The 57671-nt window shown below is 39.8% G+C and carries 49 protein-coding genes and 1 pseudogene (1 of these 50 running past the window's edge); 46 read left to right on the forward strand and 4 right to left on the reverse strand.

What is annotated here, in order from left to right:
- Nucleotides 1-433: 433 nt before the first annotated feature.
- The 30 genes from HF078_RS15550 to spoVK all read left to right on the forward strand — a co-directional run bounded on the left by HF078_RS15550 (nt 434) and on the right by spoVK (nt 37058).
- On the forward strand, nt 434-2098 hold the full coding sequence (locus tag HF078_RS15550; RefSeq protein WP_169291983.1) for an RNase J family beta-CASP ribonuclease: 1665 nt from the start codon (nt 434-436) through the stop codon (nt 2096-2098).
- 140 nt (nt 2099-2238) lie between these two features.
- Nucleotides 2239-2997 carry a ClpP family protease gene (locus HF078_RS15555; protein WP_169291984.1) on the forward strand — a complete coding sequence of 253 codons (759 nt, stop codon included), beginning with the start codon at nt 2239-2241 and terminating at the stop codon, nt 2995-2997.
- Nucleotides 2994-3206, forward strand: coding sequence for a YlzJ-like family protein (locus HF078_RS15560; protein ID WP_169291985.1), 213 nt, complete (start codon nt 2994-2996; stop codon nt 3204-3206). Before HF078_RS15555 ends, HF078_RS15560 begins: the two co-directional genes overlap by 4 nt.
- A 110-nt stretch (nt 3207-3316) precedes the next feature.
- Nucleotides 3317-5671, forward strand: a complete 2355-nt coding sequence (locus tag HF078_RS15565; RefSeq protein ID WP_169291986.1) for a DNA translocase FtsK — start codon at nt 3317-3319, stop codon at nt 5669-5671.
- 191 nt (nt 5672-5862) lie between these two features.
- A complete protein-coding gene (locus tag HF078_RS15570) occupies nt 5863-6588 on the forward strand; it encodes a GntR family transcriptional regulator (RefSeq protein ID WP_168862705.1) in 726 nt (241 codons plus the stop codon).
- A 208-nt stretch (nt 6589-6796) separates the two neighbouring features.
- Nucleotides 6797-8077, forward strand: a complete 1281-nt coding sequence (gene yfmF / locus HF078_RS15575; protein WP_169291987.1) for an EF-P 5-aminopentanol modification-associated protein YfmF — start codon at nt 6797-6799, stop codon at nt 8075-8077.
- Nucleotides 8078-8080: 3 nt separating this feature from the next.
- Nucleotides 8081-9364 (forward strand): EF-P 5-aminopentanol modification-associated protein YfmH, encoded by a 1284-nt coding sequence (gene yfmH, locus HF078_RS15580; RefSeq protein ID WP_169291988.1) that lies wholly within the window; start codon nt 8081-8083, stop codon nt 9362-9364.
- 65 nt (nt 9365-9429) lie between these two features.
- A complete protein-coding gene (ymfI, locus tag HF078_RS15585; RefSeq protein ID WP_169291989.1) occupies nt 9430-10146 on the forward strand; it encodes an elongation factor P 5-aminopentanone reductase in 717 nt (238 codons plus the stop codon).
- A 70-nt stretch (nt 10147-10216) separates the two neighbouring features.
- Nucleotides 10217-10474: a DUF3243 domain-containing protein gene (locus HF078_RS15590; protein ID WP_148986438.1), complete on the forward strand. Its 258-nt coding sequence runs from the start codon at nt 10217-10219 to the stop codon at nt 10472-10474.
- Nucleotides 10475-10602: 128 nt separating this feature from the next.
- Entirely contained in the window at nt 10603-11394 is a 792-nt protein-coding gene (locus HF078_RS15595) for a DUF3388 domain-containing protein (RefSeq protein WP_010193276.1), read from the forward strand.
- 21 nt (nt 11395-11415) lie between these two features.
- Entirely contained in the window at nt 11416-12309 is an 894-nt protein-coding gene (locus HF078_RS15600; protein ID WP_169291990.1) for a helix-turn-helix domain-containing protein, read from the forward strand.
- 138 nt (nt 12310-12447) lie between these two features.
- The gene (pgsA, locus tag HF078_RS15605) at nt 12448-13032 is read left to right on the forward strand and encodes a CDP-diacylglycerol--glycerol-3-phosphate 3-phosphatidyltransferase (protein WP_169291991.1); all 585 of its coding nucleotides are present in this window, start codon (nt 12448-12450) and stop codon (nt 13030-13032) included.
- Nucleotides 13033-13242: 210 nt separating this feature from the next.
- Nucleotides 13243-14484, forward strand: a complete 1242-nt coding sequence (locus HF078_RS15610; RefSeq protein WP_169292188.1) for a competence/damage-inducible protein A — start codon at nt 13243-13245, stop codon at nt 14482-14484.
- Nucleotides 14485-15102: 618 nt separating this feature from the next.
- Entirely contained in the window at nt 15103-16143 is a 1041-nt protein-coding gene (recA, locus tag HF078_RS15615; RefSeq protein ID WP_060666479.1) for a recombinase RecA, read from the forward strand.
- A 365-nt stretch (nt 16144-16508) separates the two neighbouring features.
- On the forward strand, nt 16509-18074 hold the full coding sequence (gene rny, locus HF078_RS15620) for a ribonuclease Y (protein ID WP_205831650.1): 1566 nt from the start codon (nt 16509-16511) through the stop codon (nt 18072-18074).
- Nucleotides 18075-18379: 305 nt separating this feature from the next.
- A complete protein-coding gene (locus tag HF078_RS15625) occupies nt 18380-19174 on the forward strand; it encodes a TIGR00282 family metallophosphoesterase (RefSeq protein ID WP_169292190.1) in 795 nt (264 codons plus the stop codon).
- Between the two features lie 146 nt (nt 19175-19320).
- Nucleotides 19321-19581 (forward strand): stage V sporulation protein SpoVS, encoded by a 261-nt coding sequence (spoVS, locus tag HF078_RS15630; protein WP_010193268.1) that lies wholly within the window; start codon nt 19321-19323, stop codon nt 19579-19581.
- A 106-nt stretch (nt 19582-19687) separates the two neighbouring features.
- The gene (locus HF078_RS15635; RefSeq protein ID WP_169291992.1) at nt 19688-20611 is read left to right on the forward strand and encodes a dipeptidase; all 924 of its coding nucleotides are present in this window, start codon (nt 19688-19690) and stop codon (nt 20609-20611) included.
- Nucleotides 20612-20864: 253 nt separating this feature from the next.
- The gene (locus tag HF078_RS15640) at nt 20865-22601 is read left to right on the forward strand and encodes a 2-oxoacid:acceptor oxidoreductase subunit alpha (RefSeq protein WP_169291993.1); all 1737 of its coding nucleotides are present in this window, start codon (nt 20865-20867) and stop codon (nt 22599-22601) included.
- Nucleotides 22602-23468: a 2-oxoacid:ferredoxin oxidoreductase subunit beta gene (locus HF078_RS15645; protein WP_169291994.1), complete on the forward strand. Its 867-nt coding sequence runs from the start codon at nt 22602-22604 to the stop codon at nt 23466-23468.
- Nucleotides 23469-23682: 214 nt separating this feature from the next.
- Entirely contained in the window at nt 23683-24723 is a 1041-nt protein-coding gene (tdh, locus tag HF078_RS15650; RefSeq protein WP_346775354.1) for an L-threonine 3-dehydrogenase, read from the forward strand.
- Nucleotides 24724-24744: 21 nt separating this feature from the next.
- The gene (locus tag HF078_RS15655) at nt 24745-25923 is read left to right on the forward strand and encodes a glycine C-acetyltransferase (RefSeq protein WP_169291995.1); all 1179 of its coding nucleotides are present in this window, start codon (nt 24745-24747) and stop codon (nt 25921-25923) included.
- A gap of 418 nt (nt 25924-26341) precedes the next feature.
- Nucleotides 26342-27886, forward strand: a complete 1545-nt coding sequence (gene miaB / locus HF078_RS15660; RefSeq protein ID WP_169291996.1) for a tRNA (N6-isopentenyl adenosine(37)-C2)-methylthiotransferase MiaB — start codon at nt 26342-26344, stop codon at nt 27884-27886.
- A gap of 3 nt (nt 27887-27889) precedes the next feature.
- On the forward strand, nt 27890-28327 hold the full coding sequence (locus HF078_RS15665; RefSeq protein WP_168862718.1) for a YlbF/YmcA family competence regulator: 438 nt from the start codon (nt 27890-27892) through the stop codon (nt 28325-28327).
- A gap of 618 nt (nt 28328-28945) precedes the next feature.
- Nucleotides 28946-29485 (forward strand): outer spore coat protein CotE, encoded by a 540-nt coding sequence (locus HF078_RS15670; RefSeq protein WP_169291997.1) that lies wholly within the window; start codon nt 28946-28948, stop codon nt 29483-29485.
- 506 nt (nt 29486-29991) lie between these two features.
- Nucleotides 29992-32604: a DNA mismatch repair protein MutS gene (gene mutS, locus HF078_RS15675; RefSeq protein WP_169291998.1), complete on the forward strand. Its 2613-nt coding sequence runs from the start codon at nt 29992-29994 to the stop codon at nt 32602-32604.
- 19 nt (nt 32605-32623) lie between these two features.
- The gene (gene mutL / locus HF078_RS15680; RefSeq protein ID WP_169291999.1) at nt 32624-34516 is read left to right on the forward strand and encodes a DNA mismatch repair endonuclease MutL; all 1893 of its coding nucleotides are present in this window, start codon (nt 32624-32626) and stop codon (nt 34514-34516) included.
- Between the two features lie 93 nt (nt 34517-34609).
- The gene (gene miaA, locus HF078_RS15685; RefSeq protein WP_169292000.1) at nt 34610-35560 is read left to right on the forward strand and encodes a tRNA (adenosine(37)-N6)-dimethylallyltransferase MiaA; all 951 of its coding nucleotides are present in this window, start codon (nt 34610-34612) and stop codon (nt 35558-35560) included.
- 30 nt (nt 35561-35590) lie between these two features.
- Nucleotides 35591-35818, forward strand: coding sequence for an RNA chaperone Hfq (hfq, locus tag HF078_RS15690; RefSeq protein WP_010193436.1), 228 nt, complete (start codon nt 35591-35593; stop codon nt 35816-35818).
- A 307-nt stretch (nt 35819-36125) separates the two neighbouring features.
- Nucleotides 36126-37058, forward strand: coding sequence for a stage V sporulation protein K (gene spoVK / locus HF078_RS15695; RefSeq protein WP_169292001.1), 933 nt, complete (start codon nt 36126-36128; stop codon nt 37056-37058).
- 35 nt (nt 37059-37093) lie between these two features.
- On the opposite strand, the gene HF078_RS15700 is transcribed toward spoVK, so the two are convergent.
- Nucleotides 37094-38599, reverse strand: coding sequence for a phytoene desaturase family protein (locus HF078_RS15700; RefSeq protein WP_169292002.1), 1506 nt, complete (start codon nt 38597-38599; stop codon nt 37094-37096).
- Nucleotides 38600-38739: 140 nt separating this feature from the next.
- Here HF078_RS15700 and HF078_RS15705 point away from each other — a divergent pair, with 140 nt between their 5' ends.
- Nucleotides 38740-39813 carry a glycosyltransferase family 2 protein gene (locus HF078_RS15705; protein ID WP_169292003.1) on the forward strand — a complete coding sequence of 358 codons (1074 nt, stop codon included), beginning with the start codon at nt 38740-38742 and terminating at the stop codon, nt 39811-39813.
- 64 nt (nt 39814-39877) lie between these two features.
- Here HF078_RS15705 and HF078_RS15710 read toward each other — a convergent pair whose 3' ends face one another.
- Nucleotides 39878-40486 carry a trimeric intracellular cation channel family protein gene (locus HF078_RS15710; protein WP_169292004.1) on the reverse strand — a complete coding sequence of 203 codons (609 nt, stop codon included), beginning with the start codon at nt 40484-40486 and terminating at the stop codon, nt 39878-39880.
- 175 nt (nt 40487-40661) lie between these two features.
- Between HF078_RS15710 and hflX the strand changes: the two genes are divergently transcribed.
- From hflX to glnA, 4 genes are all read left to right on the forward strand, one after another.
- A complete protein-coding gene (hflX, locus tag HF078_RS15715) occupies nt 40662-41930 on the forward strand; it encodes a GTPase HflX (protein ID WP_169292005.1) in 1269 nt (422 codons plus the stop codon).
- Nucleotides 41931-41942: 12 nt separating this feature from the next.
- On the forward strand, nt 41943-43208 hold the full coding sequence (locus tag HF078_RS15720; protein ID WP_148986417.1) for a methionine gamma-lyase family protein: 1266 nt from the start codon (nt 41943-41945) through the stop codon (nt 43206-43208).
- A 1156-nt stretch (nt 43209-44364) separates the two neighbouring features.
- Nucleotides 44365-44769, forward strand: a complete 405-nt coding sequence (locus HF078_RS15725) for a MerR family transcriptional regulator (RefSeq protein WP_169292006.1) — start codon at nt 44365-44367, stop codon at nt 44767-44769.
- A gap of 69 nt (nt 44770-44838) precedes the next feature.
- A complete protein-coding gene (glnA, locus tag HF078_RS15730; protein WP_169292007.1) occupies nt 44839-46173 on the forward strand; it encodes a type I glutamate--ammonia ligase in 1335 nt (444 codons plus the stop codon).
- An 816-nt stretch (nt 46174-46989) separates the two neighbouring features.
- Here glnA and HF078_RS15735 read toward each other — a convergent pair.
- Nucleotides 46990-47097 (reverse strand): annotated as a pseudogene (locus tag HF078_RS15735) (YjcZ family sporulation protein); the annotation flags it as partial.
- A gap of 840 nt (nt 47098-47937) precedes the next feature.
- On the opposite strand from HF078_RS15735, the gene HF078_RS15740 reads away from it, so the two are divergent.
- The 4 genes from HF078_RS15740 (at nt 47938) to HF078_RS15755 (ending at nt 50316) form a co-directional block, all read left to right on the forward strand.
- On the forward strand, nt 47938-48339 hold the full coding sequence (locus tag HF078_RS15740; RefSeq protein ID WP_169292009.1) for a hypothetical protein: 402 nt from the start codon (nt 47938-47940) through the stop codon (nt 48337-48339).
- A gap of 19 nt (nt 48340-48358) precedes the next feature.
- A complete protein-coding gene (locus HF078_RS15745) occupies nt 48359-48592 on the forward strand; it encodes a phage holin (protein WP_169292010.1) in 234 nt (77 codons plus the stop codon).
- Between the two features lie 69 nt (nt 48593-48661).
- On the forward strand, nt 48662-49606 hold the full coding sequence (locus HF078_RS15750; RefSeq protein ID WP_169292011.1) for a nucleoside hydrolase: 945 nt from the start codon (nt 48662-48664) through the stop codon (nt 49604-49606).
- Nucleotides 49607-49692: 86 nt separating this feature from the next.
- Nucleotides 49693-50316 (forward strand): DUF421 domain-containing protein, encoded by a 624-nt coding sequence (locus HF078_RS15755; RefSeq protein WP_169292012.1) that lies wholly within the window; start codon nt 49693-49695, stop codon nt 50314-50316.
- Between the two features lie 32 nt (nt 50317-50348).
- On the opposite strand, the gene lexA is transcribed toward HF078_RS15755, so the two are convergent.
- Nucleotides 50349-50960, reverse strand: a complete 612-nt coding sequence (lexA, locus tag HF078_RS15760; protein ID WP_060666501.1) for a transcriptional repressor LexA — start codon at nt 50958-50960, stop codon at nt 50349-50351.
- A gap of 138 nt (nt 50961-51098) precedes the next feature.
- Here lexA and HF078_RS15765 point away from each other — a divergent pair, with 138 nt between their 5' ends.
- From HF078_RS15765 to HF078_RS15795, 7 genes are all read left to right on the forward strand, one after another.
- Entirely contained in the window at nt 51099-51773 is a 675-nt protein-coding gene (locus tag HF078_RS15765; protein WP_169292013.1) for a YneB family resolvase-like protein, read from the forward strand.
- A gap of 45 nt (nt 51774-51818) precedes the next feature.
- Nucleotides 51819-52049, forward strand: a complete 231-nt coding sequence (locus tag HF078_RS15770; protein ID WP_169292014.1) for a DUF896 domain-containing protein — start codon at nt 51819-51821, stop codon at nt 52047-52049.
- Nucleotides 52050-52139: 90 nt separating this feature from the next.
- Entirely contained in the window at nt 52140-54146 is a 2007-nt protein-coding gene (gene tkt / locus HF078_RS15775; RefSeq protein ID WP_169292015.1) for a transketolase, read from the forward strand.
- Nucleotides 54147-54311: 165 nt separating this feature from the next.
- Nucleotides 54312-54743 carry a sporulation inhibitor of replication protein SirA gene (gene sirA / locus HF078_RS15780; RefSeq protein ID WP_168863106.1) on the forward strand — a complete coding sequence of 144 codons (432 nt, stop codon included), beginning with the start codon at nt 54312-54314 and terminating at the stop codon, nt 54741-54743.
- A gap of 92 nt (nt 54744-54835) precedes the next feature.
- On the forward strand, nt 54836-55054 hold the full coding sequence (locus HF078_RS15785; RefSeq protein WP_010193468.1) for a YneF family protein: 219 nt from the start codon (nt 54836-54838) through the stop codon (nt 55052-55054).
- Between the two features lie 363 nt (nt 55055-55417).
- On the forward strand, nt 55418-57166 hold the full coding sequence (locus tag HF078_RS15790) for an ABC transporter transmembrane domain-containing protein (protein ID WP_169292016.1): 1749 nt from the start codon (nt 55418-55420) through the stop codon (nt 57164-57166).
- A 3-nt stretch (nt 57167-57169) separates the two neighbouring features.
- Nucleotides 57170-57671 carry the 5' end (the start) of an ABC transporter ATP-binding protein gene (locus HF078_RS15795; RefSeq protein ID WP_169292017.1) on the forward strand. 1298 nt of this gene lie beyond the right edge of the window, so the window shows 502 of its 1800 coding nt (coding positions 1-502); its start codon is at nt 57170-57172; the stop codon falls past the right edge of the window.

Raw genomic sequence — 57671 nt, forward strand, 5'->3', positions numbered from 1 at the left:
ACATCCTTTACTACAACCACCTGAGAATAAAATCAAGATTAAAACGTAAAAGTCCAGTAGCTTATCGAGCTAGATTTGAGCAAGCTGCTTAGAAAATATGTGTCCAGTTTTAAGGGGTCAGTACAGCGTAGCCGAGGAGGCTCCAGCAGCGCCCCTAGGAAAGCGAAGCCATTTGCGGAAATCAACAGCGGTGCATAACTAGCAACTAAGATTAAAACCGGGCGGTTCGCCAGGTTTTCCTTAAATAAACCCATTAATTTCCAGTTGTTATAATATTTCTTGTATTCCAATTCTTTCATACGTTATAATTATTTCAAATGACATGGAGCGGATATTGATTTGGCACTAGGTAGCTAAAAATTTAATAGATCTCTTGATGCAAAGCGTGCATTATCGTCATAATTCGGTTTACAGATATATAGGAGGTAAAAAAGTGAATACACCACAGACAGAGAAACTTAAAGTGTTTGCCCTCGGGGGGATCGGGGAAATCGGTAAAAATATGTACGTTTTAGAAATGGAAGATTCCATTTATATCATGGATACAGGTGTCATGATTCCTGAAGATGGGATGCTCGGTATTGATATGGTCATACCAGATACGACATATCTTGAGGATAATAAGGACAAGATTCAGGGGATTTTCCTTACCCATGGGCATGAAGAACATATGGGAGGACTTGCATATATCCTTAGGAAATTAAAGGCTCCTGTGTATGGGACCAAGTTTACACTGGCGCTTGCAAAAGAACTTGTGAACGGGCTTGGATCTAAAGGGCAAGTGGAGTTTAAAGAGGTAGATGACAGCACTGTCCTAGAATTGCCCGAAACGACAGTAACCTTTTTTAGAACGAACCACAGCATTCCGGATTCAGTAGGTATTTGCTTTCACACGCCACAAGGTGCAATCGTTCATACAGGTGACTTCAAGTTTGATCAATCCCAGTTATCTCAGAATGCCGATTTGGGCAAAATTGCAGAAATCGGGAACAAAGGTGTATTATGTGTTCTTTCAGATAGCACGAATGCAGAGAAACCTGGGTATACGATTTCTGAATCTGTTGTCAGACAAGAGATTGCGGATGTAACCTATAATGCAAAGGGCCGTGTGTTTGCCGCGTGCCTGTCTACAAATGTCGGTCGAATTCAACAGATAGTTCAAGCTGCTGTAGATAGCAACAGAAAGCTTGTAGTCGTTTCTCATCCAACAGATCGCAACTTCACAATTGCAACAGAACTAGAATATTTACACATTCCAGATGAACTGCTTGTACCTGTTAATGAACTTGGGAACCTAAAAGATGATAATGTAGTTGTCCTTACAATTGGGACGCACTCTCAACTTATGTCATCCCTATTAAAAATGGCCAAAGGTACTCATAAACATGCTCAAATCAAACAACAAGACATTGTTATGATTGCAGCTTCTCCGTCACCTGGTACAGAATTAACGGTAGCTAAAGTGATAGACAAGCTCTACAGGGCCGGAGCAGTTGTCATTTATGGTCAAAAGAAAATCCATTCTTCTGGTCACGGTTGTCAGGAAGAACTTAAATTAATGTTAAACTTACTAAAGCCAAAATATGTTCTTCCTATCCAAGGAGAATTCAAAATGCAAAGAGCGCTCTCCAAAGTAGCAGAAAGCGTCGGAATTGATAAGGAAAACATTTTCTTATTGAATAAGGGAGAAGTTGTTGAGTTTAACAAAGGTACTGGAAAATATGCCGGAAAAGTATATGCCGGGAATGTATTAATCGATGGTCTCGGAGTTGGGGACATTGGTAATATCGTATTAAGAGATCGCAGGTTATTGTCTCAAGACGGTATTATGGTAGTGGTTGTTTCCATCAGTAAAAGTCAAAAAAGAATTATTGCAGGTCCAGAAATTCTTTCAAGAGGGTTTGTATATGTCCGTGAGTCAGAAGAGCTTTTAGACAGGGCAAATGCCATCGTGACAGAAATTCTTGACAATGCCGTAAAAGAACAGATTCTTGAGTGGTCAAGCTTGAAGCTGAAAATTAGAGAATCCCTTAATCAGCATTTATATGAAAAGACAAGACGTCGACCAATGATCCTTCCTATTATTATGGAAGTGTAATAGCGTTTCTTACCCGCAATGTGGCAGTTATTGTCATGTTGCGGGTTTTGTTTTTCTTTTAGTTGCGAATGAAAAAAAGCATCGCGTCAATACTATACTGGAGAAAACTTATTTTATAAGGGACGGAAGGAGATTATCGCATGTCTGATTTTACATACCAGTCATCGGAACAACCACAAGGAGAGCCTAACAAACCTGATGCAGGAAAGGATTCCTTGGTAAATAAAATTCAACAGCTTGGTCAAACGAATGTTGCCCAAATGCCATCTGATTCCAAAATACATTGCCTAACCATTGTGGGTCAAATTGAGGGACACGTCCAATTACCTCCTCAAAATAAAACAACCAAATACGAACATGTCATTCCTCAAATCGTTGCAATTGAGCAAAATCCAAATATTGAAGGATTGCTAGTTATTTTAAATACGGTGGGTGGGGATGTCGAAGCTGGATTGGCTATTTCTGAAATGCTAGCTTCCTTGTCAAAACCAACAGTCTCACTCGTACTTGGTGGCGGGCATTCCATCGGGGTCCCTATTGCGGTATCTTGTGACTATTCTTTTATTGCGGAAACTGCGACCATGACCATTCATCCTGTGCGATTGACAGGTTTAGTCATCGGTGTTCCCCAAACCTTTGAATACCTTGATAAAATGCAAGATAGAGTCATCAACTTTGTAACAAAAAACTCTGGTATTCCTGAAGAGAAATTCAAGGAATTAATGCTCTCAAAAGGAAATCTCACTCGTGATATTGGGACCAATGTTGTTGGTGCAGATGCTGTTGAGTACGGATTGATTGATCAAGTAGGGGGAGTAGGAGAAGCCATCAGAAAGCTAAACGAGATGGTAGAAGCTAAAAATCCAGGTAAAACAGAAGAAGGGAAGATGCTGCAATGATTCTCTATACGACCATGCCTCAGGAATTGATTTTTCCAGTGGAGAATGGAGAATATGAAAAGCAACGTGTGATATATTTTAACGGCGTTTCCTTGGTTGTTCAACAAACAGATATGAACGCCTATCAAATCGTCCGAAATTTGAGCACAGACCCTGCCCACTATCTTAGTAACGAGTATTCTCCAGGTCAAACGATTAATTTTCTTTAACACCGTTTCAAGCGTTAGGGCTTATGTTATAATACAAGCATCAGAGGAAAAAGCAGCCAGTATTTGTTGGCTGCTTTCGTCTTCTCATTATGGTCAGATAGGTGAGAATAATGTCAAAACGAAAAAAGAGACAAAGAAAAACCAAAAACCGGGATGAATGGAAACGCACAGTCACCTTTGAAGTGATGGGGCTGCTGTTGTTGGCCATTACATGTATAGCGATTGCCAAACTTGGTATGGTAGGACAAACCTTTGTTCTATTATTTCGTTTTTTTAGTGGAGAATGGTATATGCTCATGCTTCTTGGATTATTGATCTTATCCGGATATATCATCTGGAAAAGAGAGTTACCTACCTTCTTCTCAAGGCAATTGGTTGGTGTGTATGTTATTATGATGTCTGTTTTATTACTAAGCCATGTCACCCTGTTCAGGATGCTGTCACGCGGAGGCTCGTTTGCTGATCCATCCGTTATCGGAAATACATGGGAGCTTTTTTGGCTGGAAGTAAACGGAGAAACAAGTACAACAGACCTTGGTGGGGGAATGATGGGTGCAATATTATTTGCTCTGTTCCATCTACTGTTTGATGCACGAGGTGCACAGTGGATAGCAATGATATTCATCGTAATTGGAATTATTTTAGTTACTGGAAAATCCCTCAATGACACTGTAATTAAAGTCGCTGCTGGCTTATTTGGATTTGCAAAAAACCAATGGCTCGCATTCATGGATGATATGAAAGGTTGGAAAGAGGACAGTAACAAACGTAAAAAAGAAAAACAAGCAGAAGAGAAAAAGCAGAAGGAAGAGAAAAAAGAAAAAACAGAAGAGGTCCTTGTTGTCGAGGAAAGTTCAACAGAAGAACTTATCTCTCCTCCTATTATTTCTTCTTTTAACGACCGAGAAACAGAAATAAATCAGGTGAATTCAGAGCCTTTAGCTTCTAGTTCTAGAAGTGATGACAAAGATGCGGGCCAAGAAGAAACCGGAGAACTCATTGCAGGTCCAATGGCCTTTACAGAAGTGGAAAATAAAGAATATGTTCTTCCGTCTCTTGATCTTCTAAACAAACCAATAGCGAATCATCAGACAACAGAGCATGAAAACATCTACCAGAACGCTAGAAAATTAGAGAAGACTTTTGCAAGTTTTGGTGTTAAAGCAAAGGTAACAAAGGTTCATCTCGGTCCAGCCGTGACAAAGTATGAAGTATATCCAGATGTGGGTGTTAAGGTCAGTAAAATTGTAAACTTAAGCGACGATTTGGCGCTTGCCCTGGCTGCCAAAGATATACGAATAGAAGCTCCGATACCTGGTAAATCAGCTATTGGGATAGAAGTGCCTAATAATGAAGTAGCAATGGTGTCCTTAAGAGAAGTATTAGATACCAAACAGGCCGAAAAGCCCGATGCGAAGTTATTGATTGGCTTGGGTCGTGATATTTCTGGAGATTCCGTCGTGGCAGAGCTTAATAAAATGCCCCATCTACTTGTTGCCGGTGCAACAGGAAGCGGGAAAAGTGTTTGTATAAACGGAATTATCACTAGTATTTTGGTGCGTGCAAAACCGCATGAAGTGAAAATGATGATGATTGACCCAAAAATGGTAGAGTTGAACATGTATAATGGGGTGCCTCATCTTTTAGCACCCGTTGTAACAGATCCTAAAAAGGCTTCCCAAGCACTTAAAAAAGTAGTAAATGAAATGGAACGTCGATATGAACTGTTTTCCCATACCGGTACAAGGAATATCGAGGGTTATAATGATTACATAAAGAGACACAACCAAGATGAAGAAGCGAAACAGCCATCCTTGCCATACATCGTGGTAATCGTCGATGAGCTTGCAGACCTAATGATGGTCGCTTCTTCCGATGTGGAAGACTGCATAACAAGGCTTGCTCAGATGGCTCGTGCTGCTGGAATACACCTAATCATTGCCACACAACGACCATCTGTAGATGTTATTACTGGGGTAATCAAAGCGAATATTCCATCCAGGATTGCTTTTAGTGTTTCTTCTCAAACAGACTCTAGAACAATATTGGATATGGGTGGAGCAGAAAAACTTCTTGGTAGAGGGGACATGCTTTTTCTGCCGGTCGGTGCTTCCAAACCTATAAGGGTACAGGGTGCATTCCTTTCCGATGAGGAAGTCGAACGGATTGTAGACTTTGTCATCGATCAGCAGAAAGCACAATATCAAGAAGAAATGATTCCTCAAGATATCAATGAAGAAGTGGAAGATGTAAATGATGACCTTTATGATGATGCAGTTCAGCTTGTCTTAGAAATGCAGACAGCCTCTGTATCTATGCTTCAGCGTCGTTTCCGTATAGGCTATACAAGAGCTGCAAGGCTTATCGACGCCATGGAAGTAAGGGGAGTAGTCGGTCCATATGAAGGCAGCAAACCGCGTACAGTATTAGTATCAGGAAATCAAAGTGAAGATGTAGGTTCATAAGTGTAAAGTTAAAGGCGGCTATGAAAAGCCGTCTTTTATTTTTCATAAAGAACGATAAACTTATAAATCGCTTACTTTTTCGACAAAATCCTGTAATTTCTATTTATTTTACCCCTAAAAAGTGTTATATTATTTTGGATTAATAGGAAAACATGAAAAGTGTTTTGTAAACGGTTAATGGGGGATCAGTTATGACGATTCGGTCAGACAGCAGACATTTGTATTTACTAGTTGTAGACAAATTAAAGCAAGATATCGAGAACAAGGTGTATAAAGAAAAAGAGAAATTACCTTCCGAATTCGAATTGTCTCGACGACTAGGAGTTAGCAGGGCAACTTTGCGAGAAGCATTGCGCGTATTGGAAGAAGAAAATATTGTCGTAAGAAGGCACGGTGTTGGAACCTTTGTAAATTCTAAGCCGCTATTCTCATCCGGGATTGAACAGCTAAATTCTGTAACGGAAATGATTTCACAAGCCGGCATGAAACCAGGGACAGTCTTCTTAACTTCCACAATTGAGACACCAAGCGAGGAAGAATTAATTAAATTTAATGATAAAGAAATTCGTGAAGTCCTTCATTTTGAACGTGTACGAACAGCGAATGATCTTCCGGTTGTTTACTGTATTGATAAGATCCCTACCACGATTGTAGAAGACTATCAATCTTATAAAAACGAATCACTCTTAAAACTTCTTGAAAAAGAAGCAGGAAGATATATATCTTATGCTGTCACTCATATCGAACCAATAGGCTATCATGATAAAATTTCACCAATCCTTGAATGTGAACCTGAAACGGCATTACTTGTACTAAAACAAATGCACTACGATCAAAATGATGAACCAATTCTTTATTCACTCAATTACTTTAGAGCAGACAAGTTTAGTTTCCATGTATTAAGAAAGCGTCCATAGAAGTTTTTAAAACACCACGAATTCGTGGTGTTTTTATTTTGTGCATCTCTAGGTTGTCTGACTTGTAAATCTTTCTAATTTAACGTTATATTGGGTTTAGGACTATTTTTTGAACGTTATAGAAAGAATAGTACTGTCTATATTTTTATACGATTAATTAACAGGATGAAATCTGTTGTGCCCGCATCAAAGTAAAGGAGGAGATTTCTTGAAATTAGTTGATGAAAGAACGTACACCCTTAATGGAATTAACGTTCACACTATCCCGACCAATAAATTCAAGACGAATACTATTGTATTGAAAGTAAAGGCTCCGTTATCAGAAGAAGATGTAACAGTTCGTGCAATAATGCCGTATGTCCTTCAAAACGCGACAGAGTCCCATCCCCAACCTTCCCAATTCAGGGCATATCTTGATGAATTATATGGTGCTAGCCTTGCAGTGGATCTAAGCAAAAAAGGTGAAGATCACATCATTTCTATAAGGTTGGAAATTGCCAATGAAAAGTTTCTAAAAGATTCCACACCGCTCCTTGAAAAAGGGATTGAGCTGTTAAGTGAAGTACTATTAAAGCCCGTAACCGAAGGAAATGGCTTTAAGACAGCGACAGTGGATAAAGAAAAAAGGGCGTTGAAACAAAGAATCCAATCTGTATATGATGATAAAATGCGTTATGCAAGCCAACGCCTCATTGAAGAGATGTGTGCAGAAGAGCCTTACCACCTGAGTGCAAACGGTGAGAAGGATAAGGTAGATGCCATAACATCAGAATCCCTATACAACTATTATCAAAACATGTTAAAAACAAATGATATTCACCTTTACTTGGTTGGCGATATAAAAGAGGAAGAAGTAGATGAATATGTAAAAAAGTACTTTGTATTGCCTGATCAAGATAACAAAGTAACGTCTTCGATTACACAACCTAATAAAGATAATAAAGAGCCGAACGAAGTAATTGAACGCCAGGATATTAAGCAAGGGAAATTAAATATCGGGTACAGAACGAATGTGACTTTCAAAGATGATCTTTATTATGCTTTGCAAGTCTTTAACGGTATCTTTGGCGGATTTTCCCATTCCAAGCTCTTTATCAATGTAAGGGAGAAGGAAAGTTTAGCGTATTATGCTGCGTCAAGGGTGGAAAGTCATAAAGGGTTGTTGCTCGTTATGTCAGGTATTGACTTTTCAAATTACGAAAAGGCGGTAACAATCATTAACAAACAGATTGAAGCGATGAGACAAGGAGAATATACCGACGGGGAAATGTCCCAGACCAAAGCGGTGATAAAAAATCAAATTCTCGAAACCATTGATACTGCAAGAGGATTGATTGAAATCCTCTACAACAATGAGGTTTCAGAAGTTGACAAACCAATAGAAGCATTCCTTGAAGGGGTAGAAAATGTTACAAAAGAGCAGATTCAGGAAGTTGCCAAGTTGGTTGAACTCGATACAACCTACTTTTTAACTGGGAAGGAGGCGTAAGAGATGGAAAAAATCGAATTTAAACAACTCGAAGAGAACCTATACCATGAAACGCTTGATAATGGTTTAGAAGTGTACCTTTTGCCAAAATCTGGGTTTCATAAAACGTATGCAACATTCACGACTAAATATGGATCTATCGATAATAAATTTGTACCACTTGGTCAGGACGAGTTTGTTACGGTACCAGATGGAATCGCTCATTTTCTCGAGCATAAGCTTTTTGAAAAGGAGCATGGGGATGTTTTCCAAGATTTCAGTAAACAAGGTGCCTCTGCCAATGCCTTTACATCTTTTACAAGAACGGCCTACCTCTTCTCTAGTACATCAAATGTTGATCAAAATCTTGAAACCTTGATGGATTTTGTGCAAGCACCGTATTTTACGGAAAAAACAGTGGAGAAAGAGAAAGGAATTATCGGGCAAGAGATCACGATGTATGAGGATAATGCCGATTGGCGTGCCTATTTCGGATTAATTGAAAGCATGTTCCATACTCACCCAGTTAAAATAGACATTGCAGGTACCATTGATTCCATCTCCAACATAACAAAAGATTTATTGTACACATGCTATGAGACCTTTTACCATCCGAGTAACATGCTCCTATTTGTTGTTGGACCTATGGATACAACCGAGATGATGCAATTCATCAAAGATAATCAAGCAAAGAAAACATTTAAAGAGAAAGAAGATATAAAACGTCAATTTGATGAAGAACCTACATCAGTGAACGAAAAGAAGAAAGTATTAAAAATGAATGTCCATACGTCAAAATGTATGGTGGGTATTAAGGAGTCTAATCCAACGAAACAAGGAACAGAGCTTCTCAAGCATGAATTGACAGTGAACATATTACTTGACCTATTATTCGGAAAAAGCTCCGATCACTACCAAAAGCTTTATGATGACGGTCTGATTGATGAGACTTTTGCTTATGATTATACGGGAGAAAACGGATTTGGCTTTGCCATGCTAGGGGGAGATACTTCAGAGCCTGACAAATTAGCAGAAAGAGTGCAAAGTATATTGCTGCAGTTTGATCCAAATTCCATTGAAGAACAGGAACTTGAAAGAATTAAAAAGAAAAAAATCGGATCATTCTTGCGTGCTCTTAACTCACCAGAGTTCATCGCAAACCAATTTACCCGTTATGCTTTTAATAATATGGACCTTTTTGAGGTCACACCTCAACTTGAGAAGATTACGCTTGAAGACCTCCAAGCCGTTGCTAAAGACTTTATCAAGGAAGAAGCATTTACAACGTGCCAAGTTGTGCCAAAATAAAGATACAGTGAAGTCCGGTTCTAGACTAATCGAACCGGCTTCTTTTTTATAAAAGGGAGATAGACATGACTAAAACTGCACTTTTAATCGGAGCGAGTGGAGATATCGGAAGAGAAATAGCAAGAACTATTTTGAATCAAGGCTACACAACCTATCTGCACTACAACCAAGATAAACAATCCATACATAAGATACAGAATGAATTTGGCGAGGAAAGGGTTATCCCCATTCAAGCAGACCTAACCACCAATGATGGAGTGCTTAAATTAAAAAACAGCACCTATACATCTGTTGATGCAATTATCTATAATGCAGGTACTACCTTTTATGGATTGATGACAGACATCGACGAACAAACAAAGCAACAAATGATCCAACTTAACATAACATCATTATATTCAACCATTCAAGCGTTTCTACCGGAAATGGTGAGAAAGAGAAATGGCAATATTGTGGTGGTTTCTTCCATCTGGGGAGAAATAGGGGCTTCATGTGAAGTGCTTTATTCCATGACTAAAGGTGCACAGATCTCTTTTGTAAAAGCGTTGGCCAAAGAAGTAGCCCTGAATGGTATTAGAGTAAACGCGATAGCTCCTGGGGCTGTGTCCACAAAAATGCTAAATAATTTATCGGAAGAAGAAAAACAGGAGATAAGTGATGACATCCCAATGGGGAGATTAGCTCAACCTTATGAAGTTGCCGATTCCGTAGGCTTTTTGCTTTCAGATAAATCCTCTTATATTACTGGACAAGTACTGGGAGTAAACGGCGGATGGAATTAACAGATCATGCATAAATCAGGTAGGAGCATCGCATACTAACTCTTGAACAAATGTGGAAGGAGGAGTTAATATGTCAGTACTTGATAACTGGGAACAATGGAAAGGTTTTTTAGGTGACCGTCTAAATCATGCAGAGCATGAAGGAATGGACAATGGAGCTATTTCTCAACTTGCTTATGAAATCGGTGACTATCTTGCAAAAGAAGTGGAAGCGAAAAACCCTCAAGAAAGAGTGTTAGCTGACCTTTGGAAAGTGGCAAGCCCAGAAGAGCAACATGCAATTGCCAATATGATGGTGAAATTGGTTCAAAACGACGGAACGCATTAAGAGAGGCCTCTACCTCTCTTTTTTTGTTTGCCAAAATTCATAAGTAATTACTTTCTTATTAAAGAAATATTGGATATGATAGAAGTAACATATACAAGAACGATTTTTAGAGAGGGTGAAGGGGTTTGATGGAGAAAAAAGAGTGGTATTTAGAATATGAAATACATATCAATAGGCCAGGACTACTTGGGGACATCGCTTCCCTTTTAGGTATGCTATCCATCAATATTGTGACAATCAACGGGGTGGATGATGCAAGAAGGGGAATGTTATTGCTAAGCGACTCAAATGAGCAAATAGTCCGTCTTGAATCTATCCTTAATACAATGGATAATATAACTGTTACAAAGCTGCGTGAGCCTAAATTGCGCGATCGATTAGCTGTGCGACATGGAAGATACATACAGCGAGATGCAGATGATAAAAAAACGTTCCGCTTTGTAAGGGATGAACTAGGATTACTGGTTGATTTCCTTGCCGAACTATTTAAACAGGACGGTCATAAGTTAATTGGAATCAGAGGGATGCCTCGTGTAGGCAAAACAGAGTCCATTGTTGCTTCAAGTGTCTGTGCAAACAAAAGATGGTTATTTGTATCTAGCACGTTGCTAAAGCAAACCATTCGAAGTCAATTGATTGAAGATGAATATAATGTGGACAACCTATTTATTATAGATGGTATAGTATCAACCAAAAGGGCCAATGAAAAACATTGGCAACTAATTCGTGAAATAATGCGAATATCTGCTGTAAAAGTGGTTGAACATCCTGATATTTTCGTGCAAAATACAGAATATAAACTAGATGATTTCGATTATATTATTGAACTTAGAAATAATGAAGATGAAGAAATCACCTACGATGTGGTGCAACCAAATAATATGTTTGATGAGAATCCTTTTGGGGGTTTTGATTTCTAAAAATGTTGGAAGGTGTAATTGTTGACAGAACTAGGTAATAGACTGAAACAGGCAAGAGAAGAAAAAGGCTTGTCACTAGAAGATTTACAAACCGTTACAAAAATACAAAAAAGATATTTAATCGGAATAGAAGAAGGCAATTATTCCATCATGCCTGGACAATTCTATGCCCGTGCATTTATCAGGCAATACTCTGAGGCTGTGGGACTTGATCCAGAACTAATCTTTGAAGAATACAAAAACGATATCCCTGCAAATGACAAAGATGAAATTCCTCAGTTGTCTAGAGTGAAGACTCGAAAACAGGTGCCATCGTCAAAAAATACAAAGGTTTTTAATTTTATCCCTAAAGTGTTAATGTTTTTAGCATTCGTTGCAGTAGTTGCCATCATCTATGTACTTTTTCAAAACTGGGGGGTTGGGAGTTCATCTGACACTCAGGAGAATAACAAGAATGTAGTCATTGATAATGCAACGTCAGAAAATGAAGACGTTGCTGAAAACGAAGATCAAGAAGATGAAAAAGAACAGCCTGAACAAACGGAAAAAGAAGAACCTGTAGAAGAGGAAAAAACGACAGCAGGTACATTAACCGAAGTAAGTTCAAACAGTCCAAATGCAACATTAGAATTAAAGGACACGGATAAATTTGAAGTGGAAATCTCTGCAGAAGGCGAAAACACTTGGGTGGGAGTCAACAATGCAGCGGGAGAATACTTCCTTAACAAAGAGCTTAAAGACGGAGAATCGGAAACAATCGATTTATCTGCGCAAAAAGAAATCTTATTTAATGTAGGTTGGGTACCGGCAACTAAAATTAAGATTAACGGCGAACCATTTGACTTTCCTTTTCCAGTAAATGACGTAACCACACAGAGAGTCACTATTAAATTTGTATCAAATGGTCAACAATAAAGTCATCAGGATGATGGCTTTTTTTGTACAGACCTTTTGAATGAAGCTTACAACAATTGAGCTATCAACCTTAAGCAAACATTAGACAAACCTGTATATTTTATGTATAGTGGAAAAGCAATATTGAATGCTGGAGGAATGAACGTGAATTTACCTAACAAAATTACTGTTTCAAGAATCTTTATGATCCCTATCTTTATGATTCTAATGCTTGCACCATTAAATTGGGGAGATCTTGCCATTGGAGATGAGTCCATTCCATACACACATCTTCTAGCTGCACTTATATTTATCATTGCATCCATCACCGACTGGGTAGATGGTTATTATGCAAGAAAACTAAATCTTGTAACCAACCTTGGAAAGTTCCTTGATCCACTTGCAGATAAGCTTTTGGTGTCCGCTGCATTAATAGCACTTGTCGAGTTACAATTGGCTCCAGCGTGGATTGTCATTGTCATCATCAGCAGAGAATTCGCTGTCACCGGACTCCGATTAGTACTTGCAGGAGAAGGGGAAGTGGTTGCAGCAAACATGCTTGGCAAAATTAAAACTTGGGCTCAAATAATTGCAGTATCCGCACTTCTATTACATAACTTGCCATTTGAACTAATCGGCATCCCATTTGCTACCATTGCTTTATGGATAGCAATGATCTTTACCATTTACTCTGGATGGGATTACTTCTATAAAAACAGACAAGCATTTGTTAATTCTAAATAATCAAAAGAAAACGATTATCTCATATTATTTATAGCTGATGATTGGAGCAAATGGCGTAGACTCCTGCGGGGGAGTAGCGACATTGTTGAGACCCCGCAACGAAGTGAGGAGGCTCAAGGTCGCCCCGCGGAAAGCGAAGCCATTTGCGGAAATCAACAGCGGCGTTAACCAGAACCAACCATATCACTGTAATAAGGGGAGAGTGCCGTGATTAGAAATGCAGAGATTATTGCCGTAGGCTCTGAGTTACTCTTAGGACAAATTTGTAATACAAATGCCCAATTTCTTTCCAAGCAACTTGCAGAATTGGGAATCAACGTTTTTTATCATACGGTGGTCGGAGATAACCCTTCTAGACTCGAAGAAGTAATAACAACAGCTAAACAACGTTCTAACCTCCTCCTATTCACTGGAGGACTAGGACCTACAAAAGATGACCTGACAAAGGAAACCATTGCAAGAGTGCTAAATAAACAATTGGTAATGGATGAACAAGCGCTAACCAACATTCAGGATTATTTCAAAAAATCACACAGAGTGATGAGTGAAAACAACAAAAAGCAAGCGCTAGTATTAGAAGGCTCCTCTATCTTGGCAAACGACTTTGGGATGGCCCCTGGAATGGCGCTCACAGAAGGCTCTCATACATACATGCTCTTACCTGGCCCTCCTAAAGAACTTCAGCCAATGTTTTCTGTCTATGGCAGAGAATACCTGTTAGATAAGCTTGGAGTCAGAGAGCAAATCGTCTCCAAAGTTCTCCGTTTTTTTGGCATTGGGGAATCACAACTGGAAACAGATATTGAAGATATCATTGACCGGCAAACAAATCCGACCATCGCACCTCTTGCAGGGGACAATGAGGTTACTCTTAGATTAACGGCCAAGCACCAATCCACTGACGAAGCAAATCGGTTGATTGATCAATGCGAAAAAGAAATCTTGGAAAGAGTCGGAGACTTTTTTTTCGGGTATGACGAGGATACCATCTACTCTGTTCTATTTGAAAAAATACAAAAGTCTCATTACACTCTGAGCAGTGCCGAGAGTCTTACCGGCGGTTTGTTCTCTGAGAAAATGACAAGTTTCTCAGGTGCTTCCAAAGTTATGGAAGGTGCTATTGTGAGCTATACTAATAGCGTGAAGGAAAAAGTACTTGGCGTGAAAAAACAAACACTTGAAAACGATGGAGCTGTAAGTGAGCAGACAGCTAAAGAAATGGCAATCGGCGTTAAAAAATTGCTGCAAACAGATATCGGCATCAGTTTTACAGGGGTTGCGGGTCCTGAAACAATGGACAATCAACCAGTAGGTACGGTGTTTATTGGAATAGCTCTCCCGAACGGAGAAGCCGCCGTCCACAAAATTCACTTAGCCGGAACGCGCGATGGCATCAGACATAGATCGGCAAAATACGGCTGTCACTACCTATTGAAAGAGTTGTTCAAGTAGTTGAGGCGAACTTCAACTGCTTTTTCTTTTGGGGTCGGGAGATGAATAGACGATGGTGCCAGGCTTTTTTGGAGTTAGTGGGAAAATAGGAGGAAACGGAAGAGATTTGAGGTAAGAACTTATGAAAAGGGAGCATTTGGAGTGCGCATAAATTGGTTCGGACAAAATATTCAGGTCTTTGGACATTTTAGTACTGAATTGGACAGGGTTTCGGACAATTAGATTGCTTGTTCAGACAAGAATTCAGGGTGTTCGGTCATTTAAAAAATCGGTTCGGTCAACTTTGCAAAATCTTCGGTCAACTTATCTAAATCTTTGGTCAAGAATACAAAAACTTCGGACATTTCAAATCTGGCCCTCTTTGTTAGTCCCCCTTCCGAACTCTAACCCCAGACAAAAATTCAATACAAAAAACTAATTTTGTATTTTCTACTAAAATTCCATCAAGAAAATCCCCGTTTCCCCTTAGAACAAACTCAATATTTTACGCCAAAAACTAACTATAAAAAACCGAATGGATGTTCGTTTTTTAGTTGCCAAACGAATAGAAAAAGGGTATAGTAAGAGTAGTTGATAGATACTATTCATTTAGTTTGATAGATAAGAGGAGGAAATTGTGTGAGTGATCGTAAAGCTGCTTTAGATATGGCGTTAAAACAGATAGAAAAGCAATTTGGAAAAGGTTCCATCATGAAATTAGGGGAACAAACTGAGCGTAAGATCTCTACTATTCCTAGTGGATCGTTAGCATTGGATGTTGCATTAGGTGCCGGCGGATATCCAAGAGGTAGAGTTGTAGAAATATATGGTCCTGAATCTTCCGGTAAAACAACAGTTGCCCTTCATGCTATCGCTGAAGTACAGCAACAAGGCGGACAAGCTGCGTTTATCGATGCGGAGCACGCGTTGGATCCAGTATATGCGCAAAAACTTGGCGTAAACATAGATGAGCTTCTTCTTTCTCAACCAGATACTGGTGAACAAGCATTAGAAATTGCAGAAGCTCTTGTAAGAAGTGGTGCAGTAGACATTATCGTTGTCGACTCTGTAGCTGCCCTAGTACCTAAAGCAGAAATCGAAGGGGAAATGGGAGACTCCCATGTCGGTCTTCAAGCCCGTCTTATGTCTCAAGCACTTCGTAAGCTTTCTGGTGCCATCAATAAATCAAAAACCATTGCCATTTTCATCAATCAAATTCGTGAAAAAGTAGGAGTAATGTTTGGTAATCCTGAAACGACTCCTGGTGGCCGTGCTCTGAAATTCTACTCTTCCGTACGTCTAGAAGTGCGTCGTGCTGAGCAGTTGAAACAAGGTCATGATATTGTCGGGAATAAAACAAAGATCAAAGTTGTAAAGAATAAAATCGCTCCTCCTTTTAAAGTAGCTGAAGTAGATATCATGTACGGTGAAGGTATCTCAAGAGAAGGGGAAGTTATTGATATGGGCTCTGATTTGGATATCGTCCAAAAGAGTGGTTCCTGGTATTCCTACAATGAAGAAAGATTGGGACAAGGACGCGAAAATGCAAAACAATTCCTTAAAGAAAACAAGGATGTCCTAAAAGAAATTCATCAGCAAATTCGTGACCACCACGGGTTGGATAAAGAAGTAACCGCTCCAGCGGAAGAAGAAATGGATCAAGAAGAATTAGATTTTTAATACTCACCAACCAAGAAGGCCCTGTAAATAATTGCAGGGCCTTTCAATTTATAATGCTATAGAGATGTTCCTGAAACGAAAATTAACGGTTAAATGTAACTAAAAAATTATTAAATCCACCCAAATCCCTATAAAATTCATCAAAAACAGGATTAGTTTACCAAAAAGGGCATATCCTTATCGGGACAGGCTTGACAATAATTTTTCACAGATTTACAATTAGTATGTATAATTTACATTTTGTTAGAATTTTAGAGCTATAAAAAAGCAAAAGCCCTTGAGCTGTATGTTGACAAACATTGTTACAATGTACATGCCGACAATGAAATCTAGCAAGAAAAAAGTTCATAGCAAGAGGAGGTGTAATGATGGATTATATGCCAATTATTATCTCCGCTTTGCTTGCCCTAATCGTCGGTGTAGTTGTTGGCTTTTATGTTCGTAAATCCATTGCAGAACAGAAGATTGCTGGCGCAAGAAGTGTCGCGGATCAAATTGTGGAAGATTCCAGACGCGAAGCTGAATCGCTTAAGAAAGAAGCACTTTTGGAAGCGAAGGACGATATTCACAAACTTCGAACTGAAGCTGAACGTGATATTCGAGACCGTAGAAGCGAACTGCAAAAACAAGAAAATCGTTTAATGCAAAAAGAAGAGAATCTGGATCGAAAAGATGAATCGCTTGATAAGCGAGAAGTAGCATTAGAAAGGCGTGAAGATTCTTTAAACGATAGACAACAGCATATTGAAGAATTAGAAAGCAAAGTGGATGATATAGTGCGTAAACAGCAAGAAGAGCTAGAACGCATTTCAGCATTAACACGCGAAGAAGCCAAACATATCATTTTGGATCGTGTTGAGAACGAATTATCCCACGACATTGCTCTTATGGTCAAAGAAAGCGAAAACAGAGCAAAAGAAGATGCGGATAAAAAGGCAAGAGAGATTCTTTCTTTAGCCGTTCAACGTTGTGCCGCCGACCATGTGGCTGAGACAACAGTATCCGTCGTTAACTTACCAAATGATGAAATGAAAGGCCGAATCATTGGTCGTGAAGGACGTAATATTCGTACTCTTGAAACACTTACTGGTATTGATCTTATTATTGATGATACCCCTGAGGCAGTTATTTTATCAGGCTTTGATCCGATCAGACGTGAAACTGCACGCATTGCTTTAGATAAGCTTGTCCAAGACGGACGTATTCACCCTGCGCGTATTGAGGAAATGGTTGAAAAATCAAGACGTGAAGTAGACGAATACATCCGTGAAATGGGAGAACAGACTACATTTGAAGTAGGCGTACATGGATTACATCCTGATTTGATCAAAATTTTGGGTCGCCTGAAGTTCCGTACCAGCTATGGTCAAAATGTTCTGAAGCACTCTATGGAAGTCGCATTCCTATCCGGCCTGATGGCTGCTGAGCTTGGTGAGGATGAAACACTTGCCCGCCGCGCTGGATTGCTACATGATATCGGAAAAGCTGTCGATCATGAAGTAGAAGGAAGCCATGTGGAAATCGGAGTGGAATTGGCAACGAAGTATAAAGAACATCCAGTTGTCATTAACAGTATCGCATCCCACCATGGTGATACAGAACCAACTTCCATCATTGCAGTCTTGGTTGCTGCAGCAGATGCATTATCTGCGGCGAGACCAGGAGCTCGTAGTGAGACGTTGGAAAACTATATCCGCAGACTTGAAAAGTTGGAAGAGATCTCCGAAAGCTATGAAGGTGTCGAAAAGTCCTTTGCGATTCAAGCGGGACGTGAGGTTCGAATCATGGTGAAACCAGATACCATTGACGATCTTGAGGCTCATCGATTGGCTCGGGATATCCGAAAACGCATTGAAGAAGAACTGGATTATCCAGGACATATTAAAGTAACGGTTATTCGTGAAACAAGAGCCGTAGAGTATGCAAAATAAAGTGGTGCTTGCACCGCTTTATTTTTTTTTCTTCTTAACATTTGAATAAAATGACCCGCATGATGACTGCAGATTGGAGTGCGAGGTGTGAGACTCCTTAGGGAGATAGCGATAGGTTGAGAACCCGCAGGGCAGCGAGGAGGTTCAAGCACCGCCCAAAGGATAAGCGAACACCTGGAACGTAAATCTGCAGAAATAAGGTAGTAATTCCGTAAATAAATTGATAAAACGTCGTTCATTTGCATACAGCGCCTACATATGTAAAACTAAAAAGAGAAATTGATTGTTAGAAGGGATTAGTGATTGTGAGAATTTTATTTATTGGAGATGTAGTTGGATCACCAGGTAGAAAAATGATAAACGAATATCTGCCAAAACTAAAAAGTAAATATAGACCGGCTGTAACCATCGTAAATGGAGAAAACGCAGCGGGTGGAAAAGGAATAACCGAAAAAATCTACCAAGGTTTCTTAAAAGCCGGTGCAAATCTTGTCACGCTTGGAAATCATACTTGGGACAACAGAGAGATATTTGAATTTATCGAAGGTGCTAAGCATATGATTAGACCTGCAAATTTTCCAAGTTCTAATCCAGGAAAAGGAATTGCCTATGTTCCTTTTGAAGGAAAGGAACTTGCGGTCATTAATCTACAAGGTCGAACTTTTTTACCACCAATAGATTGCCCTTTTAACAAAGTAGATGAGCTTGTTGAAGAAGCAAAGAAAAGAACACCATTTATCTTTGTAGACTTTCATGCAGAAGCAACTAGTGAGAAGCAAGCAATTGGCTGGTTTCTTGATGGAAGAGTTACAGGTGTGGTAGGAACACATACACATGTGCAAACAAATGATTATCGAATTCTACCAGAGGGCACGGCATATATAACAGATGTAGGTATGACTGGTCCTTATGATGGTATTCTAGGCGTGGAGAAAGAAGCTGTGCTCAAGCGTTTCACAACTGCTCTGCCTGTAAGGTTTGAAGTGACGGAAGGAAGAGCCCAGTTAAACGGGGTTCTAATAGACGTAGATATGAAGACAGGTAAGGCGAAGAAAATTCAACCTCTAATGATTAATGAGGATCATCCTTTCTTTGACTAGGTGAGAAGATAGAATCTTTTGACGATTGCGCAATAGTTGAGGCATATACAGAGCTCTTCTTGAATATAGTAGGAATGAAATTATTAACAATTCATTCATCTATGGGTCTTTCACCATATACTGTAAATGTTAAGGAGGAGCTAGAAATGGAAATATTAAAGGTTTCAGCTAAGTCAAACCCAAATTCTGTAGCAGGGGCTTTAGCAGGGGTTTTAAGAGAGCGTGGGGGTGCCGAAATCCAAGCCATTGGGGCCGGTGCGCTTAATCAGGCAGTAAAGGCGGTTGCCATCGCTCGGGGATTCGTTGCACCAAGTGGAGTGGATTTAATCTGTATACCTGCATTTACAGATATTCTGATTGACGGAGAAGAAAGAACGGCCATCAAGTTGATAGTGGAGCCGAGATAAAAATAATCGTCTACCAAACCTGTTTGCTTGTATTTGCAAACAGGTTTGTTTTATTCTAATTCAATGGTGCAGAATGCATGCTGATTCACTAATGGAGGGGCTGTTCTTGAGGATTTTTGATGCGCACTGTGATGTGCTATGGAGAATGTGGGAAAATAGAGAGATTTCTTTTAAAGATAGTGAAGTGTTGCATGTAACATGGGACGGATTAAAGAAGTCTGCTTCAAAGGTGCAATGTTTTGCCTTGTATGTTCCGGAAAAAGTGAGGCAGGAATCAGCTTTTGATGTAGCCTTGGAAATGATTGATCTCTTTTATGAGGAGATCTTGAACAGATTTCCTAATATGAAACTTGTTACAACCAAAAAGGATATCGCCGAATTGAAAGAAGGACAAATAGGGGCCATTTTGACATTAGAAGGCTGTGATGCAATAGGAACGGATATAGAAAAACTGAGAACATTGTATCGATTGGGAATCTCGTCAGTAGGGTTAACATGGAATCATGCTAATGCAGTTGCAGATGGGATCTTAGAAGAAAGAGGAGCTGGGCTAAGTTCATTTGGCAAACAAGTAGTAAAACTGAATAACGACCATTTTATATGGACAGACGTTTCCCATCTTTCTGTTAAAGGCTTTTGGGATGTAATGGATTTAGGTGATTACGTGATTGCCTCACATTCCAATTGCAAGGATATTTGTCCTAACCCAAGAAATCTATCAGACGAACAAATACAAGCGCTTATTCAAAAGGATGCAGCAATTGGGGTTACCTTTGTTCCTCAATTCTTAACAAGCGATACACAGGCGAGTATTACAGATATACTCCGTCATGTGGAACACTTTTGTACACTAGGGGCAGTAAATCATATAGGATTTGGTTCAGACTTTGACGGAATTGATCAGACTGTAAAGAGCTTAGGGAGAATGGAAGATTATTATCATTTAATAAATAGTTTATTAAAATACTATTCTGAAACAGAAGTAAAAGGTTTTTTGTTTGATAATTTCTTTAAAAGGTTCCCTAAATGAGAGGGGAATTAAGCGGTTTTCAGCCTATGAATTGTACTGTTAAAATATCCAAATTTTTCGAAAGAAATTAATTCAAAGACTTGTATTTTTAAATAATTAGGTCTACAATGAAAGCGTTTAGTACATATTCAGCGGTTTTTTTATGTCTGATTTATATTTAATAGGTAACTTCTAGTTATATAATGGGAATAATGCTACAATAAATATTGTACAAAATTCTGAAAACGAACGTAGTTAAAGGGGTGTAAGGCACATGATCAATCAACTTTCATGGAAAGTTGGAGGGCAACAGGGGGAAGGTATCGAAAGTACTGGTGAGATATTCTCCATTGCATTAAATCGTTTAGGCTATTACTTATATGGTTATCGCCATTTTTCTTCTCGTATTAAAGGTGGACATACGAACAACAAAATTCGTGTGAGTACGACTCAGGTCCGTTCAATTTCTGACGACCTTGATATATTAGTAGCGTTCGACCAAGAAACAATCGACGTAAACTATCATGAGCTCCGCGAAGGTGGAGTGGTAATTGCAGATGCAAAGTTTAAACCAAGCATACCTGAAGATGGGGTAGCTACATTGTATGCTGTACCATTTACCGAGATTGCTACGGAACTTGGAACTTCATTGATGAAGAACATGGTTGCAGTCGGAGCTTCTAGTGCCATCCTTGATTTAGATGCGGAAGCATTCCGTGAAGTGGTACAAGAAATTTTCGGTCGCAAAGGTGAATCCATAGTTGAGAAAAACATGGATGCAATCCGAGCAGGTGTTCAGTTTATTAAAGATCAAGCTGAAAGTGTAGAAACAATGCAGCTTGCAAAAGCAGATGGTAACAAACGACTGTTCATGATTGGAAATGATGCGATTGCATTGGGTGCTGTAGCTGCTGGCTCCCGTTTTATGCCGGCATACCCAATTACTCCAGCATCTGAAATTATGGAATACTTAATTAAAAAGCTTCCAAAATTCGGTGGAACCGTTATTCAAACGGAAGATGAGATTGCTGCTTGTACAATGGCGATTGGCGCAAACTATGCAGGAGTCCGTACATTGACTGCATCAGCAGGCCCTGGACTATCCTTAATGATGGAAGCAATCGGACTTTCCGGTATGACAGAAACACCACTAGTAGTCGTAGACACGCAACGTGGCGGACCAAGTACAGGGTTACCGACTAAAATTGAGCAGTCAGACCTTATGGCGATGATTTATGGTACACATGGTGAAATTCCTAAAGTGGTTATGGCTCCGAGTACAGTACAAGAAGCTTTCTACGATACAATTGAAGCATTTAACATTGCAGAAGAATATCAAGTACCGGTAATTCTTCTGACAGATCTACAATTGTCCCTTGGGAAGCAATCTGTAGAAGCATTAGATTACAAAAACATTGAGATCAGACGAGGAAAGCTGGATATTAACCAGGAGATTCCTGCATCTGACGATAAAGCATATTTCAAACGTTATGAAGTAACAGAAGATGGCGTTTCTCCTCGTGTCCTTCCGGGCATGAAAAACGGTATACATCACGTTACAGGTGTAGAACACGAAGAGACTGGTAAACCTTCTGAGGTTGCTGCGAATCGACAAGCACAAATGGACAAGCGCCTTCGTAAGTTAAATAACCTTAAATTCAACACGCCAGTTCATGTTAATGCAAAACATGAAGAAGCAGATGTACTGCTTGTAGGTTTTAACTCGACTCGCGGGACGATTGAAGAGGCAATGGAAAGATTGGAGAAGGATGGTGTGAAAGCTAACCACGCACAAATCCGCCTTATCCACCCATTCCCGACAGAGGAAATCGCACCACTTGTTAAAGCGGCCAAAAAAGTTATTGTTGTGGAGTACAACGCTACGGGACAACTTGCTAACATCCTGAAAATGAATGTAGGCGAGCATGAAAAAATCCGTAGTCTCTTGAAGTATGATGGGGATCCATTCTTACCGAAAGAAATCCACACAAAATGCAAGGAGTTGTTATAAATGGCAACGTTTAAAGATTTTAGAAATAATGTAAAACCTAACTGGTGCCCTGGTTGTGGAGATTTCTCGGTACAAGCTGCCATTCAACGTGCTGCCGCGAATGTTGGACTAGAACCTGAAAACCTAGCAGTAGTTTCTGGTATCGGTTGTTCCGGACGTATTTCCGGTTATATCAACTCTTACGGATTCCATGGTATCCACGGACGTTCTCTACCTATCGCACAAGGTGTGAAAATGGCGAATAAAGATCTTACAGTTATCGCTTCAGGTGGAGATGGAGATGGATTTGCCATTGGTTTAGGACATACAATTCATGCTATCCGTCGAAATATCGATGTTACATACATCGTAATGGATAATCAGATTTATGGACTAACAAAAGGCCAAACCTCACCGCGTAGTGAAGTAGGATTTAAGACGAAATCCACTCCACAAGGTTCCATTGAATCTTCTCTATCTGTTATGGAAATGGCGCTAACAGCAGGTGCAACATTTGTAGCACAAAGTTTCTCAACAGATTTAAAAGATCTTACTTCCTTGATCGAACAAGGAATCAAGCATAAAGGTTTCTCTTTAATCAACGTGTTCAGCCCATGTGTTACATATAATAAAGTAAACACATATGACTGGTTTAAAGAAAACTTGACGAAATTGGCTGATATTGAAGGTTATGATGCACATAATAAAGTCTCTGCGATGCAGACTTTAATGGAGCATAATGGACTGGTAACAGGATTGATCTATCAGAATAAGGATCAGCAATCCTATCAGGATATGGTTCCAAACTATAGTGCAGAGCCTCTGGCAAAAGCAGACCTTCAGTTAGATGAAGACCAATTCAATGCTTTAGTGAAAGAATTTATGTAACACAAAATCGAAGTCCTGGCTTAGATGCTGGGGCTTTATTTTAGTTAAATATGTAAACGCTTACTTTGCGTTGAAAAAAAGTCTATACTTTTTATCTGACATAATCAGTTGTCCTTCTCCAGTGGACAAATCGGTTTACACAAATCCTTATAGATGATACACTCTTACTAGTATTTATGAATGTTAGTTTTATTTTTATAAGGGAGTGTTCTCTGTGAATGGAAAAATGAAGGCAATTGTGAAGCATCATCGAGGATATGGTGCAGAACTTCAAATGATAGATATACCAAAAATAAAAGATGATGAAGTCTTAATAAAAGTAAAAGCAACATCCATTTGTGGTACGGATGTTCATATTTATACATGGGATGAGTGGTCACAAAGCAGGGTAAACCCTCCTTATGCTTTTGGTCATGAATTTGCCGGAGAAATTGTGGAAGTTGGTAGCAAGGTTAATAATGTACAATTAGGCGACCAAGTTTCCGCTGAGACACACATCGTTTGTTACAAATGTCCACAATGTCTAAAAGGGGACTACCACATTTGTAAAGATACAAAAATTATTGGAGTTGACACACAAGGCTGTTTTGCTGAATATGTCGCTCTTCCTGCGGTAAATGTTTGGAAAAATCCTAACGATATGCCTTATGATGTTGCTTCTGTACAAGAGCCAATGGGAAATGCGGTTCATACAGTACTTGCAGGCGATGTAACTGGAAAATCTGTAGCTGTGATTGGTTGCGGTCCTATCGGGATCATGGCTGTTGGTGTTGCAAAGGCAGCAGGTGCTTCACAAGTTATTGCCATTGACTTGAACGAATATCGTTTAGATCTTGCAACGAAAATGGGTGCTACCACAGTTATTAATGCGAAAGAAACTAACCCGGTAGAAGAAGTGATGAAGTTGACAGAGGGTCATGGTGTGGAAGTAGTTTGTGAAATGTCAGGTCATCCTATCGCTATGAACCAAGGCTTCAAAATGATTACAAATGGTGGAAGAGTATCCATCCTGAGCTTACCTGTCCGTCCGGTAGAGCTCGACATCACAAACGATATTGTTTTCAAAGGGGTTACGGTTCAAGGTATTACAGGAAGAAAAATGTATTCTACATGGCAGCAAGTATCAAGCCTTCTTAAGTCAGGTCAGGTAGATGTGAAACCGATGATTACCCACCACTTCCCGCTTGAGGAGTTCGAAAAAGGCTTTGATTTAATGATTTCCGGTCAATGTGGTAAAGTTGTACTGCATCCTTAATAGAAAACAGGAGGGGTTAACATGAAAGGTTTTGAATACTTACAAGAAGAATTAGATCAAATGAAAGAACAAGGTACATTTCGTAAATTAGTACCGTTAGAGTCCGATCAAGGATCCAAAGTTGTGATCAACGGCAAAGAAGTGATTCAGCTATCTTCCAATAACTATCTAGGATTGACTACCCATCCTCGTTTAGTGAAAGCTGCCCTAGAAGCTACAGAAAAATACGGTGCCGGGACAGGTTCAGTCCGCACCATTGCCGGGACTTTCACCATGCATGAGCAATTAGAAGAAAAACTAGCAAAATTTAAACATACAGAAGCAAGTCTTGTTTTCCAATCCGGATTCACAACAAACCAGGGAGTCCTTTCTGCAATCCTTTCTCCTGAAGATGTTGTAATCTCTGATGCATTAAACCATGCCTCCATTATCGATGGAATCCGCTTAACAAAGGCTGCTCGCAAAGTGTACAAGCATGTTGACATGGAAGATTTAGAGCGTGCATTAAAAGAATCAAGCGAATATCGCAAACGTCTAATCGTAACGGATGGCGTGTTCTCCATGGATGGAAATATTGCCCCGCTTGATAAAATTGTCGAGCTAGCTGAAAAGTATGATGCACTTGTAATGGTAGATGATGCGCATGCTTCAGGTGTACTAGGTGAAAACGGCCGTGGTACCGTCAATCACTTTGGATTGGATGGGCGTGTGCATATCCAAGTTGGTACCTTAAGTAAAGCGGTCGGCGTTCTTGGTGGTTATGTAGCGAGCTCTCGTTCATTAATTGACTATCTAATTCATAAAGGCCGTCCATTCCTTTTCAGTACTTCTCACCCACCAGCAGTAACTGCTGCATGTGATGAAGCAATCCAAGTTTTACTTGAAGAGCCTGAACTTATCGAAAAGTTATGGGACAATGCGAAATTCTTTAAAGATGGACTTGTGAAACTAGGCTTTAATACAGGGGAGAGCCAGACACCGGTTACACCTGTTATCGTAGGGAACGAAGCTCTATCTCATAAATTCTCTGATAAATTGTTAGAATACGGTGTTTTTGCCCAAGGTATCGCATTCCCAACAGTTGCAAAAGGACTTGCGCGTGTAAGAACAATTGTAACTGCTCAACACTCAAAAGAAGAACTTCAAGAAGCCCTAGACATTTTCGAAAAAGCTGGAAAAGAATTAGGGATTATTGCGTAATAACGTAATAATGCAAGTTGCTTTTCAAAATTTGGTGCCAAATGACAGAGTAATACCAATTTAGAGAATTGAAGCGGAAGGCACTCGACTCCGTCGGGAGGTAGCGGTAGACTTGAGACCCCTGAAGCGTTGTGAGGAGGCTCAAGCACCGCCCCGCGGAAAGCGAGTGACTGCAGCTGAAATGAACGGTCAAACTATTCCCGATTAACATCAATTTTAAGAAATAGCAACAGCAAGAGAGACACCTCAAAAGTGTCTCTCTTGTTGTGTATCCAATATGTAGGAGCTTTACTGTCACGAAAATATGTAGATTTATGTAAACTTCTCCATATTTATTGTTTAAGAAGCCATAAAATTATATACTATGTTAATGTGTAGAGTTTTATGCGCTCTACTTTTCTGGAAAGGAGTTATCACAATGAATGAGAAACAAAGAGTGGAAGCAGGACAAGTAGTCACTGGAAATTCTTCGGACAAAAAATCCGAAAAGGATTTCAGCAAATACTTTGAGTCTGTTTATGTACCACCTTCCCTAAAAGATGCAAAAAAACGTGGAAAAGAAGAAGTTGCCTACCAAGACTTTTCTATTTCTGATGAATTTAAAAACCTTGGGGTCGGCAAGAAATTTTATATTCGTACGTATGGTTGTCAGATGAATGAACATGACACGGAAGTAATGGCAGGGATCTTCCTTGCGTTAGGATACGAACCGACCTATACAGTGAATGATGCGGATGTAATCCTTTTAAATACCTGTGCGATCCGGGAAAATGCAGAGAACAAAGTTTTTGGTGAACTAGGACACTTAAAGACTTTGAAAAAATCAAGACCAGGCTTGTTAATTGGTGTCTGCGGCTGTATGTCCCAGGAAGAATCAGTAGTAAATAAAATATTAAAAACGTACCAGCAAGTTGACATGATCTTCGGTACCCATAATATTCACCGACTTCCTAACATTTTAAAAGATGCATATATGTCCAAAGAAATGGTGATAGAAGTTTGGTCCAAAGAAGGGGATGTTATTGAAAACCTTCCAAAGAACCGCAAAGGTGAAATTAAAGCGTGGGTAAACATCATGTACGGCTGTGACAAGTTCTGTACGTACTGTATTGTGCCGTATACAAGAGGAAAAGAGCGCAGCAGACGTCCAGAGGATATTATCCAAGAAGTGCGTCACTTGGCAGCACAAGGTTATAAAGAAATTACCTTGCTTGGGCAGAATGTGAATGCGTACGGCAAAGATTTTGAGGATATGAAGTATGGTCTTGGAGATTTAATGGATGAAATCCGTAAAATTGACATTCCTCGAATCCGTTTCACTACAAGTCACCCAAGAGACTTTGATGATCGTTTGGTGGAAGTGCTTGCAAAAGGTGGCAATCTTCTTGACCATATTCACTTACCAGTTCAATCAGGTAGTTCTGAAGTGTTAAAATTGATGGCACGTAAATATGATAGAGAACGTTACCTTGAGTTAGTAGGTAAAATTAAAAAGGCAATGCCAAATGCATCATTAACGACGGATATCATTGTTGGATTCCCAAATGAAACGGAAGAACAGTTTGAAGAAACAATGTCTCTGTATCGTGAAGTGGAATTTGATACAGCATATACTTTCATCTATTCACCACGTGAAGGTACTCCTGCTGCAAAAATGGTAGATAACGTACCTCTTGAAGTGAAGAAAGATCGCCTTCAACGTCTAAACGCACTGGTGAATGAGATTTCTGCAAAGAAATTAAAAGAGTACGAGGGTAAAGTTGTAGAGGTGTTAGTTGAAGGGGAAAGTAAGAAAAATCCGGATGTCCTTGCAGGATACACAGATAAAAGTAAACTAGTTAACTTTAAAGCGCCAAAATCTGTCATCGGTAAAATGGTCAAAGTAAAAGTCGTCAAAGCTAAAACTTGGACATTGGACGGACAATTGGTGGAAGAAGTAGCAGAAGAAGCACTGGAGGTATAAACAATGGCAAAATATACGAGAGCAGATATAGTAGAAAGAGCAAAAGAATTGGCACAGATGATCGCTGACACGGAAGAAGTAGAATTCTTCAAGCGTGCAGAAGAGCAAATTAACGAAAATCAAAAAATTAAAGAAATGGTTGCAAGTGTGAAAAGCTTGCAAAAACAGGCTGTTAACTTCCAGCATTACGGAAAAACAGAAGCATTAAAGAAAACAGAAGCGAAGTTAGATGCGCTTTTAGCAGAAATGGATGAGATTCCAATTGTACAAGAGTTCAAAACTTCCCAAACAAACGTGAACGACCTTTTACAATTAGTATCTTCCTACATCTCCAAAACAGTAACAGATGAAATCATCGTTGCAACTGGAGGAGATGTCCTTCGCGGAGAAACCGGCTCCTACGTAAAAAACACCACATACGGTGGAGGAAGCTGTTCATAATTTTGACTGAAAAAGCATGGAAGCTTAATTCCATGCTTTTTCTAATGCAAAAAATATATAATACGGTTGATTTCCGTTCCAGGCCTTCGCTTTCCTAGGGGCTGACGTGAGCCTCCTCGGCTACGACTGCGGGGTCTCCACCTGTCCCTTCCTCTCCAATCAACTTGGTGACTTCATTTCATTTTAGTGTATTTAACAACATCTGCCCGAGTTAACTGGACGACCATTGACCTGTGGTTTACTTAATTTTCAGCTGTGGATTGGAGCAAATGGCGGAGACTCCAGCGGGGGAGTAACGGTAGCTTGAGACCCCGCAACGAAGTGAGGAGGCTCAAGCACCGTCCCGCGGAAAGCGAAGCCATTTGCGGAAAGGAACAGCGGAGTAGAACGCTTAATAATCTTTTAGGTGGGTTGATTTTGTAAGCTTTTTTTAGCGTCTGCTGCACCTTGTGATTTTTTCAAAAAATAGGCACATATCCAGATAAGCTTGCATACAATGAACTATACGTTAATGTGTTAGAAATCATTTAGTTATGCAGCAAATTCAATCTAATCACAATTGTCATTTAACCCGCATAGGATGAAATGAAGATTGTAATGAGGAGGGTGTATGCTCGAATGTCTGAATACAGAGAAATTATCACAAGAGCAGTAACCGGCAAAGGTAGAAAATTTACGCAGTCTAAACATACCATTAGTCCCTCGCATCGTCCTACAAGCATTTTAGGATGCTGGGTCATTAACCATACGTATGATGCGAAAAAAGTGGCCGATACCGTGGAAGTAAAAGGGAAATATGATATTAACGTCTGGTATTCACACAGTGATAATACGAAGACGGAAGTAGTGACGGAAACGGTTTCCTACAAAGATGTCGTGAAACTGAGGTATAAAGATGAAAACAGCCTCGGTGATGATCATGAAGTAATTGCGCGTGTCCTACAGCAGCCTAATTGCTTAGAAGCGAGCATCGCTGACAAGGAAGCAAAAGTGGAAGTGCAAGTGGAAAGAGAGTTCTTAACTGAAATTATTGGGGAAACCAAAATTACAGTAGAAGTACATCCAGACACATTGGCGGATGATAATGACTGGGATGTTGAAGAAGATGAGTTCGAGGACTTAAATCCAGACTTTATCGTCGACGGTTACGAAGAGTAGAGGAAACCGGGGAGCAATTTGCTTCCTGGTTTTTTTGTTTATTAGGAAATAGACAATAAAAGCTGGATTTTTTGGTGATTTTGAATGAAAATGCCCTTGTTTTAGTTGTGAATTTTTGGTTCGGTCACATTTTTTCTACCTTTGGACAAAATACCTTGGATTTTTAATAGGTTCGGGCAAAGTAATGGGGAGTTCGGTCAACTTTTAAAGGGGGCTCGGTCATTTCAAATTAAGGTTCGGTCAAATATTGAAAATCTTCGGTCAACTTTCCAAAAACTTCGGTCAAATTCGCGAAATCTTCGGTCAATTTTCAAAAAACTTCGGACATTTAGACTCACTAAACTTTTTATGATAACCAAAATCTTAACCATCACTTGAATTATTATGCCATCCCATTATACCACATCCAATTTACCACCGATTATTTCCACGCATTTCTCAACCACCCCCGATACACCAAAATATGATATAATAAAGCAGCAAAAAACAATAGTTGGGGGATTACGATGGCTTCTTATACGCCGATGATACAGCAATACCTGAGAGTAAAGGCAGACTATCAAGATGCCTTTTTATTTTTTCGCCTTGGCGATTTTTATGAAATGTTTTTTGAAGATGCGACAAAAGCATCTCAAGAACTGGAAATTACATTAACCAGCCGTGACGGTGGGGGAAAAGAACGAATCCCTATGTGTGGGGTACCTTACCATTCGGCTCCTAATTATATTGATCAACTAATTGAAAAAGGCTATAAAGTAGCAATTTGCGAACAAGTGGAAGACCCGAAACAGACAAAAGGGGTTGTGAAAAGAGAAGTAGTTCAACTGGTCACTCCTGGTACTGTTATGGAAACAAAAGGTCTATCTGACAAACAAAATAACTTTTTGACTTCCATTACCAACTTTGAAGATGAGACATTTGGACTCGCGTATGCAGACCTTTCAACAGGGGAATTACATACGACTGTCATAACCGGACCCGTGCAGCAACTTGTGAACGAGGTATATTCCATTGGAGCAAAGGAAATAGTGGTTTCTGAAAAATTCCCACTGGATCTTGTTCAAATGATAAAAGAAAGAATGGTTACCACATGTTCTTATGAGGAAGCAACAGATATCCCAATGGAATTTACCCAAATTGTTAAAAATTTGGAACAAGAGAAGTTGCAAATGTCTGTTGGACGCCTACTCCATTACTTAAAGAGAACACAAAAGCGAAGTCTTGATCATCTTCAACCGGCAAGGTTTTTTGAATTAGATCAATCGATGAAAATTGATCTTTTTTCCAAGCGCAACCTTGAGTTGACGGAAACCATTCGTTCGAAAGGGAAAAAAGGCTCCTTGCTCTGGTTGTTGGATCAAACGGTGACAGCAATGGGTGGTCGCTTGTTAAAGCAATGGGTGGACAGGCCGTTAATTAATTCTACACAGATCAAACAACGCCATGATCTAGTGGAAACGCTCCTTAATGAATATTTTACAAGACAAGAAATACGAGAGTTATTAAAAGAAGTGTATGACCTGGAGAGGCTTGCCGGTAGGGTAGCGTTTGGAAATGTAAACGCAAGAGATCTTGTGCAATTACGTAAGTCTCTTTCTCAGATACCTCTACTTAAGTCAATGGTGGAAAAGCTTCCAATAGATAATACTGTCATACTTGACAACATGGATGAGTGTGAAGAGTTGACATCACTTCTCCATGATAGCTTATTGGAACAGCCTTCCTTGTCAGTTAAAGAAGGAAACATGATGAAGGATGGTTTCCATGAAGAACTGGATAAATACAGAGATGCGAGAAGAAACGGCAAGACTTGGATTGCGGAATTAGAAAAAAGAGAACGAGATTTAACGGGCATTCGTTCTCTTAAAATAGGTTATAATCGTATTTTTGGTTATTATATTGAAATAACAAAAGCGAACATCTCCTCGCTACCTGAGGGCAGGTATGAGAGAAAGCAGACACTCGCTAACGCAGAACGTTATATCACAGAAGAATTAAAAGAAAAAGAGACACTAATTTTAGAAGCAGAAGAAAAGATTGTTGCACTAGAATACGAGCTTTTCTTAAAGTTAAGAGAAGAAGTGAAGGCATATATTCCAAGACTGCAGAAACTTGCGAAAGCAGTCAGTGAAATGGATGTTCTTCAATGCTTTGCAACCATCAGTGAGGATAGATACTACACAAGACCTTCCTTTAACGATGAAAGAAAGGTGTATATCACTGAAGGTCGTCATCCGGTTGTGGAAAAAGTGATGGATGCGAATGAGTATGTGCCAAATGATACGTGGATGGATAAGGAAAATGAGATGCTCCTTATCACAGGTCCGAACATGTCCGGTAAAAGTACGTATATGCGTCAAGTGGCCCTGACAGCGATTCTTGCTCAGATTGGTTGTTTTGTCCCGGCAAAAGAGGCGTCCCTTCCTATTTTCGATCAGATATTTACAAGAATTGGAGCTGCGGACGATTTGATCTCTGGTCAAAGTACTTTTATGGTCGAGATGCTAGAAGCACGTAACGCCATTGTCTATGCTACACAGAACAGCTTGATTCTTTTTGATGAGATTGGCCGGGGAACATCCACATATGATGGAATGGCGCTTGCCCAGGCACTAATAGAATATATCCATGATAAAATCGGGGCAAAAACCTTGTTCTCCACCCATTATCATGAATTGACTTCCTTAGACAAAGAGCTTAAGAAACTTAAGAATATTCATGTCAGCGTCGTAGAGCAAAATGGTAAAGTGGTATTTCTTCATAAAATGAAAGAAGGGCCAGCAGATAAAAGCTATGGAATTCATGTAGCAGAATTAGCAGAACTTCCTAAAGAATTAATAACAAGAGCACAGACCATACTTGAAAAATTAGAAAGTCAACCGAAGAGTGAACATGTCGAAGTGGCTGCAACAAAAGACGGACAGACTGTAGAACAAGATCCACTTACACAACTGTCTTTCTTTACAGAAACGGAAGACAAAAAGCAGATGGACAAACTGTCTAAAAGTGAAAAAACAGCTCTTGAAAAACTCAAAAAATTAGAGTTACTAGAAACGACACCGCTTGAAGCCTTAAATAAACTGCACGAAATACAAAAGTTGTTAAAAGTGAAATCATAAACAGGAAGGAGGGAATAGAATGGGAAAAATCGTCCAGTTAGATGAGAGTTTAGCAAATAAAATAGCTGCTGGCGAAGTGGTAGAACGACCTGCTTCTGTTGTAAAGGAGTTGGTGGAGAATGCGATTGACGCAAATTCTACCATCATCGAAATCGAACTTGAAGAAGCGGGTCTTTCCAAAATTCGAGTGCTGGACAATGGAGATGGAATAGAGCAGGAGGATTGTCTCACGGCATTTCAACGTCATGCAACAAGTAAAATAAAAAATGAAAATGATTTGTTCCGTATAAGAACCCTTGGTTTTAGGGGAGAGGCATTACCCAGTATTGCCTCTGTCTCCCTTTTTGACATCACCACAAGTACTGGGGAAGGCCCAGGGACTCACCTAAGCTTCAAAGGTGGAGTGTTGGAAACCCAGGAGTTATCTAGCAGTCGAAAAGGAACAGATATCGTGGTGCAGCACCTATTTTTCAATACCCCTGCACGATTAAAGTATATGAAAACGATCCACACAGAATTAGGCAATATATCTGATATGGTGAATCGGCTTGCATTAGCACATCCTTCTATTTCCTTCCGTCTTAGCCATAATGGAAAAAGGATGCTCGCTACAAACGGAAATGGTGACAGTCTGCACGTTTTAGCTGCCATCTATGGAATGAATATCGCCAAGAAAATGGTACCCATCCACTTTACTTCCTTAGATTTTGAAGTGAAAGGGTATATTGCCATGCCGGAAGTGACACGAGCTTCCAAGAATTATATCTCGACGATTATTAATGGGCGCTATGTGAAGAACTATACAGTGGTAAGAGCAATTCAAGAAGGTTATCATACACTCCTGCCAATAGGGAGATATCCGATTGTCTATTTAGAAGTAATGATGGACCCTCTATTGGTGGATGTAAATGTGCACCCTGCCAAGTTAGAAGTGAGATTGAGTAAAGAGGACGAACTTTACAGGCTGGTTGCTGATGGGATAAAAGATGCTTTCCAGAAAAAACTACTTATTCCTTCCAATAGTCCAAGAAAGCAGACAAGCTATACGGAAGAACCGAAGCCTACTCAACAAACCTTTACACTTGATGAAAATTTTCCACTTGAACGTCCCGTACAAAGACAGGAACCAACCTTTATCAAACAAAAGGAAGAAAGTAGATCGTTTCAGGTTGCTGAATCCGAACCCTATGAAACATGGGGACTTACTGACAATTACGAAAATGGCCAAAAAAATCAGCATGAAACGTATGTAAATGATTCTATTGACGAGGCAGAGGAAGTTATTAACGAAAAGCAGTACCAGTCTCTCCCTGAGGAAAAGAAGGAATCTCGTATTCCTGCTCTATATCCTATAGGTCAGATGCATGGTACTTATATCGTAGCGCAGAATGAAAATGGGTTATATCTAATTGACCAACATGCAGCACAGGAGCGGATCAACTACGAATATTTTTATCAAAAACTAGGCCGGGAAGAAAGGAATCTACAAGAGCTGCTTGTTCCTTTGACGATTGAATGTTCCTTAGATGAGTATTTATTTCTTGAAGAGCATACCGAAGCTTTCGCGGAAGTAGGCATCATGTTGGAACCCTTTGGCCACCAAACATTCATTGTGAAGGCTCATCCAGTTTGGTTTCCAAAAGGAGAAGAAAGAGAAACGATAGATGAAATGATTAATTTATGTTTGGAAAAGAAAAAAATCAATATCTCTGACTTGAGAGAAGAAGCGGCAATCATGATGAGCTGCAAGGCAGCTATAAAGGCCAATCATCATCTTAGACAAGATGAGATAACGGCTCTGTTACACACGTTAAGAGAGGCTGAAAATCCATTTACATGCCCTCATGGAAGACCGATTCTTATTCATTTTTCGTCCTATGAATTGGAAAAAATGTTTAAGCGGGTCATGTGAAAATAGAAATTTTTTATCAATCAGATTGAGCTCTAGTAAAAATGGGTATAATGATATCTTGTGATAAAGAATAATTGAGAGAGTGAGTGAGCGGTGGGAGAGAAACAAAAAGTTATTGTGATCATAGGTCCTACAGCTGTAGGAAAAACAAAAACAAGTGTAGAGTTGGCAAAAAGGGTAAACGGTGAAATCATCAGCGGAGATTCCATGCAAATCTACAAGACAATGGATATCGGGACTGCCAAAATTAAAGAAGAAGAAATGCAGGGGATCCCTCACTACCTCATTGATATTAAAGAACCCGAAGAAGCATATTCGGTCGCAGAATTTCAACAAGATGTTCGGAATAAGATCGACGAAATAACTTCAAGAGGTCATATTCCCATTATTGTCGGCGGAACGGGTCTATATATTCAATCTGTCCTATATGACTATCAATTTTCAGAAAGTGGGAAGGATGAGGAAACTCGTTTACGTCTTGAAAAAAGAAGCCAAGAGATTGGTGTAGAAAAGTTGCATCAAGAGCTTGCTGAAATTGATCCGAAAAGTGCAGCCAATATTCATCCTAATAATGTGAGAAGAGTGATCCGTGCGCTGGAAATATTCTATACTACTGGTAAGACCATGTCAGAGTACCAGGATACCCAGCAACCTGAACCATTGTACGACATCGCCTTGATCGGTCTGACCATGTATAGAGAAGTGTTATATGAAAGAATTAATCTTAGAGTGGACCTGATGATGGAGGAGGGTTTGCTTAGAGAAGTGCAAACTCTTTATGACAATGGGGTTCGGGATTGCCATTCCATTCAAGCAATCGGCTATAAGGAGTTGTATGCATACCTGGATGGTAAAGTAACTTTGGAGCAGGCCGTGGACGATTTAAAGCAAAACTCAAGAAGATATGCTAAAAGACAGCTCACATGGTTCCGCAACAAAATGGATGTAACTTGGTTTGACATGACAGATGCAGATTTTGAGCAAAAGTTATCACAAATTTTCACGGTTATAGCAGGAAAGCTTCGACTTGGGGCGAATAAGTAAGGAAGATAGAGATAAGAGGAGGAAGAAAAGATGAAGCAATCAATAAATATCCAAGATCAAGTTCTTAACCAATTAAGAAAAGATGGAACAAGTGTAACGGTATTCTTGCTGAATGGGTTTCAACTTCGCGGATTAATTAAAGGGTTTGATAATTTCACTGTGCTTTTGGAAACAGAAGGAAAGCAACAGTTGATTTATAAGCATGCCATCTCTACCTTTTCTCCATCAAAGAACGTGCAAATTGAAACAGAAGCGTAAAACCAGCTAAAAGCTGGTTTTTTATTTTGCATAAAAGAAACATATAGCTCACCAAGTATCATATATTTAGTTAGTAAATGGAGAAATTCTCTCCATTTGTTTTATTGCGGAAATAATGAGCTCGAAAAGAGGCAATTATTTCTCGGGAAAGCGCACAATATGACAAGTTTGTCAATAGTTTGATGAAAATATATGAAAAATGTTGAAAGAAATCGAAACAAGGTAAATCTTTTTAGAAAATGGTAGAGGATACTAGGAATTGCATCAAGATATGTCGGATTTTGGCGTGGAAATGAGGTGGACATTCTTGGATCAACCCATAAAAAACCAGAATGGGAAAATAAATATTGTCTTAAATGGGCAAAAAAAGCCGCTTAGAGTCACTCATGTTCAAACAATTGAGGAACCGTTTACTCCTACCAACCATGCAATCTTGCAGGAAATAGAGCGGGAAATGGGGGAATTAGTAGGATTACAGGAAATGAAAAAAGTGGTCAAGGAAATCTATGCGTGGATATATGTGAATAAAAAGCGGGAAGAAGTGGGGTTGAAAACAGAGAGGCAAGTGCTTCATATGATGTTCAAAGGCAACCCCGGTACAGGTAAGACGACAGTAGCCAGATTGATTGGAAAGTTGTTTTGTGACATGAATGTACTCTCAAAAGGGCACCTGATTGAAGCAGAAAGGGCAGATCTTGTTGGGGAATATATTGGTCATACAGCCCAAAAGACAAGGGATCTTGTCAAAAAAGCGTTAGGAGGCATCTTGTTTGTAGATGAAGCCTATTCGCTTGCTAGGGGTGGAGAAAAGGATTTCGGAAAGGAAGCCATTGATACCCTCGTAAAGCACATGGAAGATAAACAACATGATTTTATCTTAATACTTGCTGGTTATCAACGTGAGATGGAAGAATTTTTACGAACGAATCCCGGTCTAATTTCCCGCTTTCCGATTATCGTCGATTTTCCCGATTATTCCGTAGAAGAATTGATGGAGATCTGTCAGCGAATGCTTAAGGAACGGGAGTATATCATGAGCAAAGAGGCAGAGTGGAAAATGCGTGAGCACCTCAATCAGATGAAAAGTGTTTTATTGCCTTCTGCTTTTAGCAATGGACGCTATATAAGAAATGTCTTGGAAAAATCAATACGGACGCAAGCTATGCGTCTTCTCTTGTATGATAGCTTTCATAAAAACGAGTTAATGACAATTGAAGCAAAGGACCTCCTGTTAAAATAAGCGAAAATAGCAGCCAAACGGCTGCTATTTTCGTGTTATCCAATACTTTTATTCACTTGTTCAAAATCGTCGTTTATGGCATCGGCTGTTAGCTGTCCGGATAGAGTTACCATTGGTACTCCGCCGCCCGGGTGAGTAGAACCGCCGGTAAAGTATAGGTTATCAAGCAATTTACTTCTGCAAGGTATTTTGAAGCCGCCATTCTTTTTGCGGTCTGTCACTACGCCGTATATGGACCCTCCATTTGCTCCGTAGAGATTCATTAAATCGTTAGGAGTAAAGCAATATTCGAACTCAATGGAAGATGTTAAACCATCCAGCCCCATTCTTTCCAGTTTAGTAAGTACTTTTTCGCGATAAATATCCTTGTATTCATCCCAAGTCTCGCCTTCTTTTAATGGAGGAACGTGGGTGAGAACAAATAAGTTATCTTTTCCTTGCGGCGCTTGGCTTGGATCCGTTTTAGACGAAACCCCAATATAGATGGTAGGATCTAGTGCAGGCTTTCCTTCATTGAAGATTGTGTGAAACTCTAGTTCAGGGTCTTCTGAAAAGAAGAAATTATGATGTGCCAGTTCTTCATATCTTCTGTTTACCCCTAGAAGTAAAACTAGGCCGGAAACAGTCGGTGAAAACTTTTCTAGATCCTCAACAGCTTTATTGGCCATCGGAACATCTTTTAACAAGGTTTTATAGGTTGGAATTGCTTCAAGGTTGGAAACTACCAAGTCTGCACGGATTTCTTCACCGTTTTCTAAAATTATTCCGGTTGCTTTTTTTCCATCCGTCGTAATTTTACGCACCGAAGTATTCAAACTGTACGTTACACCCATCTCATCCAGAAGGCTCTGCATCGCTTCTGCAATTTTGTACATGCCACCTTTTACATAATAAATGCCCAATCCTAGCTGAACATGTGTTAATTGCGACAAGACAGCTGGAGCGTGATATGGGGAAGAACCAATATACATAACCATGAAATTAAACAGCTGTTGAAGGTGTTTATCTTCAAAATATTTTTTTGTAATCTGATCCATCGATTTCATAGGGTCCATTCCAATGAGTTCTTTCAGATTATGCAGGGCCCGAAGTTCCCCTAAACCTGAAAGGCTCTTCTTGTAAAAACTCTTCATGCTGTATTCATACATTTTGCTGCAATAATTCAAATACTCAAAAAAGCCGTTTGCATCTTTGGATGAGTATTCTCTAATTTGCTCCAACATTCTAGGGAGATCGCTTGTTACATCTATCTTCGTACCGTCTTCAAAGAAGGTTCTCCATTGAGGCTCCACTCTTTCAATGGTAATATAATCATGTAAATTTCTTTTTGCGCTTGCAAACAATTGCTCCAGCACCCACGGCATCGTCAAGATGGATGGACCAGTATCAAAGGTAAATCCTTTCCCGGAACGTATGTTTAACTTACCTCCAAGGCGCTCACCTTTTTCAATAACATGAACATCATAACCGTCAGCGGATAGTCGGATAGCGGCTGATAAACCTCCAAGACCGCCACCAATTACTACAATTTTCTTCCTCATTCATCTTCCTCCTTATGAAAACTAATAAGTTTGACTAGACTGTCTAGTAGATAGAAGTAAAATATATGTGTTTACAACTTTACATTTTACCCTTTTTTTCTATTTTCAAACTAAAATAGAAGTATATGGAGGAGTTAATCATGACAGCATTAATATTAATTATGACATTATTACTTGGGAGAGTACTGTTCTTTCATATTCCGAGCTTAACGTTCAAGGATGAGAAAACACCTTTACTGAAAAAAGTATCAATTATTATCCCAGCCAGAAACGAAGAAGGAAATCTTCCTGTATTATTAGGTTCTTTGCAACTCTATCACGGAAAAGTAAAAGAAATTATCGTGGTTGATGACCATTCTACTGACCAAACGGTAAAACTGGCGAGGTCTTATGGCGCACGTGTTGTCAAACTAGAGGACCTTCCTTCCGGTTGGTTTGGGAAATCCTTTGGATGTTGGAATGGAGCTTTACGTGCAACGGGAGAGATATTTTTATTTTTAGATGCGGACACAATTATCTCAAAAAATGGTTTAGAAAATATGCTTTCCGCCTACAAGGGAAAAGGAGAAGTGCTTTCCATTCATCCCTTTCACAACATTAAAGAAAAATATGAAAGCTTATCGTCCTTTTTTCACCTGGTGGTTATGGGGTCCCTTGGTGCCTTTCATATCTTGCAAAAATGGCTGCCAGTAAAGGGAGCGTTCGGACCGTGTCTACTGATTCACCGCGAAGATTATTTTAAGTACGGTGGTCATCAAGCAATTCAGGGAGAGTTAATGGAGAACATGGCATTTGGATTTCAAGTACAAAAGCACGGCGGAAAAGTTAGGTGCTATAGCGGATTGGGAGCAATCGAAATGAGGATGTACCCAGAAGGTTTCCGTTCGTTATGGAATGGTTGGAGCAAAAGCTTTGCAACAGGGGCATCCAAAACAAGTATTTGGTATCTAATGTTGGTGTGCGTATGGCTTGGAGGTTTGATGACATTTCTCACAAGTTATCAAACCCTTCCTTTAGAACTTTATGTGACTGGATATGTAATAATAGCATTGCATCTTAAGAGAACGCTAGCAATTGTCGGCAACTTTGGGTGGGGAACCGCATTATTTTTTCCTCTTCATTTATTGTTCTTTTTTATCTTGTTTGGCTACTCTTTTGTGCAAACCTTTTTCAAAAGGAATGTTACTTGGAAAGGACGGAAAATTGACCTGTAAAATTGAAAAAAAACAGGAGGTCGTTTCACCTCCTGAAAAAAATCAATGTAAATGTAACGGAAATTTAGGCAGCACTTTGTAAACTTCGGTTAGGCAACCTCCACTTGTACGTGTAAGATAAGACACGTAAAGAGACGATTCCTACAAAGAGGATATAAAGTTGCAAAGGGGAGCTTGCCATTCCAAAACCAATGATTAAGCCAGCCAGTATTGCCCAAGCTGCATATATTTCCGCTCTTAATACAAGCGGCCTTCTACCTGCCAGCAGATCACGGATAATACCACCACCACTACCAGTTAATACTGCAGCAACCACGACTGCGCTGATGGGGTGATTCATGCCTGTTGCAAACAGTGCCCCTTGAATGGCAAAGGCGGCTAGGCCGATTGCATCAAAGAAATTGCCCCACTTTCTCCAATGCTTTAACAAATTGTTTGGAAACAGAAAGACGGTAGTCATCGCGACCAGAGCAACTTGAAAGAGCATTCCTTGCTCCCAAAGTGCTGAAACCGGAACTCCTATAAGGAGATTTCTAACGGCTCCCCCTCCAAAAGCTGTTACTATTCCTAATATATAAACGCCGAGTATATCATACTCTTCTTCCATCGCTACAATCGCTCCGCTTATCGCAAATGCGATAGTCCCGATGATGCTGAAAACTTCCCAAGTCATGCGATCACTCCATTAAAAATATACAATATCTATAAAGCCTTCCTGATTTTATATAGAAAACCGCCAGAATGCAATAGTTTTAAAGGATTTAATAGAGAAAAAAAGCATATTTTGATATGATTAAGGAACTTGTTCAACAATCATTTATTATATTTTAGAAAAAGGGGTTACGCATTTGAACGAAACGCAAAAGAAAGACAAGGAAAGGGTCATTTTAGTAGGCTGTCAATTACCTAAAGATGATGATCAAACATTCTTTTATTCTATGGAAGAATTAGCATCCTTGACCAAAACAGCCAACGGAGAAGTTCTGGTTTCCTTAACACAAAAAAGAGAACGGGTTCATCCTGCTACATACATAGGGAAAGGGAAACTAGAGGAGCTAGTCCAACTGGAGGAAGAGTTGGAACCTGAAATCATTATTTTTAATGGAGAACTAGCACCAAGTCAAAACAGGAACCTTTCTAAAATTTTAAATGCCAGAATCATTGACCGAACACAATTGATCTTGGATATATTTGCTCAGCGTGCTAAATCAAAGGAAGGGAAGCTTCAAGTAGAGTTAGCTCAACTTCAGTACCTTTTACCTCGCCTTGGTGGAAAAGGTGTGGAACTGTCTCGTCTTGGAGGCGGAATAGGAACTAGAGGACCGGGTGAAACGAAATTAGAATCCGATCGCAGACATATTAATAGAAGAATTGTGGATATCAAAACACAGCTAACATCGATTGTCAGTCACCGAGAGAGATATCGTGAGCGCAGAAAGAGAAATCAAGCCTTTCAACTTTCCTTGGTCGGTTATACCAATGCTGGAAAATCAACCATTTTTAATCGCCTGACAGAAGCTGGTACGTTTGAGGAAAACCTGTTATTCGCAACGCTAGATCCGACAACAAGAAAGGTCATGATGCCATCTGGATTCAATGCCCTTCTGACTGACACCGTAGGATTTATCCAGGACCTGCCGACCTCACTTGTAGCAGCATTCCGTTCGACACTTGAAGAAGTAACAGAAGCGGACTTGATTTTACATGTGGTCGATAGCTCAAGCCCTGATCACGTCAACCATGAAAAAACGGTAGACAAATTGTTGAAGGAACTTGGGGTCGAAGGCGTTCCAATATTAACTGTTTATAATAAGAAAGATCAAACCACAGAAGGATTCACACCTGCTTATAATGAAGAAATGTTGCATATAAGTGCTTTAGACTCTGGAGATATCGCCTTATTGACCCAAAAGATAGAATCGCTCATCAAAGTTCAGATGGAGCCCTATGGTATCGTTGTGCCGTCTTCAGAAGGAAAATTAATTGCACAATTAAAACAAGAAACCGTCCTTTCTAACATGGAGTTCACAGAAGAGACAGAAAGCTATGAATTACAAGGATACTATCTTGATAACTCAAAATTGGCTTCTGTTATTCAGCAAAGAATGAAGAAATAGAGGAGATTTATTATGTTTCATTTATTACAACATGGGGAAGTCATTGAACCTATCGTACGAAAAATAGAAGAAAAGCTTCAAGAAGGATTCCAGCAAGTAGATGCTGGCGTGGAAACCAACCAATTTCGCGTATTAAAAAGCTTTCAGGAGAACCGTGTCAGCGATTCTCATTTCATTCCATCCACTGGATATGGGTATGATGACATTGGACGTGATACATTAGAGAAGATTTACGCAGAAGTATTCGGCGGCGAGGCAGGCCTAGTGCGTCCTCAAATCATCTCAGGCACACATGCAATCTCCATCGCCCTGTTTGGGGTGTTGCGCCCTGGTGATGAACTACTTTATATTACTGGAAAGCCATATGATACGCTAGAAGAGATCGTAGGAATCCGCGGAAGTGGCGTAGGCTCTTTAAAAGAGTACAACATAGGCTATAAAACCATCGATCTCAAAAATAACCGTGGTATTGACTGGGAGGCTGTCAGCAATGCAATAACGCCTTCCACTAAAATGATTGGTATTCAGCGTTCAAAAGGTTATGCAACAAGACCATCTTTTACTATAGAAGAAATTAAAGAAATGATTCGTTTTGTAAAGGAAATCAAACCGGATGTGGTTGTGTTTGTAGACAACTGTTACGGCGAATTTGTGGAGCTTGAGGAGCCGTGTCATGTTGGTGCGGATTTGATGGCTGGTTCTCTAATTAAGAATCCTGGTGGAGGTATTGCCAAAACAGGTGGTTACATCGTTGGGAAAAAAGAGTTGGTGGAAGCTTGTTCTTACAGAATGACTTCCCCTGGGATTGGGGCAGAAGCTGGTGCCAGCCTATACAGCTTGCAAGAAATGTATCAAGGTTTCTTCCTTGCTCCCCATGTAGTGGGACAGGCGTTAAAAGGAGCGATGTTCACTGCTGCGTTTTTAGAAGAGCTCGGGATGAATACTTCTCCTAGCTGGGATGCACACCGTACCGACTTGATTCAATCGGTGCAATTTGATGATAAAGAAAAAATGATTGCCTTCTGTCAGGCAATCCAGTATGCATCACCAGTCAATTCACATGTTACACCATATGCGAACTATATGCCGGGGTATGAGGATGACGTAATTATGGCTGCTGGGACATTTATTCAAGGAGCGAGCATTGAGCTGACTGCTGATGGTCCGATCAGAGCGCCGTATGTTGCATATGTTCAAGGTGGCTTGACCTATTCGCATGTAAAGATTGCTGTTTGTAGTGCGGTGGATCATTTGATTAGTAAGGGGTTAATGGAATAATTGGAGTTGTTTTAAGCCTAGGGGGAGCCCTGGGCTTTATTTGTTTTATGGGGGTTTGATGGGTAAGGGTATGGAGATATGGTTGGGTGTGTAGAGAGGGGCTGTCTGTTCCTGTTTGGAGTGAGGGAGAGTGCGTTTGGTCGTAGAGAGGTGGTTTCTGAGATGTATGACGACCGGTGAAGGGGAAAAAGCAGAGGAGCCGTCGTCATTGGAGATGTATGACGACCGGTGAAGGGGAAAAAGCAGAAGAGCCGTCGTCATAGGAGGTGTATGACGACCGGTGAAGGGGGAAACGCAGAGGAGCCGTCGTCATTGGAGGTGTATGACGACCGGTGAAGGGGAAAAAGCAGAGGAGCCGTCGTCATTGGAGGTGTATGACGACCGGTGAAGGGGAAAAAGCAGAGGAGCCGTCGTCATAGGAGGTGTATGACGACCGGTGAAGGGGAAAAAGCAGAGGAGCCGTCGTCGTAGGAGGTGTATGACGACCGGTGAAGGGGAAAAAGCAGAGGAGCCGTCGTCATAGGGGATTTAATCTTAAATCTCGTTGTAACTATTTTTACACATTAATATGGACTTGACTGTTTCTGTTCCCGTTTGGAGTGAAGGAGAGTGCGTTCGGTAGTAGAGAGTCGTTCTCTGCTCCCGTTTGGAGTATTAGAGAGCGTGTTTGGTCGTAGAGAGGGGGTCTCTGCTCCCGTTTGGAGTATGAGAGAGCGTGTTCGGTAGTAGAGAGGGGGTCTCTGCTCCCGTTTATAGTATGGGAGCGCGCGTTCGGTCGTAGAGAGTCGTTCTCTGTTCCCGTTTGGACTTTGGAAGAGAACGTTCGGTCGTAGAGAGGGTCTCTCTTTTCCCATTTGGACTTTAGTAGAGTGTGATGGGGTGTTGAGATGGTCATCATAACTAATTGACAACTTACGCCCAGCGATCTAAAAACCAGAAGAATGCATGTTTCTAATCGGACAGAACAGGTTATAAGATAAAGGGGACAAAAACCAGCATACATACCTGTCGCGACCTACATTTCTTTAGGTTATTCCTACGAATTACTTTATTTTATAAAAATAATGTTAGAAAACCTAACATGTTCTTGACAGATTATCTAACATCGCATAAACTAAGAGTAACTTCATAGGAAATGATGAAAGGAGGATTTGTAGTGAGTGACAATATTAGACGTTCAATGCCATTATTTCCAATAGGAATTGTCATGCAGCTAACAGAATTGTCAGCTCGACAAATCCGATATTATGAAGAAAATGGGCTTGTTTTCCCGGCTCGTTCTGAAGGCAACCGCCGACTTTTTTCTTTTAATGATGTCGATACTCTATTAGAGATAAAAAACCTCATTGAGCAAAAAGTGAACATAGCTGGCATCAAACAGCTGATGACAGTCAAGCAACAGCACAAGGAAGTCCCTTCAGAAGAAGTGGCAAAAGATGATGCTAAGCCAGAACTGTCGGATGACCAACTGCGCAAACTACTCCGTGCAGAAATGATGCAAGCGGGAAGATATAATCGAACTAGTCTCCGTCAAGGTGATATGTCCCGATTTTTCCATTAATTTTTTTGAGTTTTTTGGTAAGTTTTTATTAAAACTAAAATAGTAAAAATTTTGAGGAGGAACTTTATTATGGCTAAGTACACACACGAGGACATCAAGCGTATCGTCCAGGAGGAAAATGTAAAATACATCCGTCTTCAATTTACGGATATCCTTGGAACAATTAAAAACGTGGAAATCCCTGTAAGTCAATTGGAGAAAGCATTGGACAACAAAATGATGTTTGATGGATCTTCCATTGAAGGTTTCGTTCGTATTGAAGAATCTGACATGAACTTATACCCAGATCTTGACACATTCGTAGTATTCCCTTGGACTTCTGAAAAAGGGAAAGTAGCACGTTTCATCTGTGATATCTACAATCCAGACGGAACTCCATTCGAAGGAGACCCTCGTGCAAACTTAAAACGTATGTTAAAAGAAATGGAAGACCTAGGATTTTCCGATTTCAACCTTGGACCAGAGCCAGAGTTCTTCCTATTTAAATTAGATGAAAAAGGCGAGCCAACATTAGAGCTAAACGATAAAGGTGGATATTTCGACCTGGCTCCAACAGACCTTGGTGAGAACTGCCGCCGTGATATCGTTCTTGAGCTTGAAGAAATGGGATTTGAGATTGAAGCTTCTCACCATGAAGTAGCTCCTGGACAGCATGAAATTGATTTCAAATATGCAAGCGCAATTCAAGCTTGTGATGACATCCAAACATTTAAACTAGTTGTAAAAACAATTGCTCGTAAGCACGGTTTGCATGCAACTTTCATGCCAAAACCACTTTTCGGCGTGAACGGTTCTGGTATGCACTGCAACCTTTCTTTATTCAAAGACGGAGAAAATGCGTTCTATGATGCTAACGGTGACTTAGAATTAAGTGAGACTGCAAAACACTTTATTGCAGGTATCATTAAGCATGCTACTGCTTTCACTGCAGTAACAAACCCTACTGTAAACTCTTATAAGCGTCTAGTACCTGGATACGAAGCACCTTGTTATGTTGCATGGTCCGCTCGTAACCGTAGCCCATTAATCCGTATCCCAGCTTCTCGTGGTATCTCCACTCGTGTAGAAGTTCGTAGTGTAGACCCTGCAGCTAACCCATACCTAGCTATGGCTGTATTATTGAAAGCTGGACTTGACGGCATTAAAAACAAATTGGAAGCTCCGAAGCCAATCGACCGCAACATCTATGTGATGAACAAAGAAGAGCGCGTTGCTGCTGGTATCGCAGACCTTCCGGCAACACTTGCTGCTGCACTTGAAGAATTAAAATCAAATGAAGTGATCCAATCTGCTTTAGGTGAGCATTTACTTGAGCACTTCATCGAAGCAAAAGAAATCGAGTGGGATATGTTCCGTACACAGGTTCACCCATGGGAGAGAGATCAGTATTTAACTCAATACTAAAAAGAAAAACCCCTTGATACCATTGGTGTATTGAGGGGTTTTTGAATTCATTGGATTAGTTAGCTGAAAACGTAGTTTTTTGGGCGCACCCATGAAACACCCATAAAAAATGGAACTACCCACAAAAGGAACAGTCAGAAATGTAAGCAATGTAATACGAATTTTTATGACTACAAAGAAAGAATGTTTTGTTCATAAAAATGTAGTATGAAGTTCTCAAAGAATAACCCTACATCTATGCATGTGTACAAACCAAGACCTAAAAAGATAAAGAATTGCGTTAACTGCAATGAGGATTAAGAAACTCACCAAGATAAAAGAAAGTATTGCAGCTATAAATGTAGATATGAATACTAAGTCAAAGAAAAACCAATCTCAAATAATAAATGTAAAGAATGCTGTAAATGGTTTTCTACAACATATAAGTTAAATATTAGATATGTTGCATAATTTGCGAGCATGATAAAAAGCCTTTCCTTTATCGGAAGGGCTTATTTAGTGTTTTTATCTGTATAAAAATTTGCATGTTTTATTAGCTCATCAATGTTTTCGTACAACTATATTAAATTATGATGTATGTATCCTATTTCATCCTCAACATTTTGATGGGTTAAGCAATTTAACTCCCTATCTAGATTAATAAGTTTAACCTTACTCTCTGGAAATGTATTTTTGAACGCCATATATACAATATCAGATAAGTGACAACCTTTAAGGTCGCCACTTAAATTGAAATTTATTTTGCCGCTTTGAATTAGGGGACTATTAACACCAGTTACAACCGCAGTAATTTCCTCCGTAGTTTCCACCACTGTATGAACCGCCAACAAACGAAGCACCAACGATAACTAGAAGAATAAACAAAACAACTACAAGCGCAAACCCTCCGCCTTTGTTGTCATCTTTATGCCCTTCATGACTCATACTTTACACCACCTTTTCTTCAGGTACCATATCATATGTAAATGGTTCTGTTTTTGGTTGGGACAATGGTTTATCAGAATAAAAAGGGCTACTCTCACAATTTTATATGAAGAAACTAAATACGTGTTGGCCATTGCTTGTCACATTAATCCAATTACTTTGGCAGACTTGTACGTAGAGAGGTGTTTTGATGACGAACCATTGATGGAACAGTTGCAAAATGAATTGAGTGTCTTTTAAAGCTTATAGTATAATGCCATTAAAAAGTCATGAAAAAAGTTACCTCAATTATTTATGAATGTTGGAGGTCGATAAATGGAGTTAGTAAGCCTTATCATTTGAGAAACGGCGATGTCTTTTGCTGTATGCTTTATTTAATAACCAGGAAGACACCCAGGATAGGTTAGTGGATGATGATTAAATGGAGATTCCTAGACGTCTTGGAACAATATCATGCAAAACTTGCAGGAAAATTAAACGTCACCGAGAGTTAGAGAAATATTGATTTGAGCTAGGAAAATATTATTCGCCCCCCAAATCACCCATGAAACAGCCATAAAAGATTGAAATAGTTTGATTTGCTATGAACAACCAAAAGTTAAGAATCCTTTTGTATCAACGTTAATGAGTGTTGGGTGATTTAATTTCATGAGCTGAAATATGTTCCGTACCCAGGTTCACCCATGGGAGAGAGATCAATATTTAACTCAGTACTAATAGATAAAAAACCTTCGCGCTGCTATGTGCGAAGGTTTTTTTGCGTTTTGTGAATGTTGTCTTGTCATAATATTCCCTTAATACAAATATGCTTTACTAGTAAGTGTACAAGGGAGTGGCTATATGGCAAAGGTGAATCATCCTACTGTAACAGCTGAAATGATTGAAATGTACTATGAATGCAATAAGCAAAAGAAAGAAATAGAGAAACAGATGGAAGAACTAAAAGAGCGATTTCATCTTTATTTTGACAAAAGCTTCGGGCAAGATGAAAAGGCAGAGGTAGTCATGGGTGGATACAAGCTGCAAAGACAGGTTAGGAAATCGGAGAAGTATTCTGATGAAACCGTTCAAAAGCTTGAGGAATTAAGTATGAATGATCTGATTAAAACAATAAAAATACCCGATGATACAAAGATTAAAGCAGCCATCCAACTAAATCTTATTAAAGAAGAGGATCTGGAAGGTTGTTTGGTTACCAATTCATCCTTAGCAATATCAGTGAAGCCGCTTACGCCAAACTAAATCTTAGGGGGATAGTCAGATGTCAGAACAAAATCAGATAAGGCCGGTTTCCAAAGGTGCTTGGTTTCGTATAGTGTTTCTTGTTTTTGCTCTTGTAAATCAACTTCTCGTAATCTACGGAAAATCACCTCTGCCTTTTTCCGAGGAAGAGTTAGAGCAACTATTCAGCATAGTCTGGACTTCTGTTGCAGCACTTGTTGCCTGGTGGAAGGACAATGACTGGACAAAGAAAGCTAGGAGTAGAACTAAGTAAAAAGACCGAGGTATTTGCCTTGGTTTTTTCTCGTTTACTGACCTTATAAATTGTTGGAGTGTGGAGACTATGAAAATTTTGCTTTTCGCAGATCCCGGAATTGACGACTCATTAGCAATTATATATGCATTGCTACATCCAGAAATAGACTTAATGGGAATCGTTACAGGGTATGGAAATGTATCTGTTTTTGACGCAACAAGGAATGCAGCGTATCTATTGGAGGTAGCAGGAAGATCAGATATTCCGGTTATAAGGGGTTCTTCTCAACCGTTAAGTGGAGCTCCTACTACCTTTTATCCGGAAATTCACGGTCCACAGGGGTTAGGACCAATAGTACCGCCAGCTGATTTCCAAGCGGATGTCAGTCCTTTTGAACTTATGTTTGAGATTATTGAGGAAAATATAGAAGACATCGTGATTGTGGATGTAGGGAGACAAACAACCCTTGCTTTTGCTTTTAATCTGCGACCTGAACTTATGGAAGAGGTTAAAGAGGTATATCTTATGGGCGGGGCGTTTATGGTACCCGGTAACGTTACTGATGTTGCGGAAGCCAACTTTTGGGGAGATCCGATTGCTACCTCTGTCATTTTGAATAAAGCGCAAAAAGTGTATATTACCCCACTCAATGTAACTAACAGGGCAATAATTACAAGGGATATAGCAACCTATATTTTTAACCATACAAATAGTCCATACAAGAAATTAATTCCAAAAGTTACGAATTATTATGCTACTTTTTATGATCAGGTGATGCCAGGTATTGACGGTTCACCATTGCACGATGTTTTTACTCTATATTATTTAGTAAATAAGGATAAAACGTATACAGTCAAGCGGGATGTAAGGGTTGCTATTGTTGATGGGAACAGAGGGCAAAGTATAGCGGATTTTAGAATGGTCTACAAAGATCCGGAACGCGAGCATTATATAGCAATGGATTTTAATTATGATCACTTTATTGAAGACTTTATAAGAGTAAACTTGGCGGACGGGGGAGAGCTTGCTTAATTATGCAAAAATAAGAATGCCTGCTGAATAAAATAAGATAATGTGATTACCATAAGGACATAGTATCTCAGCGGGGTGATCTTGCTATGGATTTAAACTGGATCTGGAAAGCGGTTTTAATCACGATTATTGGAACATTTTTACTAAGAATTGCTGGAAGAAAGTCTATATCTCAGATGACATTAGCACAAGTGGTAATTATGATAGGGATCGGTTCATTGTTAATTCAACCTTTGGCAGGGAAGAGCATTTGGGTGACATTTGGTGTGGGTATCACACTTGTGATAACACTAGTACTAATGGAGTTTTTACAATTAAAGTCAGATATTTTTGAGAAACTAATTACAGGTAAGTCAAAAATATTAATAGAGAACGGTAAATTAAATGAAGATACTTTGAAAAAGTTAAGGTTTACCATTGATCAACTAGAGATGAAACTAAGACAAAATAGTATATCTAGCATAAGTGATGTAAAGTGGGCCACACTTGAACCAAACGGACAGCTTGGATTTGAATTAAACGAACAAGCAAAGCCTGTAACCAAGAAGGAATGGAATATTCTTTTTCAGGAAATGCAGCTCCTGAAAATAATGATGGACCCTACATGTAAACCAAGCCGTGTAACAAATGAGTTAGAGGGAAATTTATTTACGGAAGTGAAAAATGGGAAGCACAAATTAAAAGAACGTCCTGATGAAACACTTGATTAACGAAAATAAAAAAAGCCGATAGACGGCTTTTTTTAGTGAATATTACGATACACACCAATCACTTTACCAAGAATACTTACATTACGTACAATAATCGGTTCTAATGTGGAGTTTTCTGGCTGTAATCGAATATAATCTTTTTCTTTAAAGAACCGTTTAACAGTTGCTTCATCCTCTTCTGTCATGGCAACGACGATATCACCGTTGTTCGCGGATTGCTGTTGACGAACGATAACATAGTCTCCATCAAGAATACCGGCTTCGATCATACTGTCCCCCATAACCTCTAGCATGAACACTTGCTCGTCTGGCGCAACGTAGCGATCAGGTAGTGGAAAGTAGTCCTCTACATTTTCAATGGCAGTAATGGGCTGACCTGCAGTTACTTTACCGATAATCGGAACATTAACTGCAGAAATCTTAGGGATAAGTTCATCTTCCATGATTTCAATGGCTCTTGGTTTTGTAGGGTCTCGGCGAATAAGTCCTTTGCTTTCAAGTCGCGCAAGATGACCGTGAACTGTGGAACTGGAAGCTAAACCAACCGCTTCTCCGATCTCTCGGACGGATGGTGGATATCCTTTTGCTTGGACTTCTTTTTTTATGTAATCCAATATGTCCTGTTGCCTTTTTGATAGTTTCATATTCCGCACCTCTATCATTAATATTAGTGATAGTATAGCATGTTTTGGTATAAAATACAAACATAAGTTCGAATTATTGACAAGAATATACGTTCGCTTGATAATAATAGTTTAAAAGAATGGTGGAGGAAAACATACATGAAGGGAATCATTTATTGTCGAGTGAGTACGAAAAAAGACACACAGGAAACTTCTCTGATACGTCAAAAAGAAGAATTGGTTTCGTTAGCAGCAAATCGAGGCATTGACATAGTCCAGGTAGTGGAAGAACAGGCTAGTGGCTACGATTTGGATCGGGAAGGTGTTTTTCAAATCATTGAACTTATTTCAAGTCAGCATATTGATGTCCTTCTAATTCAGGATGAGACCAGGCTTGGCAGGGGGAATGCCAAGATCGCTTTTTTACATTGGCTAAAGAAACATGCCATTAAGATCTATTCGATAACGGATAATGGAGAGTTGAAATTATCCGACTCAGATTCAATGGTCATGGATATTGTAGCAATTGTTGAGGAATACCAAAGAAAGCTACATAATTTGAAAATAAAAAGAGGCATGCAACGAGCAGTTCAAAGAGGATATGACCCTACAAAAAACCTTACTAATCTGCATATGAGCCCTGGACGCGAAAAAATTGAGGTTCCCATAGAAGAGATTGTTAGGCTTCGTAAAAACAAGCTCACATTTCATGAAATCGCTGCCACATTAAGAGGGCTTGGTTATGACGTGTCCAAAGCAACAGTAAACAGGCGGTACCGGGAGTATATGGAAGAGAGCGACACCGGTTTGCTTGTAAAAAAAGAACCTCTCTAGTAAGATAAAAGCATATCTTCCCAAGGATGAAAGAAGGAGTTCTCTATGTTATCAAAAGAAAAAATTGCAAGAATCAACGCACTTTCCAAAAAGGCCAAAAGTGTAGGGCTTACTAATGATGAAGCAGCGGAACAACAAAAGCTTCGTCAGGAGTATATAAAGACTTTCCGTGCTTCTATGGAAAATACACTACAAGGCGTAACAATCATGGATCCGGAAGGAAATGATGTCACTCCGGAAAAATTAAAGGACACAAAAAAGAATTTAAAGCATTAAATGCTTTTTTTTAGAACACTGGAACATACTATTTGTGATAAAATATAATTTTTCCATGAAAAAATAAGTTAAAGAGAAAGGATGGAAAAGATGACACAACATATAGATCAACTTTCCATTAACACAATTCGTACACTATCAATCGATGCAATTGAAAAAGCTAACTCCGGCCATCCAGGAATGCCAATGGGTGCTGCACCAATGGGTTATTCTTTATGGACAAGATTCATGAACCACAACCCAAAGAATCCGAACTGGTTCAATAGAGACCGCTTTGTTCTATCTGCAGGTCACGGTTCCATGTTGCTTTACAGCCTTTTACATTTAGGCGGCTATGATGTTTCTATGAATGACTTAAAAGAATTCCGTCAATGGGGAAGTAAAACTCCTGGACATCCTGAATTCGGTCATACTCCTGGTGTAGATGCCACAACTGGTCCACTTGGACAAGGTATTGCAATGGGTGTTGGAATGGCAATGGCAGAACGCCATTTGGCAGCTACATACAATAAAGAAGACATGGAATTGGTAAATCACTTTACATATAGCATTTGTGGAGATGGAGACCTGATGGAAGGTGTTTCTGGAGAAGCTGCTTCTCTTGCATCACATCTGAAATTAGGCCGTTTCATCGTACTTTACGATTCCAATGATATTTCACTTGACGGTGATTTAGATCGTTCCTTCTCTGAAAGCATTGAAACACGTTTCAAAGGATACGGTTGGCAATATATCCGCGTGGAAGATGGAAACAATCTGGAGGAAATCGCAGCTGCAGTAGAAGAAGCGCAAAGTGATTTGTCCCGTCCAACCATGATTGAAGTGAAAACTACAATCGGTTACGGTTCACCAAACCGTGCAGGTAAATCAGATGTGCATGGTGCTCCTCTAGGTGCAGATGAATTAAAGTTAACGAAAGAAGCATATAAATGGACGTTTGAGAACGACTTCCATGTACCTGAAGAAGTGTACACTCACTTCCGTGAAACGGTTGCAGATAAAGGGGCAAAAGTGGAAGCCGAATGGAATGAGCTTTTTGATGCTTATAAAACAAAATACCCTGAGCTTGGAAAACAGCTTGAAGCAGCAATGAAAGGTGAACTTCCTGAAGGATGGGATTCAGAGATTCCTGTTTATGAAGAAGGAAAAAGCTTAGCTTCCCGTGCTTCTTCTGGTGAGGTTCTAAACGCTATTGCCAAGAAAGTTCCTTCCTTCTTTGGCGGATCTGCTGACTTGGCTGGTTCAAACAAGACGAACATTAAAAACGAAGCCGACTTTACTGCTGAAGATTACAGCGGACGTAATATTTGGTTTGGTGTTCGTGAATTTGGAATGGGTGCAGCTATGAACGGTATGGCGTTACATGGCGGTCTAAAAGTATACGGAGGAACGTTCTTTGTATTCTCTGATTACTTGCGCCCAGCTATTCGATTAGCGGCTCTTCAACAGTTGCCTGTAACGTATGTGTTCACTCATGATTCCATCGCAGTTGGTGAAGATGGACCTACACATGAGCCAATCGAACAGCTTCCATCTTTACGAGCGATGCCAAATCTATGTGTGATTCGTCCTGCAGACGGTAACGAGACGGCTGCTGCTTGGAAAGTGGCATTAGAATCCGAAAAGACACCTACAGCACTTGTGTTAACACGTCAAAATCTTCCTACTATTAAAGGAACAGACGAGACGGCACTTGAAGGTGTGCGTAAAGGGGCATACGTAATTTCCAAAGCTGGAAAAGAAACTGCGGATGCACTTATCCTAGCAACTGGATCTGAAGTTGGTCTTGCTGTGGATGCGCAAAAAGCGTTACAACAAGAAGGGATTCATGTTTCTGTTGTGAGTATGCCTTCATGGGATCGTTTTGAACAACAATCCCAAGAATACAAAAACTCAGTATTACCAAAAGACGTGAAGAAACGTCTTGGAATTGAAATGGCTACTCCACTTGGGTGGGAGCGTTATACTGGAGATGAAGGAGATATCCTTGCTATCAACGGATTCGGCGCATCAGCACCAGGAGAGCGCATCATGAAAGAATACGGATTTACTACGGAAAATGTAGTTGCACGAGTTAAAGCTCTATTAGATAAATAAGCGAATTTTGTGGAGTGAGCATTGCCTATTTTTAAGGTAATGCTCATTTTTTTTTGCATTCGACATAATAAGCTAAAAATAGCCCCTTGCCAACTACACTATAAGACAAAACTCTTCTCTATCATTCTCTATAATAAAAGAAAAGAAGTGATAGGAGGGTTTCATTTGCGCGAATATATGATATATCTGATAGAGGAAGAAGTAGCGAAACATTACTCAGGTAATGAGTTAAAGCTTTTCCAGCTTTTTCAGCAATACGAACAAGAGGAACCACTTCGTTCCATCATTAAACAGCAAGTGGATTACGTTACGCTCCCAGTCCCTACCTTCCCACTTCAACAATCATTAGAACAAGCCCTAAAGAATAAGGAAGGTTACAAGCGAGTGGCCTATCAACATAAAATACAAAAAGAGGATTCTACAGCAAAGCTATCTATTTTCGAAAAGTACTTGAAGCTTTCTTCGACCGGGTCTTTCGAAGCAGAAGCTATCTTCTTTGAAATTATCCGCAAACAGGCGCCTTATTTCCTTGCAATAGATGTAAACTCCAATCGCTATGGTTGGTTACAACCAATTAAACAGAGAAAATTTGTTTAATTGCAGGAGAAATCTATCGGAAAATGTTGTATAATAGGTTTTAGTTTAGTACACTACATTGGTAGACCTAGTTTTGAGGAGGAAATTTTTTAATGGAAACATGGATTTGGATTCTTATTGTAGTTCTAGCATTGATTGCTGGGGTTGCACTAGGATTTTTCATCGCTCGTAAGTACATGATGACTTACCTAAAGAAAAATCCACCAATTAATGAGCAAATGCTTCGCGTGATGATGATGCAAATGGGAATGAAACCATCCCAAAAGAAAATTAATCAGATGATGTCTGCGATGAATAAGCAAATGAAATAAATGAAAAAGCACTCACTATGGGTGCTTTTTCTTTTTGAAAACGCTCTGTTAAAGCATGCTGTTGATATTTGCAGCAACCTAGCTGTTGATTGATTGGAGCACTAGGCGAAGACTCCTCGAAAATGCTACGCATGTTCTTCGTGCGATGTTTCGCTGTCTTAGTCTTCCTTTTCCTGAGGGAGATAGCGTTTAGGGGAGACCCCGCAGGCGCTTTTCCAAAAAAGCGAAGCCTAGTGCGGAAATCAACAACGGTGTTCAAAAGAACTTTTTGAGAAAAAACGCTACAAAAAGTATCTTCCTAAAAATTTGAATATTTGCTAAACTGTTATAGTTGAACGTATATAAAAAATCGGGGGAAAGAGCATGAGTATATTCAAAGACCTTTGGTGGTTTTTTAAACAGGAACGAAAGTCATATATACCTGGGGTGCTGCTTCTTGCCTTTGTAGCGTTCTTAGAACTGATTCCGCCAAGAATCGTAGGAATGACGGTTGATCACATTGTGGAAGGTACTTTAACGAGGGAGAGGATTCTCCAACTGATGCTGGTTCTTCTCGGTACCGCCATCATTGTTTACATTTTGCGTTATCTCTGGCGCATATTGATTTTCGGTCCGGCAGTAAGACTAGCAAGATTACTTCGCAATAATTTGTATGAGCACTTTACGAAGATGTCGGCAAGCTTTTATCAACGCAGACGTGTAGGGGATTTGATGGCCCACTCAACCAATGACCTACAAGCCATTCAACAAACAGCTGGTGCAGGAGTTTTAACGCTAGTTGACTCCTTAATGACTGGCGGCTTTGTGTTAATTGCCATGGCAGCAACAATCAGTTGGAAATTGACATTGATCTGTCTAATTCCACTGCCAATCATGGCCATCGCGACAAACTACTACGGTACATTGCTTCATAAAACGTTCCATAAAGCACAGGCAGCCTTTTCATCCCTAAATGATAAAGTGCAAGAAAGTGTGAATGGAATTAAAGTGGTCAAAACCTTCGGACAGGAGAAAGAAGAAATCGAAGAGTTTGAAAAACAGGCAGAAGATGTGGTGAAAAAGAATGTTACCGTAGCAAAAATAGATTCACTCTTTGATCCTACAATCGGGTTGATTATTGGGATCTCCTTTTTTCTTGCCATCGCATTTGGCTCAAGGTATGTGATGACAGGTGAACTGACCATTGGTGAGTTAATTGCATTTACCACTTACTTAGGCTTATTAATTTGGCCAATGCTTGCGTTTGGATGGCTTTTCAACATCGTCGAACGGGGCAGGGCTTCTTATGACCGCGTATCCGCTCTTATGAAAGAGGAAGTAGATATTAAAGATAAGCCAAACGCTATTGAAACAATACCTACAGGTAATATTGAATACAATGTGCAGACCTTTACATACCCAACAGAGAAAGAAGCGCTGTTAAAAGATATTCATCTCCAATTGAAACAAGGACAGACGCTTGGCGTGGTAGGGAAAACAGGGAGCGGAAAGACTACTTTACTCAAGATGTTGATTAGAGAATTTGATGGCATACAAGGTAATATCCTGATTGGTGGTACACCAATTAGAAATTATTCCTTAGAAGCACTTCGAAAAGCAATTGGTTATGTACCTCAGGACCATTTCCTTTTCTCTGCCACCATTGCTGATAATATTGCCTTTGCTGTGCCGGATGGTACATTTGAAGAGATCATTCAAGCGGCAAAACTCGCAAACATCCATGAAGATATTATTCAATTCACCGACGGCTATCAAACGATGGTTGGCGAGCGTGGGGTATCCTTATCCGGTGGTCAGAAGCAACGATTATCCATTGCAAGAGCATTGCTTATGGACCCAGAAATTCTAATTCTTGATGATTCCCTGTCTGCGGTAGATGCCAAGACAGAAGAGAGCATCCTGCACGCTCTAAAAGAAAATCGTAAAGGGAAGACAACGATCATAACCTCCCATCGCTTAAGTGCCATTCAGCATGCGCAAATCATTATTGTTTTAGAAAATGGAAACATTGTGCAGCAAGGTACTCACGGTCAGTTGATGGATGAGGAAGGCTGGTATAAAGAAATGTATCTCCGTCAAGCATTAGAGTCCCTTGTGGAGCATGGGGGTTAAAAAATGAACAATCAGACAATTACAGCAAAAGAACAAAGACAGGTTTTAAAGAGGTTATTGGGATACGCCAAGCCGCATACGAAACAATTTATTTTCGCGTTTACCTTACTAGTACTGGCGACTGTAGGGGAAATTGTAGGGCCTTTGATTATTAAAGTGTTCATTGATGATTACTTAACCCCTCAAGTGATGGAAACAGGACCAATCATTACTTTGGCCTCCCTATATATCGGGATACTGTTCGCAAAAGTAATCATTACTTACTTCCAGCTTCTAAAGTTTCAAGAGATTTCGTTAAAGATCATTCAAGAGTTAAGGATTGATATATTTGCCAAGGTTCAACGACTTGGTTTGAAGTTTTTTGATAAAACGCCAGGTGGCAGTATCGTATCAAGAGTCACAAATGATACAGAGGCCATTAAAGATATGTTTGTAAGTGTTATTTCGACATTCGTCCAAAACGGGGTATTCTTGATAGGTATCTTTATTGCGATGTTTCTTTTAA

This window comes from Bacillus sp. RO2, assembly GCF_012911845.1.
Classification (GTDB): Bacteria; Bacillota; Bacilli; order Bacillales; family Bacillaceae_I; genus Sutcliffiella_A.

Coding starts and splice junctions, on each gene's coding strand:
- HF078_RS15555 (WP_169291984.1), top strand. CDS start 2,239: ATGTCTGATTTTACATACCAGTCATCGGAACAACCACAAGGAGAGCCT.
- HF078_RS15560 (WP_169291985.1), top strand. CDS start 2,994: ATGATTCTCTATACGACCATGCCTCAGGAATTGATTTTTCCAGTGGAG.
- HF078_RS15565 (WP_169291986.1), top strand. CDS start 3,317: ATGTCAAAACGAAAAAAGAGACAAAGAAAAACCAAAAACCGGGATGAA.
- HF078_RS15570 (WP_168862705.1), top strand. CDS start 5,863: ATGACGATTCGGTCAGACAGCAGACATTTGTATTTACTAGTTGTAGAC.
- yfmH (WP_169291988.1), top strand. CDS start 8,081: ATGGAAAAAATCGAATTTAAACAACTCGAAGAGAACCTATACCATGAA.
- ymfI (WP_169291989.1), top strand. CDS start 9,430: ATGACTAAAACTGCACTTTTAATCGGAGCGAGTGGAGATATCGGAAGA.
- HF078_RS15590 (WP_148986438.1), top strand. CDS start 10,217: ATGTCAGTACTTGATAACTGGGAACAATGGAAAGGTTTTTTAGGTGAC.
- HF078_RS15595 (WP_010193276.1), top strand. CDS start 10,603: ATGGAGAAAAAAGAGTGGTATTTAGAATATGAAATACATATCAATAGG.
- pgsA (WP_169291991.1), top strand. CDS start 12,448: ATGAACGTGAATTTACCTAACAAAATTACTGTTTCAAGAATCTTTATG.
- rny (WP_205831650.1), top strand. CDS start 16,509: ATGATGGATTATATGCCAATTATTATCTCCGCTTTGCTTGCCCTAATC.
- spoVS (WP_010193268.1), top strand. CDS start 19,321: ATGGAAATATTAAAGGTTTCAGCTAAGTCAAACCCAAATTCTGTAGCA.
- HF078_RS15640 (WP_169291993.1), top strand. CDS start 20,865: ATGATCAATCAACTTTCATGGAAAGTTGGAGGGCAACAGGGGGAAGGT.
- HF078_RS15645 (WP_169291994.1), top strand. CDS start 22,602: ATGGCAACGTTTAAAGATTTTAGAAATAATGTAAAACCTAACTGGTGC.
- HF078_RS15655 (WP_169291995.1), top strand. CDS start 24,745: ATGAAAGGTTTTGAATACTTACAAGAAGAATTAGATCAAATGAAAGAA.
- miaB (WP_169291996.1), top strand. CDS start 26,342: ATGAATGAGAAACAAAGAGTGGAAGCAGGACAAGTAGTCACTGGAAAT.
- HF078_RS15665 (WP_168862718.1), top strand. CDS start 27,890: ATGGCAAAATATACGAGAGCAGATATAGTAGAAAGAGCAAAAGAATTG.
- HF078_RS15670 (WP_169291997.1), top strand. CDS start 28,946: ATGTCTGAATACAGAGAAATTATCACAAGAGCAGTAACCGGCAAAGGT.
- mutS (WP_169291998.1), top strand. CDS start 29,992: ATGGCTTCTTATACGCCGATGATACAGCAATACCTGAGAGTAAAGGCA.
- mutL (WP_169291999.1), top strand. CDS start 32,624: ATGGGAAAAATCGTCCAGTTAGATGAGAGTTTAGCAAATAAAATAGCT.
- hfq (WP_010193436.1), top strand. CDS start 35,591: ATGAAGCAATCAATAAATATCCAAGATCAAGTTCTTAACCAATTAAGA.
- HF078_RS15700 (WP_169292002.1), bottom strand. CDS start 38,599: ATGAGGAAGAAAATTGTAGTAATTGGTGGCGGTCTTGGAGGTTTATCA.
- HF078_RS15705 (WP_169292003.1), top strand. CDS start 38,740: ATGACAGCATTAATATTAATTATGACATTATTACTTGGGAGAGTACTG.
- HF078_RS15710 (WP_169292004.1), bottom strand. CDS start 40,486: ATGACTTGGGAAGTTTTCAGCATCATCGGGACTATCGCATTTGCGATA.
- HF078_RS15720 (WP_148986417.1), top strand. CDS start 41,943: ATGTTTCATTTATTACAACATGGGGAAGTCATTGAACCTATCGTACGA.
- glnA (WP_169292007.1), top strand. CDS start 44,839: ATGGCTAAGTACACACACGAGGACATCAAGCGTATCGTCCAGGAGGAA.
- HF078_RS15740 (WP_169292009.1), top strand. CDS start 47,938: ATGGCAAAGGTGAATCATCCTACTGTAACAGCTGAAATGATTGAAATG.
- HF078_RS15745 (WP_169292010.1), top strand. CDS start 48,359: ATGTCAGAACAAAATCAGATAAGGCCGGTTTCCAAAGGTGCTTGGTTT.
- HF078_RS15750 (WP_169292011.1), top strand. CDS start 48,662: ATGAAAATTTTGCTTTTCGCAGATCCCGGAATTGACGACTCATTAGCA.
- HF078_RS15755 (WP_169292012.1), top strand. CDS start 49,693: ATGGATTTAAACTGGATCTGGAAAGCGGTTTTAATCACGATTATTGGA.
- lexA (WP_060666501.1), bottom strand. CDS start 50,960: ATGAAACTATCAAAAAGGCAACAGGACATATTGGATTACATAAAAAAA.
- HF078_RS15765 (WP_169292013.1), top strand. CDS start 51,099: ATGAAGGGAATCATTTATTGTCGAGTGAGTACGAAAAAAGACACACAG.
- HF078_RS15770 (WP_169292014.1), top strand. CDS start 51,819: ATGTTATCAAAAGAAAAAATTGCAAGAATCAACGCACTTTCCAAAAAG.
- tkt (WP_169292015.1), top strand. CDS start 52,140: ATGACACAACATATAGATCAACTTTCCATTAACACAATTCGTACACTA.
- HF078_RS15785 (WP_010193468.1), top strand. CDS start 54,836: ATGGAAACATGGATTTGGATTCTTATTGTAGTTCTAGCATTGATTGCT.
- HF078_RS15790 (WP_169292016.1), top strand. CDS start 55,418: ATGAGTATATTCAAAGACCTTTGGTGGTTTTTTAAACAGGAACGAAAG.